The following is a 56,234-nucleotide window of genomic DNA, read 5'->3' on the forward strand; positions in this document are numbered from 1 at the left end:
TCCCCAATCCCGATTCCCGATTCCCGGCCGCCGAGGCGGCCACTCACCCGCCGAGAATCAGCACCGGCGAGCGGAAACCGCTGAGGTGGTGGGTGCCGGTGGCGATGTCGCTGCGGTAGCGGCCGGGGATCTCGATCTGGCAGCGTTTGCCGATGCGCACGCCGGGGCCGATGTCGACCTGTCGGCCGAGCGTGGCCTGGGCGCCGATCTGCGCTTCGGCGCCGAGCGTCGCGCCGGCCTCGATCCACGCCGAGGCGCCGACCTTGACCGCCGATTCCAGCACCGCCGCCGCGCCGATCCAGGCGTTGAAGCCGATGTCGCAGTGCGCATCGACGATGGCGCCGGCGCCGATCGCGCAGTTCTCGCCGACGCGCGCGCTCGCGGCCACCTGCGCGCCGCGGCAGATCAGCGGCGGCATCCTGAAACCGCGCGCCTTCAGTTCGCCCATCAGCTCCTGGCGGCGGAAGTTGAGGAACTGCGCGCCCCAGGCGACGAAGGCGGTGGCGCCGGTGTCGGCCAGTGCGTGCAGGGCATCCAGGTCGAAGCGGTAGTCCTTGCCCTGGGCCACGTCCACCGGGTGCAGCACGCACTCCGGCGCCGCCTCGGCCCAGGCCGCCAGCGCCCAGCGCAACAGCGCACCGCTGCCGACCACGTACTTGTCAGAGGACATGGCGGCCCTCCATGACGTCCATGTACCAGCGTTCGATCTGCATGTTGGCGTGCTCGTAGTCGCCCAGCACCGCGCGCGGGGCGCCGGCGCGCAGTCCCGACTGCACCTGTTCCATGATCTCGATGTCCTCGCGCAGCACCTTCTCGGCGCCGTGCAGGTGCCCCAGCAACACCGCGTCGGAACCCGGGTAGCGATGCTTCTTGCGCGCGGTGACGTAGTACACCAGCAGGTCGGTGCGCTGCGCCGACACCGGCTGGTGGTGCTCGATGATGAAGGAATAGCCGCCCGAGCCCGAGGCGATGTGCAGGTTCGGGTACAGCAGCCAGTTCAGATACCAGTCGTCGTTGCCGAAGCGTTCGACGTGCGCGTGCCAGGGGTAGTGCGCCATCGCCACCAACGGCTCGTTGAGCCCGCCGCTGCTGAAATCGCGCAGGCGCGCCAGATGCGCCTCGCGCGAGGCGCTGCCCTCGGCATGGTAGCGGCGCGCCTCGGCGACGCCGGCGTCGTCCATCTGCACCTGGAACTTCACCTGCTGCGCCAGCGTGCGCGCATGCACGAAGCGCGGGTGCAGCGCGTCGCGCAGGTTCTCGTAGGCCAGCTTCCAGTTGAAGTCGGCCTCGAAGGTCGCCACCAGCACTTCGTCGTCGAACTGTTCGGAAGCGGCGCGCAGCATCTCCAGCGCCTCCAGCGAGAACTGCGCCTCCAGCGGCATCGGCGCGGGCGACAGGTTCACGAACACCAGCTTGCCGATGCAGGCCACCGCGAAGCGGCGCAGCCGCAGGCAGGCGCGCGCCTCTGGAGCGAGGCGGTAGGCATCGTCCTGGAACGGGATGTTGTCCACGCCGCCGTCGGCGCCGTAGCGCCAGCCGTGGTAGCTGCAGACCAGCGGGCGCACGCCCTGCGGTTGCTGTTGCAGCGGGTTCTGCCGGTGCAGGCACAGGTTGTCGAAGGCGCGCAGTTCGCCGTCGATGTGCTGCACCACCACGTCCACCCCGCAGATCGAGCGGCGCACGAAGGCGTTGGGCTTGTCCAGCAGCATGCGCGGCGCCACGAACTGCCACAGCGGCATCATCAGGAGCTCGCGCTCGCGCGCAAACCAGGCCTCGTCGATGTAGGCCTCGGCCGGCATCAGCGAGTGCATGGGCGCGCCTCGGCGGTGCGGCAGGGCGTGCCGTGGCGGTGTTCGGCGCTGTGTGCGTGCATGGCGACATCCCCAGTGACGTTGCGGAAGATAGCACCTCGCTGCGCGCCGACGATGGCGTGGCCGATCCTGTGCCGGCGTGGGGCGCCGGCCCGGTAGAATACGGCTCCCCTCTTCGCGCAGGCGCCGCCGTCATGGTCACTCTGGGAACCCCGCTGTCCGCTTCCGCCACCCGCGTGCTGCTGCTCGGCTCCGGCGAACTGGGCAAGGAAGTGGCGATCGAACTGCAGCGCTTCGGCGTGGAGGTGATCGCGGTGGACCGCTATGCCGACGCCCCGGCGATGCAGGTCGCGCATCGCAGCCACGTGGTCGACATGCTCGATGCGATGGCGCTGCGCGAACTGATCGCGCGCGAGCAGCCGCACCTGATCGTGCCGGAGATCGAGGCGATCCACACCGAGACCCTGGTGGCGCTGGAGCGCGACCTCGGCCAGCGGGTGATCCCGACGGCGCGTGCGGCGCGGCTGACCATGGATCGCGAAGGCATCCGCCGCCTGGCCGCCGAGACCCTGGGCCTGCCGACCTCGCCTTACCGCTTCGTGGACACGCCCGAGCAGTACCGCGAGGCGATCGCCGCGGTCGGCCTGCCGTGCGTGGTCAAGCCGGTGATGTCGTCCTCCGGCAAGGGCCAGAGCACGCTGCGCAGCGCCGCCGATATCGACGCGGCGTGGGAGTACGCGCAGACCGGCGGCCGCGCCGGCGCCGGCCGCTGCATCGTCGAGGGTTTCATCGACTTCGAGTACGAGATCACCCTGCTGACCGTGCGCCACGCCGGCGGCACCGCGTTCTGCGATCCGATCGGGCACTGGCAGAAGGACGGCGACTACCGCGAGAGCTGGCAGCCGCAGCCGATGTCGGCGCTGGCCCTGCAGCGCGCGCAGGACATCGCCCGCGCGGTCACCGACGATCTCGGCGGCTGGGGCCTGTTCGGCGTGGAGCTGTTCGTCAAGGGCGACGAGGTCTGGTTCAGCGAGGTGTCGCCGCGGCCGCACGACACCGGCCTGGTCACCCTGGTGTCGCAGGAACTGAGCGAGTTCGCCCTGCATGCGCGTGCGATCCTCGGCCTGCCGATTCCGGCGATCCGTCAGAACGGCCCGTCGGCCTCGTGCGCGCTGCTGGCCCACGGCGAAGGCGTGCCGCGCTTCGGCAATGTCGATGCTGCCCTGCAGGCGCCGGACACCGCCCTGCGTCTGTTCGGCAAGCCCAGCGTGCACGGCCACCGCCGTGTCGGCGTGACCCTGGCCCGTGGCGCAAGCATCGACGAGGCGCGGCAAACCGCCCGCGACGCCGCCGCGGCCCTCACCATCGACCTGGACGCATAAAACGGCGAGCGCTCGGAAAGCGGGGCCAAAGGGGACCCGCTTTCCCATTCCCCACTCCCGATTCCCCATTCCCGGCCCTCAAGCCGGCGGCGCAAACCGTGCCGCTGCCAGGCGAATGCTCCACACCAGTTCGACCATCGCCAGGTTGTTGAGCAGGGCCTCGCCGCCCAGCACCAGCCAGTAGCCGGCGCCGTCGACCCAGAACGGCACGAACGACCAGTCCGGCAGCAGCAGTTGCGGCTCGCTGTAGAACGCCACGTAGCGGTGCGCGCCGTGCCAGCCGCGCGCGCTCTGGCGCTGGGCGAAGCCGGAGAAGTCGGCCGCGGCCACGCTCAGCGTGTCGGCCTGTTCCTGGTCCAGGCCGGCATGGCCCAGGCAGAAGCCGCTGTCGGAGGCCAGCACCGCGCGGCGTTCGGCCGACAGCGGGGCGATCACATGCTGGGCGAAATCGTCCAGGCGGATTTCCGGGCCCGGCACTGCGCGCCGCAGCAACTGCACCCATTGCTGTTCGCGCGCCTCCTGCAGCAGCCGTTGTGCGTCGCCGCCCACGCGCTGGCGCCACTCCTGCAGCGACAGCGCGCCGTGCGCGCCGAGCAGCAGTTGCAGCGCGCGCTGCAGGCGGTCGGGCGTGGCGCTGGCGAAGCCGTGCAGCACGCCGTGCGGGGTCGGCATCAGCCAGGTCGGTTCGGAGCTGGTCGGGTCGGGGGCGGTCATCGCGGCGCACTCGCGCTGGAAAAGGACAGGGCGTCGACGCTGCGGCCGCCCAGCGGCTCGCGCTGCTGCAGCCAGCGCGCGGTGCTGTCCCAGCGGTCGCCCAGGGCCAGCGCATGGCGGCGCAGTTCGCGCGTGGCGAGCATGAAGGCGAGCTTGTCCTGGCAACTGATGCAGTAGTCCAGGAACTCGCGCTCGCAGCGCGCCGCGGCGATCGGTGCGCCGTCGCACAGCGCGTCCACCACCTCGCGCACCATCCGCCGCGAATGGTCCGGGCTGGCCCGGCGCACCCGCGCCGGCACGTCGGCGGACGGCCGCGCCAGCACGCTCCAGCGCGTGGCCAGGGCGTTGATCGGCAGCAGCGCGTGGCCCTGGCTGTGGCGCTGGAAGGCCTCGGCCACGTGCGGCGCCAGATGCGCCGCGGCCATCTGCAGCGCCAACTGGCGCAGGGCGACATCGTGCCGCGGCAAGGCCAAGAACAGGTCGGCCAGCACGCCCTGGGTCGGTTCGTTGTCGTGCAATTGCAGCGCGGCGTGCAGCCGCGCCAGGTGCGCGGCGGCATCGCGCGGGTCGCGCAGCAGTGCGCGGGCATGGGTGCGCATCACCAGGCGTGCGGGATCGCGAGCGGGAAGCGTGGGCATGGGCGCCTCAGTCCAGCAAGGTGTCGATCAGGTCGATCATGAATTCGGCGTCCTCCGTGGCCATCGCCTCGAAGCCGCGTTCCAGGCCCAGCGCGTCGAGCACCGCCTGGTCGTCGCGATGCGCGGCATCGCCCAGCGCCAGCAGGGCGTCGCGCAGCGCAGGCAGTTGCGGGCCCAGGCGCGGATGCGCCAGCAGCACGTGGCCGATGTCGCACAGCGCGCTTTCCACCAGCGGACGCAATCGCGCGCGGGTCAGGCGCGACAGGCCGTGGTAGGCGGTGGCCAGGAACAGGCCGGCATCGGCTTCGCCTTCCAGCAGCAGCCGCGCTACCGCGGCGTAGCTGCTGGCCGGGCGCCAGGCGATGCGTTCCGGCTCCAGGTCGGCCGGTTCCAGCAGGCGCAGGCCGATCAGGCGTACGTCGTGGTTGGCGGTCAGGGCGATGCGGCAGCCGTAGGGCAAGTCTTCCACGCAGCGCGCCGGCGCCTCGGCCGCGGTCGCGATCACCACCTCGTCGGCGTGCCCGCGCGGCCTGACCAGCGGCAGGTAGCCGCGGTCGCGGATCAACGCGCTGGCGTCGAACGGGCTGGCGTACACCAGGTCGACGACGCTGTCGTCCAGCAATTGCCGCTGTTCGGCGGCATCGGCCGGCATCAGCAGGCGCAGGCCGAGGCCGGCGCGGCGCTGCAGCACCGTGCTGAGCAGGTACCAGCCGCCGAAGTACTCGGGCGCGAAGTCCGGCGCGACCAGGAACGTGCAGCTCATGCCAGCGGCTCCGCGCGTTCGTCCTGCAGCCATTGCGCGTACAGCGGCTGCAGCGCGTCGATGCGCCGCCGCGACGGCTTGCGCCGCACCGAGGTGAAGCCGACCACGCGGCCGTCGCGGACGTTCGGCAAGGCGGTGGCGTAGACCCAGTAGCAGGCGCCGTCGCGGCGCAGGTTCTTGACGTAGCCGTGCCACTTCTCGCCGGCCAGCACGGTGTCCCAGAGTTCGCGGAATGCGCGCCGCGGCATCTCCGGGTGGCGCAGGATGCAGTGCGGCGCGCCGATCAGCAGTTCGCGCGGCCAGCCGCTGAGTTCGACGAAGGCGTCGTTGGCGTGGGTGATGACGCCGTCCAGGTCGGTGCGCGAGACGATCAGGCGCCCGTCCGGATAGGCCACCTCGCGTTCGCTCCAGTACACCGTGCGGCGGCTGCCGTCGTGGTAGCGCAGCTCGGCGCTGCGGTGCGGCTCGTGCGGCGCTTGCATCGGCGGCAGCGGCATGGCGGCGCCCCTACAGGATCTGTTGCAGCGCCTGCGCGGCGCGCTTGATGTCCAGGAACACCAGGCCGAGCTTGGCGCTGGGCTTGGCCAGCACGGTGAGCACCGCCTCGCGGCCGGCCGCACTCATGATCACGTAGCCGAGTTCGCCCTGGATCAGCACCCGCTCCAGCGCGCCGCGCGCCAGTTCGCGCGCGCTGCGCTCGCCCAGCGCGAGCAGCGCCGCGGACATCGCGCCGACGCGGTCCTCGTCCATGCCCTGCGGCATCGCCGAGGCGATCATCAGCCCGTCCAGGGAGATCAGCGCCGAGGCCTCGATATCGGCGGTGGCGCCATTGAGGCCTTCCAGCGCCTGTTGCAACTGTTGCGTTCGCATGCTCGCCATCCGCTTGCGCATCCCGACCGGGTGCGGGAGGCATTGGACCGCGTCGGCGCAGTCTTGCCCTTGATCTGGATCAAGGCCGATGGCGGTGCCCGGCGCAGGCGCTGCGCAGGAGGGGCGATCCGATGGGCGGCACTGCTGCCGCGAAGGGGTCAGGCCCTGCTCACACCGGCGCCGCCTCGCGGCCGGCGGTCAACGCGGCCGCGCGGGTGCAGGCCGCTCGCCAGGGGCTTGGCGCGCCGGCCAGGCAAGCAAAAGGCGGCCGCCAGGCCGCCTGTGGGGTGCTGCTAGGCGGCGCCATGCTGCGCGCCGCCCCGGTCCTCCTGCGCTTACCGTCCCGCTGCGACGTCGACCCAGACCAGGTGGTGGTCGCTGCCGTCGGCGATGGCGGCGGAGGCATCATCGGAGGCCGGCCAGAACACGCCGCTGTCCAGGTAGCGGAAGTTGCGCGACGGCAGCACGTAGTCCAGGCGCATGGTGCCGGCCTTGGGGCCGAAATCGCCGGTGACCTGCTGCGGTGGGCCGCGATGGTCGATGCCGGTGGCCGCGTAGGCGCGCGTGGTCTCCTCGCCGCCAGCGCTGTGCGGGGTGGGGTATTGCAGGACGCGCGGATGCGTCACCAGCGCGCGGATCGCGTCGTGGTGGCCGTCGCCGTCGATCACGTCGTTGTTGAGGTCGCCGAGCATCACGAACTGCGCATCGGCGGCCAGTCCGCCGCAGCGGCCGGCGTCGTCGCACAGCCAGCGCGCCTTGCCGCTGCCGGCATCGTCCAGGTACTCGCGCCACAGCCGCAGTTCGTCGTGGTTGCGTGCGGCGTTGCGCTTCTCCGCGCCGTCGAACACCGGCGGGGTCGGGTGCGACACCAGCGCATGCAGCACGCCCAGCGGGGTACGCACCGGCACGTCCCAGTGCGACTTGGACGACAGCCGCAACTGCGCCCACACCGCGTCGCTGTGGAAGAAGCGGCCGGTGGCCGGATCGACCGGGCGCAGCGCGTCGGGCATCGCGCTCCATTTCAGCAGGCGGAAGCTGCGCACCGCCGCGGTGTCGATCGGGTACTTCGACAGCAGCAGCATGCCGTACTGGCCGGGATGCAGGCCGTAGCCCCAGGCGTCGTTGCCGCGCGCGCGGCCTTCGCCGCCGACATGGCCGTCGTTGTCCAGGTCCAGGCCGCTGGGCACGCCGGTGTTGACCGGGGCCAGGTAGCGGTAGGGATAGCGCAGCGCAGCGCCGCCGTGCGGTTGCGGCGCCGCGAGGTAGCGCTGCTCGAACAGGTCGGCGGCGCGGTGCGCCTCGTCGTAGTCGAACTCGTTGAGCAGCACGATGTCCGGGCGCACCTGCTGCAGCACCGCGGCGATCTTGCGCGCCTGCGCGCTGTCGCCCTGCAGGGCGGCGATCAGCGCGCCGGGGTCGTCGGCATTGAGCGAGGTGTTGTAGGTGGCCAGGCGCAGCGTCCTGGCGGCGGGCGCGGCGGCATCGGTCATCGGGGAGGACGTGGGAGCGGTGTGCGCGCAGGCGCCGCACAGCAGGGTCAGGGCAAGCAGGAGGAGGCGTGATGTCATGTGCCGATTTTCGCATGCGCGGCATGTCGGCACGATGGCGCCGCGACGTGCGGAGCCCTCGGCTGGGCAGCGCGGTATCGGTTGCCGTCGGCTAGCCGCCGAGCTGGCGCAGATAGTCGTCGAAGTCGCGCCAGTGGCGGCCGTCGTAGGCCTGCAGCGGCCGGAAGCGGCGCTTGTAGTCCATCTTCTGGTGGCCGCGGATCCAGTAGCCCAGATACAGGTGGCGCAGGCCCTCGCGTCGCGCCCAGGCGATCTGCTGCAGGATCGCCAGGGTGCCCAGGCCGCGCGCGCCGGCGTCCGGGTCGTAGAAGGTGTAGACCGCCGACAGCGCCTGCGCGGCGATGTCGGTGACCGCTACCGCCAGCAGCGGCCCACGCCGTCCGTCCGGCATGCGTTGCCGCAGCTCCAGGAAGCGCCCATGCGACCAGCGGCCGATCAGGAACTGGTCGAACTCGTGCGCGCCGTGATCGTCCATGCCGCCGCCGGGATGGCGGTGGCGCAGGTAGCGCTGGTACAGCGCCAGCTGTTCCTCGCTGCGCTCGGCGGCGACGATGCGGACCTCGATATCGGCATTGCGCGCCAGGCAGCGGCGCTGGCTGCGATCGGGCACGAACGCATCGATCGGGATGCGCACCGCAACGCAGGCGCGGCAATGGTCGCAGTGCGGGCGATAGACCAGATCGCCGGAGCGGCGGAAGCCCCAGCTCAGCGCCAGCGGATATAGCGCGCCCAGGCGTGGATCGTGCGGGTCCAGCACCAGGTCGCGGGCCTGCCGCTCGGGCCAGTAGCCACACGCGTGCTGGCCGGTCTGGAACAGCCGCAGGTCGTCGCTAGCGTCGGAATGGATGGCCATGCGTCGAGCATAGCGCTTCGCCATCGCAGGGGCCGCGACTGTCCGCACCATGAATACGCCCGGCAGCCGGTCAACCGTGGCGGCGACGGGACGTTGTCTGCAGGGAAGGCGCCACGGCGCCGGACGCCTGCCGTCCTGGCAGGTTCCCATCATCCTCAGGGAGTGACCCATGAAGTCTCGCAACCCGCTGCTCGCCCTGGCCGTGCTGGCCGTGCTGTCCGGTACCGCCTACGCCGTTCCCCCGCCGCCGGCCGATCCCGCCGCGCCCGCCGATGCCGGCGGCATCGCCGCGCTCGACAAGAACGGCGACGGTGTCATCGACCGCAGCGAGGCTGCCGCCGATCCGCGCCTGGCCCAGCATTTCGACGCCATGGACAAGAACCACGACGGCAAGCTCAGTCGCGACGAGTGGCCGCGCCACGGCCGTCACGGCGGCCCGGGCGACCACGGCGTGCCCGGCGCGATGATGGCCAAGCTGGACACCAACAAGGACGGCCGCATCAGCCGCGCCGAAGCGCAGGCCGATCCCAAGCTCGCCGCGCGCTTCGACAAGATGGACGTGAACAAGGACGGCTACATCGACCGTGCCGACTTCGAACTGCGCGCCAAGCAACATCGCGATGCCTGGTTCACCGCGGCCGACACCAACAAGGACGGCATGCTCAGCCGCGCCGAGTTCGATGCGGCGCAGGCCAAGCGCTGGGCGCATCGCCCGGGCGGGCAGCGCGGTGGAGACGCACCGCCGCCGATGCCGGCGCCGGACAGCAACTGAGCCATCCGCCGCGGCGGTGGCCGCGGCGTCACGGCACCAAGGCGCCGATCGACAGCGCCCCTGCGCCCCGCGCGCAGGGGCGTTCTTGTTTTTCCATCTGCCGAAACCTGCCGTCGCGTGCAGTGCGGCGCAGGTGCAGCGCGGGACGCGCGTGGTCGCGCGGGGCGCGTCGACAGCGTCGCGGCCGGTTGCGGTGGCGGTCTCCGCTACGGCGGACACCGCGCGCAGGATGCGATCGCCGTGCCGATCGGATTGCCGTCGCAGCGTTGGTGCCTCCGCCGTCGCGCAAGGACGATCATCGGCAGGGCGTCATCGCCATAGTGACGTCCACCGCATGCGTGGACCTGCGTTCGGCGCGGCTCAGTTGCCGCGGGGTGCCGGCTGCACGCGCACGCGCACTTCGTCGCTGCCGGTGTCCTGCGCCGGGGGCGTGGCCGGTTGCGTCGCGGGTGCCTGTGCTGGTGCGGTGGTCGGCGCGCGGTTGTCGCGATGGCGCAGCACGGTGATCAGCGCCACCGCACCGATCGCCAGCAGCAGGGCGATGCGGATGCGCCAGGCCCAGCGCTTGCCGCCGTCCGCTTCCACCTGCGAGCGGAACTCGTTCAAGTAGGGTGCACGGCCCTGTTCCGGATCGCGGCGGGTGCTGTCGAGCAGGCCGGCGTCGCGCAGCAGTTCGCGTGCGCGCGGCTGGTCGTCGGCGTGCACCACCCACACCGTGGGCTGCGCCTGCGCCGCGACCGGGTCGAGATAGCTGAACTGGCCGCTGCGCCGGGTCCGGTAGGAGCGGCCGTTGCTCAGGCGCACGTCGATGCCGGCGTCGCGCAGCAGGGCGGCGACGCCTTCGGCGGTTTCCACGCGTTGGCTGCTGAAGATCTGACGCATGTTCGTGTCCTCAGCGTTTTGCCGGAACCTGCGCCGCGGCGTCGGCGTCGGGGACCACCCGGATCAGGCCTTCCTGTGCGGTGCTCGCCACCAGGGTCCCGTCGCGGGTGAAGAACTGCCCGCGCGCCAGGCCGCGCGCGCCCTGCGCACTGGGGCTGTCCAGCGAGTACAGCAGCCAGTCGTCGGCGCGGAACGGGCGGTGGAACCACAGCGCGTGGTCGAGCGAGGCCATCTGCACATTCGGCGTGTAGTAACTGATGCCGTGCGGGAAGGTGGCGGTGCCGAGCAGGTGGAAGTCCGAAGCGTAGGCGAGCAGCGCCTGGTGCAGTTCCGGCGCATCGCCGGCCGGCTCGCTCAGGCGCAGCCACATCTGCTGGAACGGCGGACGCTTGGGCGGATTCAGTTCGTCGCGCGGATACACGTGGCGGAACTCGAACGGGCCGCCGCGCGAGAGCCAGCGCTGCACCTTGGTCGGCAGCGTCGCCAGCACTTCCGGGCGCGCCGCCGGGGTCGGCTCGATGTCTTCCGGCTGCGGCACTTCCGGCATCTTCAGCTGATGGGTGGCGCCGTCCTCCTGTTCCTGGAACGAGGCCGCGCAGAAGAAGATCACCTTGCCGTGCTGGATCGCGGTGACCCGGCGCACCGAGAAGCTGCCGCCGTCGCGGGTGCGGTCCACGTCGTAGACGATGGGATGCTCGATGTCGCCAGCGCGCAGGAAATAGGCATGCAGCGAATGCACGCGGCGCGCGTTCTCCACCGTGGCCTGTGCCGCCGACAGCGCCTGGCCCAGCACCTGGCCGCCGAACACGTACTTGGTGCCGATGTCGCGGCTCTGGCCGCGGAACAGGTTGTCCTCCAGCCGCTCCAGCGACAGCAGCTCGATCAGTTCGGAGACGACGGGGGCGGGCTTGGCGGACAAGAGGCGGGGCCTGGCGACGGACGTGCGCCGATTATAGCGGGCCGTCCGCGCCCGCCCGCGTGCCCGCTCCGCTCAGCCCTTGCCCAGACGCGCCACCAGCGCGCGCAGTGCGGCCTGGGTGTCCGGCGCCTGCCAGTCGTCGATCAGTCGCTCCAGCCCGATGTGCTCGTCGGCCAGCGCCGCGCGCAGGTCGGCGCGGGCGATGGCACGGGTCTGCAGCATCGGCTGCCGCGGGCGCTTGAGCAGGTCCAGCAGCCAGGCCAGCGCGCGCGCCACCACCAGGTCGGCGTCGACCAGTTCGTCGACCAGGCCGATCTCCAGCGCGCGTTCGGCGCTGACCAGGTCGCCGCCGACCAGCAGGCGCTCGGCGCGGTGCGCGCCGACCACGCGCCGCAGCAGGCGCTGGATGCCTTCCGGGGCGACCAGGCCGACCTGGGTCTCGTTCAGGCCGATGTGCAGCGGATGCGCCGCATCGGGGCTGCGCGCCATCACCCGGTAGTCGCAGCACAGCGCCAGCACGCAACCGCCGGCCGGGGCGTGGCCGGTCAGCGCCGCGACCACCGGGATCGGGCTGGCGGCCAAGGCGCGCGCCGCACCGAAGAACTGCTGCCAGCTGCCCAGCAGCTTGGCGCGATCGTCGCCGTGGCCGAGCAGGTGCGGCACGTCCATGCCGGCGGAGAACAGGCGTTCGTTGCCCGACAGCACGATGCCGTGCGCGCCATCGGCGTTGGCCTGCTCGATCGCCTGGATCAGGTGCCGGCACAGGTCGGTGTCCAGCGCATTGACCGGCGGCCGCGCCAGGCGCAGTTCGCGGAGGGGGCCATGGTTGATCACGTCGATGAGCGTCGTCATGCTGCGGTCTGCTTTCGAAGAAGGAACCTCGGCGATGATAACCAAACCATTCGCTGGCGTATTGTTCATACTGTGTGCGGTTGCCGCCACTGCGTCGGCCGCGGAACCGGCGTGCGTCACTCTGGAGCAGGGCTGGGCGCGCTTGCCGCCGAATCCGGCGATGCCGATGACCGCCGGCTACGGCGTGCTCCACAACGGCTGCGGCAAGCCGGTCACGGTCACCGGCGCCAGCAGCCCCAGCTTCGGCGATGTGTCGTTGCACGAGACCACGGTCGTGGCCGGCGTCAGCCGGATGCGCGCGGTCGAGCGCGTGCCGCTGGCGCCTGGCGCCCGCGTGGAACTCAAGCCCGGCGGCATGCACCTGATGCTGATGCAGGGCAAGGGCGCGCTGAGCGAAGGCCAGGCCGTGCCGCTGCAGTTGCAACTGGAAGGCGGCGGCAAGGTCGATGCGACGCTGACCGTGCGCAAGCAGGCGATGTAGGGGAGCCTCCTCGGGAAAAGGCGCCTCCCCTTGTCGTAGGAGCGGTTCTCGTCCCCTTTGGTGGGATCAGCCGCGACGGGCGAAGCCCAGCGTCGGCTGAGACCACCCGTCGTCGGGACTGAAGTCCCTCCCACAAGGAGCGCACGCCGCTCCTGCGTGGGCAGCGCCGCTGCGCTGCGGACTATGCGCCGGGCCACGCCCGGCGCAAGCGCAGGCCTCAGCTCGTCGCCTTGCGTACGGCGTCCGGCAGCGGCGCGCTCTTGCCGGTCTGGGTGTCCATCCACACCACCACCACGTGGCCGTCGGAGTACAGCCGGCTTTCGTCCTGCTGGTCGACGATGCGGTGGCCGATGGTCACGCTGCTGGTGCCCAGGCGCTCGACGAACAGTTCGACCAGGATGTCGTTGGGCCACACGATCGGTGCGCGATAGTTGACGTTGGTCGCGGCCACCACCGGGGCGATGCGATCGCTCATCGAGACGCCTTCCACGCCCAGCATCCAGCGCACGCGCGCCTCTTCCAGGTAGGAGATGTACTTGGCGTTGTTGACGTGGCCCATGCTGTCCATGTCGCGCCAGCGCACGCTGATCGGGATGCGCGCCAGGATCTTGTGTTCGCTGCTCATCAAACGTCCTTCTTCTTCTTGGTGCCGGTGCTGGTGGTGCTCTTGCTGGCCTTGCCGCTCTTGGCGGCCACCGCCTGCTTCTTCGCCGGCTTTTCCGGCTTGACCTTGCGCGGCGGGCGCGCATCGGGCTTGTTGGCCATCGCCGCCGGCTGCTCCGGGCGCGCGCTGGTGGAGGGCAGCATCCGCGCCAGGAACTGGCCGGTGTACGACTGCGGGCAGGCCGCCACGTCCTCCGGCGTGCCGGTGACCAGGATGGTGCCGCCGCGGTGGCCGCCTTCCGGGCCGAGGTCGACGATCCAGTCCGCGGTCTTGATCACGTCCAGGTTGTGCTCGATCACCACCACGGTGTTGCCCTCGTCGCGCAGCTTGTGCAGCACGCCCAGCAGCGCCTCGATGTCGTGGAAGTGCAGGCCGGTGGTCGGCTCGTCGAGGATGTACAGGGTGCGGCCGGTATCGCGCCGCGACAGTTCCTTGGACAGCTTCACCCGCTGCGCCTCGCCGCCGGACAGGGTGGTCGCGCTCTGGCCCAGCTTGATGTAGCTCAGGCCCACGTCGACCAAAGTCTCCAGCTTGCGCGCGATCGACGGCACCGGCTCGAACAGCTTCAGCGCATCCTCGACGGTCATTTCCAGCACGTCGTTGATGTTGAAGCCCTTGTACAGGATCTCCAGCGTCTCGCGGTTGTAGCGCTTGCCGTGGCAGACGTCGCAGGGCACGTACACGTCCGGCAGGAAGTGCATTTCCACCTTGATCAGGCCGTCGCCCTGGCAGGCCTCGCAGCGGCCGCCGCGCACGTTGAAGCTGAAGCGGCCCGGCGAGTAGCCGCGCGAGCGCGCTTCCGGCACCTGCGCGAACAGTTCGCGCAGCGGCGTGAACAGGCCGGTGTAGGTGGCCGGATTGGAGCGCGGGGTGCGCCCGATCGGCGACTGGTCGATGTCCACGACCTTGTCGAACAGGTCCAGGTGCTCGATCTCGCGGTACGGCGCCACGCTGTGCGAGGCGCCGTTGATCTCGTTCGCCGCCAGGGTGAACAGGGTGTCGTTGATCAGCGTCGACTTGCCCGAGCCGGACACGCCGGTGATGCAGGTCAGCAGGCCGGCCGGGATGTCCAGGTCGACGTTCTTGAGGTTGTTGCCGGTGGCCCCACGCAGGTGCAGGGTCATCTTCGGATTGGCCTTGTGGCGCTTGGCCGGGATCTCGATGCGGCGCTTGCCGGACAGGTATTGCCCGGTCAGCGAGCGCGGCGCTTTCAGCAGGTCCTGCACGCTGCCGTGGCCGACCACCTCGCCGCCGTGCACGCCGGCGCCGGGGCCGATGTCCAGCACGTAATCGGCCAGGCGGATCGCGTCCTCGTCGTGCTCGACCACGATCACCGTGTTGCCGAGGTCGCGCAGGCGGGTAAGGGTGCCGAGCAGGCGTTCGTTGTCGCGCTGGTGCAGGCCGATCGAGGGTTCGTCGAGCACGTACATCACGCCGACCAGGCCGGCGCCGATCTGGCTGGCCAGGCGGATGCGCTGCGCCTCACCGCCGGACAGGGTGTCGGCCTTGCGCTCGAGGGTCAGGTAATCCAGACCGACGTCGACCAGGAAGCCCAGCCGTTCGGCGATCTCCTTGACGATCTTGCTGGCGATCTCGCCGCGCCAGCCGGGCAGGTCGAGCTGGCGGAAGAAGGTCAGTGCATCGTCGATCGGCAGCACCACCAGGTCCGGCAGCGGGCGGTCGGCGACGAACACGTTGCGCGCGGCCTTGTTCAGGCGCGCGCCCTTGCAGTCCGGGCACGGTCGTTCGCTGATGTACTTGGCCAGTTCCTCGCGCACCGCCGGCGATTCGGTCTCGCGGTAGCGGCGCTCCAGGTTGGGGATGATGCCTTCGAAGCGATGCTTGCGCTGGGTGCGGCCGCCGGCGTCGGTGAAGTAGGTGAAGGTGATGGTCTCGTCGCCGCTGCCGTACAGCACCGCCTGGCGCACGCTCGCCGGCAGCGACTGCCAGGGCGCGTCGACGTCGAACTTGTAGTGCTTGGCCAGCGAGGCGATCAGCTGGAAGTAGTACGCGTTGCGCCGGTCCCAGCCGCGTACCGCGCCGGCCGACAGCGACAGCTCCGGATGCACCACCACCCGCTCGGGATCGAAGAACTCGGCCACGCCCAGGCCGTCGCAGCTCGGGCAGGCGCCCATCGGTGCGTTGAACGAGAACAGGCGCGGTTCCAGTTCCGGCAGCGAGTAGTCGCAGACCGGGCAGCTGTACTTGGAGGAGAACAGGTGCGGCGCGGCCGCGGTGTCGTCCAGCGACTGCACCGACACCATGCCGTCGGCCAGCTTCAACGCGGTCTCGAAGCTTTCGGCCAGGCGCTGCTTGATGTCCTCGCGCGGGCGGAAGCGGTCGATCACCGCCTCGATGGTGTGCTTCTGGCGCAGCGCCAGCGCCGGCACCGCGTCGATCTCGTACAGCTCGCCGTCCACGCGCACGCGCACGAAGCCCTGCGCGCGCAGTTGTTCGAACACCTGCGCATGCTCGCCCTTGCGCTCGCGGATCACCGGCGCCAGCAGCATGTAGCGCTGCTCCGGGTCCAGGGTCAGCACCTGGTCGACCATCTGGCTGACCGTCTGCGCCTCCAGCGGATAGCCGTGGTCGGGGCAGCGCGGCTGGCCGACGCGCGCGTACAGCAGGCGCAGGTAGTCGTAGATCTCGGTGATGGTGCCGACGGTGGAGCGCGGGTTGTGCGAGGTCGACTTCTGCTCGATCGCGATCGCCGGCGACAGGCCTTCGATGTGATCGATGTCGGGCTTCTCCATCACGCTGAGGAACTGCCGCGCGTACGCCGACAGCGACTCCACGTAGCGGCGCTGGCCTTCGGCGTAGATGGTGTCGAACGCTAGCGAGGACTTGCCGGACCCGGACAGGCCGGTGATCACGATCAGCTTGTCGCGCGGCAGGTCGAGGTCGAGGTTCTTGAGGTTGTGCGTCCGCGCGCCGCGGATGCGGATGTAATCCATCGCCATGAAGAGATTCCGGAATGTGCCGGCCGTGGCGGTGCCGCTGGCCAGTGTGGGGGCGGAAAGGGGACGGCAATCGATCAGCGTACCCAGCTTGTCAGGTGGGGGCAATTGCCGCAGATCCCAGCGCCGCCGGGCGCCGACGGCTGGCTGGTTCAGGCAACCGCGCCGGCCCGCGGGGCTTGACAGTCCGGGCCTGGGTGGGCTTGACCCTGCCGCGCGCGGCGGCTTACAATCCCGCTCCTGTCTGCCCGAAACGGCACGACGGGAACGACCACAATAACTACAGAGGAAGTCTGGTCATGTACGCAGTACTGGTCACCGGCGGTAAGCAATACCGCGTCGCGCAGGGCGAAACGCTCCGCGTGGAAAAGCTCGAAGTCGAAGCCGGCAACGAGATCACGTTCGACAACATCCTGATGCTGGGCGACAGCGACGGCATCAAGATCGGCGACGCGCTGAAGGGCGCCGCCGTCACCGCCAAGGTCGTGGCCCATGGCCGCGCCGACAAGGTGCGCATCATCAAGTTCCGCCGCCGCAAGCACCACATGAAGCGTCAGGGTCATCGGCAGCACTACACCGAAATCGAGATCACCGGCATCGCCGGTGGCGACAAGAAGTAAGGAGCAGCAGTCATGGCACACAAAAAAGGCGTAGGTTCCTCGCGCAACGGCCGCGACTCCAACCCGAAGTACCTGGGCGTGAAGATGTTCGGCGGCCAGGCCATCGAAGCCGGCAACATCATCGTGCGTCAGCGCGGCACCCAGTTCCACCCGGGCGCCGGCGTCGGCCTGGGCCGCGACCACACCCTGTTCGCGCTGGTCGACGGCAAGGTCGAGTTCTCGGTGAAGGGCGCCAAGAAGCGCCGCACCGTAAGCGTGGTCACCGAGGCGTAAGTCGCCGGTGTCCAGGGCCTGCGCCGTGGCGCAGGCTTGCTGACGAAAGCCCCGCTTCGGCGGGGTTTTTGTTTTGCGGCTGGGAATGGGGAGTGGGGAATCGGGAATGGGCAAAGGCGCCTCCCGTGAACTTGCCCTGTCCTGGTTGCGTCAGGCAATGCAGTGATGGAGTTTGCCGATCTGTGGCCGCGACATAGAATCGTCGCCGCGGCGATGGCTCGCTTTTCCCATTCCCGATTCACTATTCCCCATTCCCGGTTGTTATCCATGAAACTCGTAGACGAAGCGGAAATCCAGGTCACGGCCGGCAATGGCGGCAATGGCTGCATCGGCTTTCGCCGCGAGAAGTTCATCCCGCTGGGTGGGCCCGACGGCGGCGACGGCGGCAATGGCGGCAGTGTGTGGCTGGTCGCCGACGAAAATCTCAACACCCTGGTCGACTTCCGCCACCAGCGCGCGTTCCGTGCGCAGCGCGGCGAGAACGGCATGGGCCGGCAGATGTACGGCAAGGCCGGCGAGGATCTGACCATCACCGTGCCGGTCGGCACCGTGGTGATCAACGTCGAGACCGACGAGGTCATCGGCGACCTGATCGCGCATGGCGACCGCCTGCTGGTCGCGCAGGGCGGCAAGGGCGGCCTGGGCAACATGCACTTCAAGAGTTCGGTGACGCGCGCGCCGCGCAAGGCGACGCCGGGCGAGGAGGGCGAGGAGCGCACGCTCAAGCTGGAGCTGAAGCTGCTGGCCGACGTCGGCCTGCTGGGCTTCCCCAATGCCGGCAAGAGCACCTTCATCCGTGCCGTGTCCGCGGCGACGCCGAAGGTCGCCGACTACCCGTTCACCACGCTGTATCCGAACCTGGGCGTGGTCAGTGTCGAGGCCTACCGCAGCTTCGTGATCGCCGACATTCCCGGGCTGATCGAGGGTGCCGCCGACGGCGCCGGCCTCGGTGCGCAGTTCCTGCGCCACCTGCAGCGCACCCGCCTGCTGCTGCACCTGGTGGATCTGGCGCCGATGGAGGGTGGCGTGGATGGCGTATCGCCGACCGAGCAGGTGCGCGCGATCGAGCGCGAGCTGCAGAAGCACGACCCGGAGCTGCTGGCCAAGCCGCGCTGGCTGGTGCTGAACAAGGCCGACCTGATGTTCGAGGACGAGGCGCGGGCGCTGGCCGACCAGGTCGTCGCCGAGTTGGGCTGGACCCAACCCTGGTACCTGGTGTCGGCGCTGGGCCGCGAAGGTACCTGGCCGATCATGAAGGACGTGATGGCGTTCTTCGACCGCCAGCGCGAGGAGGCGCTGGAGGCGGCCGCCAATGCCTCCTGAGCGTCGCGCCGTCCCGCGGCGCGCGGGGCAGGGTGACGCGCACACGAAAAACCCGGCCGAGGCCGGGCTTTTTCGTGGTGCTGCCGGAAGCGTGGGCGCTTCCGGCGTCGACGGCGGCCGATCAGGCGGCGGTCTTGATCGCCTTGATGCGGGCGCTCAGGCGGCTCTTGTGACGGGCAGCCTTGTTCTTGTGGATCAGGCCACGCGAGCTGAAACGGTCGAGGATCGGCTGGGCGATGGCGAAAGCGGCTTCGGCGCCGGCTGCGTCGTTGGCGTCCAGGGCCTTGATGACCTTCTTGACGGCGGTGCGCAGCATCGAACGCTGAGCCGTGTTGCGCGCGTTGCGCACGACGGTCTGCTTGGCGCGCTTCTTGGCGGACTTGATATTGGCCACGGTGGTGGTTTCCTGGAAAGCTGTGTGGTGGATAAAAACAAGCGGGAGAGTATGAAGCGTCCGAATATTCGCGTCAAGTCAATTGTCAAGAGGGCTGCCGCATGAGCCAGCCGCGTATGCTCCGCGGGCTGCTCTCCTTCAGCAGCATGACCATGGTCTCGCGCGTGCTGGGGCTGGTGCGCGACCAGGCCATCACCATTTCCTTCGGCGCCAACGCCACCACCGACGCGTTCTGGGTGGCGTTCCGCATTCCCAACTTCCTGCGCCGGCTGTTCGCCGAGGGCTCGTTCGCCACCGCGTTCGTGCCGGTGTTCACCGAGGTGAAGGAAACCCGCCCGCACGCCGACCTGCGCGCGCTGATGTCGCGGGTGTCCGGCACCCTGGGCGGGGTGCTGCTGCTGGTCACCGCGCTGGGGCTGATCTTCACCCCGCAGGTGGCGATGCTGTTCAATCCTGGCGCTACCGACGACCCGGCCAAGTTCGGGTTGATCGTCGATCTTCTGCGGTTGACCTTCCCGTTCCTGCTGTTCGTGTCGCTGACCGCGCTGGCTGGCGGTGCGCTCAATAGCTTCCACCGCTTCGGCCTGCCGGCGCTGACCCCGGTGATCCTCAACCTGTGCATGATCGCCGGCGCACTGTGGCTGGCGCCGCGGCTGCAGGTGCCGATCCTGGCGATGGGCTGGGCGGTGCTGGTGGCCGGCGTGCTGCAGTTGCTGTTCCAGTTGCCGGCCTTGCGCGGCATCGACCTGCTGACCCTGCCGCGCTGGGGCTGGCGGCATCCGGACGTGCGCCGGGTGCTGACCCTGATGGTGCCGACCCTGTTCGGCTCCTCGATCGCGCAGATCAACCTGCTGCTGGACACGGTGATCGCCTCGTTCCTGTACGCCGGCTCGCAGAGCTGGCTGTCGCAGGCCGACCGCTTCCTGGAGCTGCCGCTGGGCGTATTCGGGGTGGCCCTGGGCACGGTGATCCTGCCGGCGCTGTCGCGGCACCACGTCAAGACCGATCGCGCGGGCTTTTCCAGCGCGCTGGATTGGGGGCTGCGCACCACCTTGCTGATCGCGGTGCCGGCGATGCTGGGGTTGATGCTGCTGAGCCAGCCGCTGGTGGCGACCCTGTTCCAGTACGGCAAGTTCACCGCCTTCGACACGCGCATGGCGGCGATGTCGGTGTTCGGGCTGAGCTTCGGCCTGCCGGCGTTCGCCCTGCTCAAGGTACTGCTGCCGGCGTTCTATTCGCGCCAGGACACGCGCACGCCGGTGCGTGCCGGCGTCGCCGCGCTGGTCGCCAACATGGCGCTGAACCTGTTGTTCCTGGCGATCCTGTACCAGTTGTGGGTGCCGGCGGAGCTTCGTGCGCAGGGCGTGCGCGCGGCGCTGGAGGCGGTGCCGGGTCTGCACCTGGCGCTGGGCCTGGCCAGTGCGGTCGCCAGCTACCTCAACCTGTCGCTGCTGTGGCGCTGGCTGCGCCGCGACCAGGTCTACCAGCCCAAGCCGGGCTGGGGCGGTTACCTGCTGCGGCTGGGCGTGGCCTGTGCGGCGATGGCCGCCGTGCTGGCGCTGGGCCTGCACTGGCTGCCGGCGTTCACCACCATGGACAAGTGGCACCGGATCGGCAGCCTGCTGCTGCTGGTCGGCGGCGGCGGCGCGGTGTATCTGCTGGCGTTGCTGGCGCTGGGGTTCCGGCCGCGGGATCTGCGCGAGCATTGAAGCCGGGGTCCGGGGTCCGGGGTCCGGGGTCCGGGACCCGGGAGTTTCCGCGAGTGCCAAGCGCTTGCGATTGAACTGTGGGAGGGGCTGCAGCCCCGACGGGCCTTCCCGGGAAAGCCCGTCGGGACTGAAGTCCCTCCCACAGAAAGTGATCACTTTGTTTTTGCCGGATCGCCTGGCGATGGTCTGGCTCCGCACGCCGATGCTGCCGACCCGGGTCCCGGGTCCCGAGCCCCGAGCCAAGCCCCCACCCGCTATACTCGACGGTTACGCATCATCGACCGGCGCTTCCTGCGCCGGCGCTTCGGACCGAGGAATGAGCAGGCTGTTTAGAGACGTCGAGGGCGGGACCCTGTTCCCGCAGGGAAGCGTGGTCTGCATCGGCGCCTTCGATGGCCTGCACCTGGGCCACCGCGCGCTGGTGCGGCAGGCGATCACGCGCGCGCGCGAAGCGGGCGTGCCGGCGGTGGCGCTGAGCTTCGAGCCGCTGCCGCGCGAGTTCTTCGCCCCGGCCGCGCCGCCGCCGCGGCTGACCCTGGCCCGGGCCAAGGTGCAGGGCCTGCTCCAACTCGGCGTCGACAGCGTCGGCCTGCTGCGCTTCGACCGGCGCATGGCCTCGATGAGCGCGGAGGACTTCGTGCAGCGCGTGCTGGTCGAGCGCCTGCGTGCGCGCGAGGTCTGGATCGGCCCGGCGTTCCGCTTCGGCCACAAGCGCGGCGGCGACATCGCGCTGCTGCGTGCGCTGGGCGCCCAGCATGGCTTCGCCGCCGACGAGATCGCGCCGGTGCACCTGCGCGAGGAGCGCATTTCCAGCACCCGCATCCGCGAGCTGCTGGTGGCCGGCGAGTTCGCCCATGCCGCCGAACTGCTCGGTCGCCCGTATGCGATCGGCGGCCGCGTGGTGCGCGGCAAGCAGCTCGGGCGCACGCTCGGCTATCCCACCGCCAACCTGCGGTTCGCCCGCACCCCGGCGCTGTCCGGCATCTACGCCACCTGGGTGCACGGGGTGGCGGCGCAGCCGTGGCCGTCGGTGTCCAGTTTCGGCACCCGCCCGACCGTGCAGGGCGTGGAGCCGCTGCTGGAAGCGCACCTGTTCGATTTCCAGGGCGACCTGTACGGTCGCCACATCGAGGTGGAGTTCGTCGCCAAGCTGCGCGACGAGGAAACCTTTGCCGATCTGCCGGCGCTGACCGCGCAGATGCACCGCGACGCCGCGCTGGCGCGGCAACTGCTCGCTGCGCCTGCTGGCGCGGGCCTGCCGCCCGTGTCCGCCGCCCCGCGCGCGGAACTCCCCCTGAAGACCACCGACCGGTAACTGCCCGTGACCCAGGACTACAAAGCCACCCTCCATCTGCCGGCGACCGAGTTCCCGATGCGCGGCGACCTGCCCAAGCGCGAGCCGGACATCCTGGCGCGCTGGGAGAGCGAGGGCCTGTACACGCGGCTGCGCGACAACGCCCAGGGCCGGCCGCTGTTCGTGCTGCACGACGGCCCGCCCTACGCCAATGGCGCGATCCACCTCGGGCATGCGGTCAACAAGATCCTCAAGGACATCATCGTCAAGTCCAAGTACCTGTCCGGCTACGACGCGCCGTACATCCCGGGCTGGGACTGCCATGGCCTGCCGATCGAGATCGCGATCGAGAAGAAGTTCGGCAAGGTCGGGGTCAAGCTCGATGCCGAGCAGTTCCGGCAGAAATGTCGCGAATACGCCAACGAGCAGATCGACATCCAGCGCCGCGACTTCAAGCGCCTGGGCGTGATCGGCGACTGGGACAACCCCTACCGCACGCTGGACTTCCATTTCGAGGCCAACGAGATCCGCGCGCTGGCGCGGATCGTCGAGAACGGCCACCTGACCCGCGGCGTGAAGCCGGTGCACTGGTGCTTCGACTGCGGCTCGGCGCTGGCCGAGGCCGAGATCGAGTACGCCGACAAGCAATCGCCGACGGTGGACGTGGCCTATACGGCCCGCGACGGCGCGGCGCTGGCCGCCGCGTTCGGCGCGACCCTGCCGGACGGCGCCGAAGTGGCCGTGCCGATCTGGACCACCACGCCGTGGACGCTGCCGGCCTCGCTGGCGGTGTCGCTGGGGCCGGAGCTGATCTATGCGCTGGTCGAAGGCCCGGCCCGCGACGGCCGCCGCCGCTGGCTGGTGCTGGCCGATGCGCTGGCCGAGCGCGCGCTGCAACGCTACGGCGTCGATGAGGTGGTGGTGCACGGCCGCGTCGCCGGCGCGGCGCTGGAGCACCAGGTGCTGGCGCACCCCTTCTACGACGAACGCGACGTGCCGGTGATCCTCGGCGACCACGTCTCCGACACCGACGGTACCGGCGCGGTGCACACCGCGCCCGGCCACGGCCAGGAGGACTACGTGGCGGTGAAGCCGTACGGGCTGCTGGAGCGCTATGGCGCGGCGCAGATCAACCCGGTCGATGCGCGCGGCGTGTACCTGCCGTCGACCCCGGCGGTCGATGGCACGGAACTCGCCGGGCTGCACATCTGGAAGGCCAACGACGTCATCGCCGACCTGCTGGCCGGGCGCGGGCTGCTGTTGGCGCGTGCCAGCATGGTCCACAGCTACCCGCATTGCTGGCGGCACAAGACCCCGATCGCGTTCCGCGCCACGCCGCAGTGGTTCATCTCGATGGAGCAGGCCGACCTGCGCGCCGAGGCGCTGCAGGCCATCGAAGGCGTGCACTGGTACCCGGCCTGGGGCCAGGCGCGCATCGCCGGCATGGTCGCCGGGCGCCCGGACTGGACGATCTCGCGCCAGCGCACCTGGGGCGTGCCGATCGCGCTGTTCGTGCATCGCGAGACCGGCGAGCCGCATCCGCGCAGCACCGAGCTGATGCGCCAGGTCGCCGACCGCGTCGAGGAGGGCGGGGTGGACGTGTGGTACGCGCTGGACGCCGCCGAACTGCTCGGCGACGAAGCGGGCGACTACGAGAAGATCACCGACATCCTCGACGTCTGGTTCGATTCCGGCGTCACCCATGAGGCGGTGCTGACCGAACGCGGCCTGCCCAAGCCGGCCGATCTGTACCTGGAAGGCTCCGACCAGCACCGCGGCTGGTTCCAGTCCTCGCTGCTGACCGGCGTGGCGCTGGACCACGCCGCGCCGTACCGGCAGTGCCTGACCCACGGCTTCACCGTGGACGAGCACGGCCGCAAGATGTCCAAGTCGCTGGGCAACGGCATCGAGCCGCAGGACATCATGAAGACGCTGGGCGCGGACATCCTGCGCCTGTGGATCGCCTCGGCCGACTACAGCAACGAGATGTCGCTGTCGCAGGAAATCCTCAAGCGCAATGCCGACGCCTACCGGCGCCTGCGCAACACCGCGCGCTTCTTGCTCGGCAACCTGCACGGCTTCAACCCGGCCGTGCACCTGCGGCCGCTGCCGGAGCTGGTGGCGCTGGACCGCTGGATCGTGCACCGCGCCTACGAGGTGCAGGAGCAGATCAAGGCCGCCTACGCGCGCTACGACTTCGCCGCCATCGTGCAGGCGCTGCTGAACTTCTGCAGCGTGGACCTGGGGTCGCTGTACCTGGACGTGACCAAGGACCGGCTGTACACGATGGCCGAGGACTCGCTCGGCCGGCGCTCGGCGCAGACCGCGATGTTCCATGTCGCCGAGGCCTTCGTGCGCTGGATCGCGCCGATCCTGAGCTTCACCGCCGACGAGCTGTGGGGCTACCTGCCGGGCGCGCACCTGGGCAACGTGCTGTTCGCGACCTGGTACGAAGGCCTGGCACCGTTGCCGGACGACGCGGCGCTGAGCGCGGCCGACTTCGAGCAGTTGCTGGCGCTGCGCGAGCAGGTGGCCAAGGTGCTGGAGCCGATGCGCGGCAACGGCGTGATCGGTGCCGCCCTGGAGGCGGAGATCACCGTCGCCGCCGACGCCGCCACCGCGGCGAAGCTGCAGCCGCTGCAGGAAGAGCTGCGCTTCCTGTTCATCAGCGGCGACGTGGTGGTGCGCGAGGCCAGCACCGACGAGATCTTCGTCAGCGCCCAGGCCACCGAGAAGCCCAAGTGCGTGCGCTGCTGGCACTACCGCGCCGACGTCGGCGCCGATCCGGCGCACCCGGAACTGTGCGGCCGCTGCGTCAGCAACATCGAAGGACCGGGCGAGGAGCGCCGCTGGTTCTGAGTGCCGTCCCCGGCCACGCGGCTTGCGCGTCGCCGGGGCCGACGGCGGCGCCGTGGCTGCGGCGCCGGCCATCCTTCCTTTCCTTCTTCGCCCAAGGCGGACTTCCCGCATGACCGCACGACCCAACCCCTCCGCCCTGATCTGGCTGCTGCTGTCGGCCGCGGTGATCGGCCTGGACCAGTGGAGCAAGGCCTGGGTGCTGTCCAGCCTGCCCGAGTTCACCGCGGTGCCGGTGATCCCCGGCTTCTGGAACTGGTACCGAACCTACAACACCGGCGCGGCATTCAGTTTCCTGAGCCAGGCCGGCGGCTGGCAGCTCTGGTTCTTCACCGCGCTGGCGGTGGGCATCAGCGCCCTGCTGGCCTGGTGGCTGGCGCGCACCCCGCGCGGCGAGTGGCGCAGCGCGCTGCCGTACGCGCTGGTGATCGGCGGGGCGATCGGCAACGTGATCGACCGGCTGATGCATGGCCACGTGGTCGATTTCATCCAGTGGTACGTGGGTGAGCACTACTGGCCCTCGTTCAATATCGCCGACTCGGCCATCGTCGCCGGCGCCATCGGCATCGCCCTGTTCGGCGTGTTCGACGGCAAGGCGAAGCGAAAAGCGGGATAATCGGTGCCACTCTCCCTGTCGAAGCGCCTGGCCCCCTGCGGCCGGCGGATCTAGCTAATGGATGTCCTGCTCGCCAACCCCCGCGGCTTCTGCGCCGGCGTCGATCGCGCGATCGAGATCGTCAAGCGCGCCATCGAAACCCTGGGCGCGCCGATCTACGTGCGCCACGAGGTGGTGCACAACCGCTTCGTGGTCGACGACCTCAAGCAGCGCGGCGCGATCTTCGTCGAGGAACTGGACGAGGTGCCCGACGGCAACACGGTGATCTTCAGCGCCCACGGCGTGGCCCAGGCGGTGCGCCAGGAGGCCGAGCGGCGCGGGCTGAAGGTGTTCGATGCGACCTGCCCGCTGGTGACCAAGGTGCATTTCGAGGTGGCCCGGCACTGCCGCGCCGGCCGCGACGTGGTGCTGATCGGCCACGCCGGCCACCCGGAGGTGGAAGGCACGATGGGGCAGTGGGACCGCGAGTGCGGCGCCGGCCGCATCTACCTGGTCGAGGACATCGAGCAGGTCGCCACGCTGGACGTGCAGCAGCCGGAGAACCTGGCCTACACCACCCAGACCACGCTGTCGGTGGACGACACCCGCGGCATCATCGAGGCGCTGCGCGCGCGCTACCCGGCGATGCAGGGGCCGAAGAACGACGATATCTGCTACGCCACCCAGAACCGCCAGGACGCGGTGCGCGACCTGGCCAGGGAGTGCGACCTGGTGCTGGTGGTCGGTTCGCCGAACAGTTCCAATTCCAACCGGCTCAGCGAGCTGGCGCGGCGCGACGGGGTGGAGTCCTACCTGATCGACGGCGCCGACGAGATCGACCCGGCCTGGATCGCCGGCAAGCGCCGCATCGGTCTGACCGCCGGCGCCTCGGCGCCGCAGGTGCTGGTGGACGGGGTCATCGCGCGGCTGCGCGAACTCGGCGCCGATGGTGTGTCGGAACTGGCGGGCGAGCCGGAGTCGATGGTGTTCGCGCTGCCCAAGGAACTGCGGTTGCGGCTGGTCGACTGACGGTCGCGTTCGGTCGCGTGTTCGTACGCTGGATGGGCGTATCTGTCGTGGCGCGCGTAGATACCGTCTTCCCCCCTAGCAGGCAAGGCCCCTTTTCGGATCGAACGCCGTGCCCGATTTGAGAACCCCGTAGGCCAGGTGCAGGAGCTTGCGCATGGCGGCGCACACGATCTGCTTGCCGGTTTTGCCACGTTCGCTCAGCCGCTGTTTCAGCGCCCGGATGATCGGGTTGTGGGTCATGGCCACCAAGGCCGGCATGAACAGGCCCGCGCGCAAGCGGGGCGAGCCGGTGCGCGAGATGCAGACGCGGCCTTTGCGCTCGCCCGACTCCTGCAGGCACGGATTCAGGCCCGCGAAGGCGGTCACCGCCGAGGCATCGGCGAAGCGCCTCACATCGCCAAGCTCGGCCAGCATCAAGGCCGCGCTGGTGTCGGCAATGCCCTGGATGCTCACCAGCAGCTCGCGCTGCCCACGCAAGGTCGGATCCTGGTCGATATGGTCATTGATGGCCTGCTCGATCTGGGCGATGTGGTGTTGCAGATCGGCCAGATGGACCTGGATCGAGTCCTTCACCTGAGCCGGAGCGACGTCCAGCCGGTTGCGCTCCATCTGCAGCATCTGTTGCAGATCCTGGCGCCGGCGCACCAGTGCTTTGAGCTGCTTGAGCGCTGGCGGATCAGGGGACCAACGGCGTAACTGCTCGCGGTGACGCAGGGCATAACTGGCGATCAGCTTGGCATCGCTGCGATCGGTCTTGACCCGGCTGAGTTGGCTGCGTGCGTACGCGGCCGTCTGCGCCGGGTTGAGCACGCACACCCGATAGCCGCGTGCGTGGAGGAACTCGGCCAGCGCCTGGTGGTAGGTGCCGGTGGCCTCCATGGCGATCCAGCTATCGGGCTGGGCATGCGTCTGCAGCCATGCCTGCAGGGCCTGGAAGCCCTTGGCATCGTTGGACAACTTGGCCTTGGTACGGTGCTTGCCATTGGTCAGCTCGATGGCCACATCGAAACTGCGTTTGGCGACGTCGATGCCGATGACGGCAGACATAGGCGATTCCTCCATCGTGTCAGGGTCATGATCGGCGCTGGGCCCGGTCCTGCCTTGTCGATGCGAGTTCACGCCCGGGGGCGGACTCTGGATACCGTTCGGACACACAAGGGCCAGCATGTGGAGGGCGGAGCCGATCTACGATGCAAGCTCGAAGCTTTAGGAGCGACTGGACCTCCCACACCTCCTCCGATGATCAGTCGGAAGACATGACGCCTGTTTAGGGGCGACATGTCCAGATACAAGGAGCGGCTTTCAGCCGCGACGGGCGATCCCGGTAAAGCCTGTCGCGGCTGATCCCCGAAAAGGGGGCAGGAACCGCTCCTGCGCGATGACGTGATGGGGTGCTGTCGCGTGGCAAGCGCCACGGCTTACTGGCGCTGCGTGCCGCGCGGCCGTCCCTGTGCATCGAACTCGATGTCCACGCTGACGCGATCGCCTTCCACGCCATCGGGCATCCAGCGCAGGCGGCCGCGCCGGCCCACCAGCACGTACACGTGATCCACCTTCTTCGGCTCGGCCTGTAGCGCCTGGCCCTGTTCCTGCAGGGCCGTGGCCACCCGGTAGGCGCCCTCGAAATCGATGTCCTGCAGCGCGGCGGTGTCGGTGGCTGGCTTGAGGAACGGCCCGAACATGCGCGGATTCACTGGCGCATCCTTGTGCCAGGCCTCGTCGTGGAAGCTGTATTCGTCCACGTGGTCCGGCTGTGCGGGGTCCAGCAGTTCGAGTCCGATCCGGTTGTCGTAGAAATGCACGGCATGGAACACGCGCAGGTCGTGGCCCTGCAGGTCGGGCAGGTCCGCCAGCGCCTGCCGGGCCGCGCGCAGCCGCTGCGGGTCGAACAGCAGGTTGCCGCGTGATGCCGGCGTCGGCGCCGGTTCGGTGTCGGCAGCATGGGCAGTCGGGGTCGGCGCCGCCAGCGATTGCGGCTTGGAGGGGGACTGCAGGTCGGCCGCCGAGAGACGTGGTCCCGCCTGCAGGGTGGCGCGGATGGTGTCCCAGGCGCCGCCGGCGAAGGCGAGGCCGCCGAGCAGCAGCACCACGCCGGCGAAGACCACGGGGGTGGGTGGCGTCTTCATGGCAGCTCCAGGTCGGCGCGGGTGGGGTGTTGCGGGTCGTACAGCACCGACACGGTGTCGCGCGGCAACTGCCCGACGTCGAGCAGCGACACGAACCGCCGCATCGTCGCCTCGTGCGGGTTGCCCGACGCGTCCGCGAACGCCACGCGGAACTCCACCTGCGGCTGCTCGTTGAGGGTGGTGCCGGTTTGGCGCACGTCCAGCACCCGCGCACGCGCGCGCAGGCCGCGGTACTTCAGGGTCTCGTCGGTGGCATTGTGGCGGATCACGCGCAGGATCACGCGCAGCGCCAGTACATAGCCGTTGAGCACCAGCGCACTCATCAGCAACGGGTGGTTGAAGGACAGGAAGGTCCAGCCCAGCCCGCGGTTCTGCAGGCGCCAGGCCAGCACGTAGGCCGCGCCGACCAGGACCACCAGCAGCACGGCGCCGGCCGCGCGTCGCCACAGGCTGGCGCGGTCCAGCGCCGGCTCGGCGTCCTCCAGCACCAGGTTCGGCGCGGCGCCCGGGGTGGTGCTCAGCCGCAGCGGCACGGTGCGCCCGCTCTCGAAGCGGCGTTGCGCCGGCTTGCGGTCCACGATCAGCAGGGTGTCGCGGATGGGCGTGCCGGACAGGTTGTCGAAGGCCAGGGTCAGCGACAGCTGCGGCCAGCCCTTGACCTCAACGCCGGTGGGGGCGATGCGTTCGATCAGTGCCTCGCGGCGCACGCCGCGAGCGAGGAGGTGGCGCACGCGGTGCAGGGCGCGCCCGGGCATGAGCAGCAGCGTGTCCATGTAGGCGTAGAGCAGGTGCAGCCACAGGCCCAGCGACAGCGCCAGCAGGGTCAGCGCCCATGCGGGCGTGCTGGGCTGGGCCAGCACGCGTGGCCAGTCGCTGGCGAAGTAGAGGATGCAGGGGAAGGGGATGGCGAAAAACAGCAGGAACGCGAGCCAGAACCAGGCGAACAACTTCACGATGAGCAGGGGGATGGGTACGACGGGGGCGGCAGGGTAACCCATCGATTGCGGCGCGCGCGCGAAGGCCCGGGCAGCGATTGACCCCGGCCCGGGCCGACGCCTAGAATTGCCAGTTCCGCCGGAATAGCTCAGTCGGTAGAGCGGCGCATTCGTAATGCGTAGGTCGCAGGTTCGACTCCTGTTTCCGGCACCAGACGTACCCAGAAGGCAGCCGCGAGGCTGCCTTCCTGGTGTCTGCGCTCCCGTTTTTCTGCGACGCAGGTCCGTGCGCGCAGCGGCCTGCGACGCCGTGTCGCAGGCGGGTGCGGCAATGTGTCGCACATAAAAACGCGGCCTGGCGCCCGCCCGGGCTTGTCAATGACTTCCGGAGTTGCCGCACGGCAGCATAAAATGCGTCGTTGATCGCGCATGCCGGCCCGGATGCCGCGGCGGACGCGGGACAGCCCTCTCTACGGCGCTCCGCCTCCCGCTCCCGCGCGGTTCGCATCCCCTACGCAATTGGATCGTTCGATGATTCCGTTGAAACAACTCCGGCGCTCGCTGCGCTCCGGTCTGTTGCTGCTGGCCGCGCTGCTGCTGGCCGGCTGCAACTCGGCCATCCTCAACCCCAAGGGTCAGATCGGCCACGACGAGAAGACGCTGCTGATCACCTCGGTGGTGCTGATGCTGCTGGTGGTGATCCCGGTCATCGTGATGACCCTGGCCTTCGCCTGGCGCTACCGCGCGTCCAACACCAAGGCGCGCTACGAGCCGAACTGGTCGCACTCCACCGCGATCGAGGTGGTGGTGTGGTCGATCCCGTGCATGATCATCCTGGTCCTGGCGGTGCTGACCTGGCGCTCCTCGCATGCGCTGGATCCGTACAAGCCGCTGGATTCCAAGGTCAAGCCGATCACCATCGAGGCGGTGGCGCTGGACTGGAAGTGGATGTTCATCTACCCGGAGCAGGGCATCGCCACGGTCAACGAGATCGCGTTCCCGGTCGACACGCCGCTGAACTTCAAGATCACCTCCGACACGGTGATGAACTCGTTCTTCATCCCGCACCTGGGCACGCAGATCTACGCGATGGCCGGCATGGAGACCAAGCTGCACCTGATCGCCAACGAGCCGGGCGAGATGTTCGGCCTGTCGGCCAACTACAGCGGCCACGGCTTCTCGAAGATGGGCTTCGCCGCGCATGCCACCGACCGCGCCGGTTTCGACGCGTGGGTGGCCAAGGTCAAGGCCTCGCAGAAGACCCTGGACCAGGCCGAGTTCCAGGTGCTGGCGGCCAACCGCAACGACAAGGCCGCCTACCCGGTGACGTACTACGCCTCGGTGCAGGACGGCCTGTTCAAGTCGTTGATCGACAAATACATGATGGGCAAGGGCCACAAGATGGAAGGCCACGACGCTCATCCGGCATCGGCTGCTGAGCCGGTCGCCATGTGCACTTCTGGAGACAAGTGATGCTAGGTAAACTCACGCTCGAGGCGGTTCCGTACCACGAGCCGATCATCATGGCGGCCCTCGGCGGCGCCGGCCTGCTCGGCCTGCTGGTGGTGGCCGCGGTCACCAAGTACAAGCTGTGGGGCTACCTCTGGAAGGAGTGGTTCACCTCGGTCGACCACAAGCGCATCGGCGTCATGTACATCGTGGTGGCGCTGATCATGCTGCTGCGCGGCTTCGCCGACGCGGCGATGATGCGCACCCAGCAGGCGATCGCGCACGGCGGCAACGAAGGCATCTTCCCGCCGCACCACTACGATCAGATCTTCACCGCGCACGGCGTGATCATGATCTTCTTCATGGCCATGCCGTTCATGACCGGCCTGCTGAACCTGATCGTGCCGCTGCAGATCGGCGCGCGCGACGTGGCGTTCCCGTTCCTGAACTCGCTGAGCTTCTGGCTGTTCGTGGCCGGCGCGGCGCTGGTCAACATCTCCCTGGGCGTGGGCGAGTTCGCGCAGACCGGCTGGCTGGCCTACCCGCCGCTGTCCGGGCTGGAATACAGTCCAGGCGTCGGTGTCGACTACTACATCTGGGCGTTGCAGATCTCGGGCCTGGGCACATTGCTCACCGGCATCAACTTCTTCGTGACGATCATGCGCATGCGCGCGCCGGGCATGACCCTGATGCGCATGCCGATCTTCACCTGGACCGCGCTGATCACCAACATCCTGATCATCGCCGCGTTCCCGATCCTGACCGTGGCGCTGGCGCTGCTGGGTGCGGACCGCTACCTGGGCACGCACTTCTTCACCAATGACGGTGGCGGCAACGCCATGATGTACGTCAACCTGATCTGGATCTGGGGCCACCCGGAGGTCTACATCCTGATCCTGCCGGCGTTCGGCATCTTCTCCGAGCTGATCGCCACCTTCAGCCGCAAGCGCCTGTTCGGCTACACCTCGATGGTGTACGCGACCTCGTGCATCGGCGTGCTGTCGTTCATCGTGTGGCTGCACCACTTCTTCACCATGGGCTCGGGCGCCAACGTCAATGCCTTCTTCGGCATCACGACGATGATCATCTCGATCCCCACCGGCGTGAAGATCTTCAACTGGCTGTTCACCATGTTCCGCGGCCGCGTGCACATGACCGCACCGGTGCTGTGGACCATCGGCTTCATCATCACCTTCGTCATCGGCGGCATGACCGGCGTGATGCTGGCGATCCCGGCGGTGGACTTCGTGCTGCACAACAGCCTGTTCCTGATCGCGCACTTCCATAACGTGATCATCGGCGGCGTGGTGTTCGGCTACCTGGCCGGCCTGACCTACTGGTTCCCGAAGGCGTTCGGCTTCAAGCTCAACGAGAAGCTGGGCAAGGCCTCGTTCTGGTGCTGGATCATCGGCTTCTTCATCGCCTTCATGCCGCTGTACGTGCTCGGCTTCATGGGCATGACCCGGCGCATGAACAGCTACAACCACCCGGAGTGGGCGCCGTGGCTGATGGTGGCAGCGGTGGGTGCGGCGATCATCGGTACCGGCATCTTCCTGAACCTGGTGCAGATCGGCTACAGCATCTGGAAGCGCAAGGAGAACATGGACCTGACCGGCGACCCGTGGGATGGCCGCACCCTGGAGTGGGCGACCTCCTCGCCGCCGCCGTTCTACAACTTCGCCGTGCTGCCGCACATCGACGACCGCGACCAGTTCTGGGAAGACAAGCTCAAGGGCAAGGGCTGGCCGCGTCCGGCCAAGTACGAACCGATCCACATGCCGCGCAACACGGCGGCGGGCTTCTGGATCGGCGCCTTCAGCATCGTCCTGGGCTTCGGTCTGACCTGGCACATCTGGTGGATGGCGGTGATCGGCCTGGTCGGCATGATCGGCAGCTTCATCGCGCGCACCTTCGATGACGACATCGATTACTGGGTCCCGGCGGAGGAAGTGGAGCGCATCGAGAACGCGCGCTTCGCCCTGCTGGAACAGCAACACGCGGCCAACGCCGCAAAGGCGGTCTGAACCATGGCTTCCACGACGCTCGATTCCCACGCCGCCCACGCGGGCGGCCACGACCACGACCACGAACACCACGACGCGGGCGGCAACACCGTCTTCGGGTTCTGGGTCTACCTGATGAGCGACTGCCTCATCTTCGCCGGCCTGTTCGCCACCTATGCGGTGCTGGCCGGCGCGACGGTGGACGGCCCGACCGCCAAGGAACTGTTCGATCTGAAGTTCGTGCTGGTGGAAACCTTCCTGCTGCTGTTCAGCAGCCTGGGCTTCGGCCTGGCGATGATCTCGGCGAACAAGCGCAGCATGGGCGGCCTGTACGGCTGGCTGGCGGTCACCGCGGCGCTGGGCCTGGGCTTCCTTGGCATGGAGCTCTACGAGTTCCACCACCTGATCGAAGAAGGCGCCGGCCCCGGCCGCAGCGCGTTCCTGTCGGCCTTCTTCACCCTGGTCGGCACCCATGGTCTGCACGTGGCCTCGGGCCTGCTGTGGATGACCGTGCTGGTGATCCAGATCGCGAAGAACGGCCTGACCCCGCGCAACATGACCCGCCTGGCGTGCCTGAGCCTGTTCTGGCACTTCCTGGACGTGATCTGGATCGGCGTGTTCACCATCGTCTACCTGCTGGGAGCGCTGTAATGGCCAACCATCATTCCTCCGACACGCACGCCGAGCACGGCCACGGCGGCGGCCTGAAGTCCTACCTGGTCGGCTTCGTGCTGGCGGTGATCCTGACCGTGATTCCGTTCGGCATGGTGATGAGCGGGGCGTTCCCGCGCGGCGTCACCGTCATCGTCATCGCGGTGCTGGCCGCGGTGCAGATGCTGGTGCACCTTATCTACTTCCTGCACATGGACCGTTCCGCCGAACAGCGCTCCAACGTGCACGTGGGCCTGTTCTCGCTGCTGATCATCGGCATCGTGGTGGTCGGTTCGCTGTGGGTCATGCACAACCTCAACGTCAACATGATGCACTGAGCGGGCACCCCTGCCGCGCAACGCAACGGGCCGCCAGGCGACTGGCGGCCCGTTGCGTTTGGGGCGTGCAATCGCGCTGGCGATGTCCGCAGGAATGCGCCGGGATCACGCCAGGCAGGGCGGCTCGGCGAGTTCGCACAACGGTAGCCAGGTCAATACGCCGTCGCCGTTGCGGATCAGCAGCCCCAGCTGCCCGTGCTGCTGCAGCGGCTGGGCATAGACCGGCGCGGCGTGCGCGGAGGCCGACCAGGCGCTGGCCAGCAGGGTCTGCGGCCGCGCCGCACGCAACGTGGCGACCAGTCCGGCCGGATCGCCGTGCCGCAGGGCGTGGCGGCACAGCGCCAGCAGGCAGGCGTCGTCGTCGTGCGGGTGCGCGCGCGTCGGTGCAGTGGCGTCCTCGATCGCTGTACGCGCGCGCTGCAGCAGGCGCCGCAGGTACTGGCGCGAGGCGCTTTCGCTGCGCGCTGACAATGCCGCCAGGTCGGCATGGCTGAAGTCGAAGGCCTCGGCGAGCAGCAGCATCGCCACGTCGCCGGCCGGCAGCGTGCGCACCAGCGCTACCAGCGCGTGCGTCACTGCCGCGCTGTGGAGGGCGTGGCGCTCCGGCCCGTCCGGATCGTCGGTGACGGACACTGCGTGTTCCTGTGCGATGCGCTCCAGCAGGACCCGGTAGCGGCTGCGGCGGCGCAGGCGGTCGATGCACAGATGGCGCAGCACGGTGGTCAGCCAGGCGTCGCGGCCGCTGGCCGGCAGCGGTCCCTGTGCGGCGCGCAGATAGGCTTCCTGCACCAGGTCCTCGGCGTCCTGGCCCTGGCCGAGCCAGCGGTGCGCCAGGGCCAGCAACTGGCGGCGCAGCGCCTCGCCGTCGGCCGGCGTGGGCGTGTCGGTCGGAGATGTCACGTCGCAGCCCCGTCGTTCGTTGGGAGGGACACCCACCATACATGGAGACAGGCCGATGCTGCGTTCCCACGAAACGTCCCCCGCCGCGCCCTCCGCGCAATCGCCGTCCGCCGCCTTCCTCGAGGAAAAGGCGTTCCGCGCGCGGACCCTGCTGCTGTTCGGCACCATCACCGACGCCAGCGCCTACCAGACGGTACGCCATCTGCTGGCGCTGGATGCCGAGTCCGATGCGCCGATCGCGATGATCGTGTCCTCGCCGGGCGGGCATCTCGAATCCGGCGACGCCATCCACGATGCGCTGCGCTTCATTTCCGCACCGGTCGACATGATCGGCTCGGGTTGGGTCGGCAGCGCGGCCACGCACGTGTTCCTGGGCGTGCCGCGCGAGCGCCGGGTGTGCCTGCCGCAGACCCGGTTCCTGATCCATCAGCCCAGCGGCGGCGCCGGCGGCCCGGCCAGCGACATCGCCATCCAGGCCAGCGAGATCCTCAAGGCGCGCGCCCGCATCGCCAAGGTCATTGCCCGCGAGACCGGCCAGCCGCTGGAGCGCGTGGAGACCGACATCGAGCGCGACTGCTGGATGTCGGCGCAGGAGGCGATGGACTACGGCCTGGTCTCGCGCATCGTCGAGCGGCGCAGCCAACTGGCCGGGCGCTGAGGGCTCCGGCCAATGCGGCAGGCGCCGTGCGCGGCGATCGCCGCGGGCATGACCTATGGCATGGCACGCGGCGGCGGCGCAGGCATAGCATGGGAGTTTGCCTGTCCGCTGTCGTTCGCCCCCCTGGAGATCCCATGAACAAGTCCACCGCCTGGATGGCGCCGTTGCTGCTGGCCGCCACTGTCGCGTTCCAGGCCTCGGCGCAGACCGCCCCGCCGCGCGACGTGCCCTTCGCCGGTACGTTGAAGATCGATGTCGATGCCACCGATCTGGCGCACCGTATCTTCCGCGTGCGCAGCACCATCCCGGCCACGCCGGGGCCGATGACCCTGCTGTATCCGCAGTGGATCCCCGGCAACCATTCGCCGACCGGCCCGATCGACAAGCTCGCCGGGCTGGTGATCAAGGCCAACGGCAAGGTGTTGCCGTGGACGCGCGACCAGTTCGACGTCTATGCGTTCAAGATCGACGTGCCCGCCGGCGTCAGCGAGATCGTCGCCGAGTACCAGTTCCTGTCCTCGCAGGGCGACGGCCAGGGCCGGGTGATGATGACCCCGGAGATGCTCAACCTGCAGTGGAACACCACCGCGCTGTATCCGGCCGGGGTGTACGCGCGCAACATCAAGGCGCAGGCCAGCGTGACCCTGCCGGCCGGCTGGAGCTACGCCACCGCGCTGGAAACCGCCGGGCGGAGCGGCGATACGGTGACCTTCAAGCCGATCGATTTCGACGACCTGGTCGATTCGCCGATGTTCGCCGGCAAGTACTACAAGCGCATCGTGCTGGACGACAAGGGCAAGGCGCCGGTGGCGCTGAACGTGTTCGCCGACAAGCCCAAGTCGCTGGAGGCCAAGCCCGAGCAGATCAAGGCGCACGTGGCCCTGGTGCAGCAGATGGACAAGCTGTACGGCGCGCGTCACTTCGACCACTACGAGTTCCTGCTGGCGCTGACCGACAAGCTCGGCGGCATCGGCCTGGAGCATCATCGCTCCAGCGAGAACAGTGGCCCGCTCGACTACTTCACCGAGTGGGACAAGAGCTGGGAGATGCGCGACCTGCTCGCGCACGAGTTCAACCACTCCTGGAACGGCAAGTACCGGCGTGGCGCCGACCTGGCCACGCCCAACTTCAACGTGCCGATGGGCGACAGCCTGCTGTGGCTGTACGAGGGCCAGACCCAGTTCTGGGGCGAGGTGATCGCCGCGCGCGCAGGGCTGTGGACCCAGGACCAGGCCCGCGACATGCTGGCCAACGTCGCCGCGGTCTACCAGCGCGGCCGTCCCGGCCTGGCCTGGCGCGCGCTGCAGGACACCACCAACGACCCGACCATGTCGATGCGCCGGCCGCGCGCCTACCGCAGCTACCAGTTGAGCGAGGACTACTATTCCGGCGGGCAGATGGTCTGGCTGGAGGTCAACGCCAAGCTGCGCGAGCTCAGCGGCGGCAAGCGCTCGCTGGACGATTTCGCCAAGGCGTTCTTCGGCATGCACGACGGCGCCTGGGACGTGAACACCTACACCTTCGACGACATCGTCGCCACGCTCGATGGGATCGCCAAGTACGACTGGGCGAGCCTGCTGCGCAGCCGTCTCGATGAGCACGGGTCGCTGGTCGGTGGGATCGAGGCCAGCGGCTGGAAGCTGGTCTATACCGATCAGCCGAACGCGGCCAGCAAGACCTCCGAGGCGCGCAACAAGAACCTGGACCTGAGCTACTCGCTGGGCCTGAGCCTGGACGAGCAGGGCCGGGTGCAATCCGTGCTGTGGGACAGCCCGACGTTCAACGCCGGCATCATCGCCGGCAACCGCGTGGTCGCAGTCGGCGGCCGCGAGTACAGCGCCGAGGCGCTCAAGGACGCGGTCACCGCGGCCAAGGGCGGCAGCACGCCGATCGAACTGCTGGTCAAGCGCGGCGACCGCTACGACACCGTGCGCATCGCCTACTACGGCGGCCTGCAGTATCCGCACCTGGAGCGCATCGCCGGCACGCCGGATCGCCTGAGCGAGTTGTACAAGGCGCGTTGAGGGCGGCGAGCGCGATCGCCGCCCGGCGCTTCGGTGTGCCGTTGCGCGGTGCGGCGACGGCGTCGTCGTACTGGCGCGTGTCGCTTGCGGCGGTTGCGCGCGCGATGCTCATTGTTTGGTCGCCACCGATGGCGCAGTCCATGTGAAGCCGTTCCTGCAGCGAGCGCAGCACCGTGCGGGAGCGGCCGAGGTGGCCGATCTTCTTTGCGAGGACGGGGTCAGGCGGTGAAAATCAATGTGGTCGGCACCAGCGCAAGCGGGAAAAGCACACTCGCCAGGCTGATCGCCAAGGAACTTGCGATTCCCTATGTCGAAATGGACAGACTCTACTGGCGCCCGGACTGGCAGGGGACCCCGGACGATGTGTTCCTGAAAGAACTGGAGCGTGCGTTAGCCGCCTCTGCGGACTGGGTGCTGGATGGCAACTACAACCGGACGCGCCCCGTGAAATGGCGCGACGTGGACCTGGTGGTGTGGGTGGACTATGGATTTTTGCGCACGCTGTTCCAAGCTGTCGCCAGAGCGTTCAAACGGGCCTGGCACAAACATGAGCTGTGGCCCGGTACGGGAAATCGCGAGAGTTTTCGCCGCGCGTTCTTTAGCCGGGAGTCCATCATCATCTGGATGCTCAAGACCTGGCGCAGCAACCGCGCGCGCTACCAGGCCGATCTGCACAACCCGCAGTACGCGCATATTCGCTTCGTGCGCATCAGGCGACGGGAGCAGGCGGAACACCTGCTTGCTGCCTTGAAGGCGCGCTGACGGCCTCCCTGCCGCGACAAGCGAAGAGGACATCGTCCCGGGCAGAATCGGTCTGACCCGACGTCGGCGCCACATGCTGCCTCCTGCTGCCGCCTGGCGGCCGTGCGCGGGCGACTTGGGTCACCAGTCGCGGGGAAACGCAGCAGCGCCGCCGTACATCGTCGTCGCTGCCGAGTGCGCGACGTCTTCCCGGCGCCGCGTTACACGCTGGGGAAGCGAATGCGATGCGGTGCCTGGCGCCGCGTCGCGGACCTTGAGACCGCCAGCCACTATGCTGGTGCATTGTCTGAGCGGACCAGAAGCAGATGGCGAAAGCGAAAACGGCCTATGTCTGCGGCGAGTGCGGCGCCGAGTACAACAAGTGGCAGGGCCAGTGCACCGAATGTGGCGCCTGGAACACGCTGAGCGAGATCGTGCTGGAGAGCGCGGCCACGGCCAAGGCGCCGGCCGCGGCGCGGCGCAGCGGCTGGGCCGGCAAGGCCGAGACGCCGAAGATCACCGCGCTCAAGGACGTGGAGCACCGCGACCAGGCGCGCGTGTCCACCGGCATCGGCGAGTTCGACCGGGTGCTGGGCGGCGGCCTGGTCGAGGGCGCGGTGGTGCTGATCGGCGGCGACCCCGGCATCGGCAAGTCGACCCTGCTGCTGCAGGCGCTGGCGAAGATGGCCGGCACGCTGCCGGTGCTGTATGTGACCGGCGAGGAATCGTTGGGCCAGGTCGCCGGGCGCGCGGTGCGCCTGGACCTGCCGCTGGACGGCCTCAACGCGCTGGCCGAGACCGGCATCGAGCACATCCTGCAGCACGCCAGCGCGGCGCGGCCCAAGCTGATCGTCGCCGACTCGGTGCAGACCCTGTGGACCGAGGCGCTGACCGCCGCGCCGGGTTCGGTCAGCCAGGTGCGCGAGAGCGCGGCGCGCCTGGTGCGCTATGCCAAGGAGACCGGCACGGCGGTGTTCCTGGTCGGCCACGTCACCAAGGAGGGCGGCATCGCCGGCCCGCGCGTGCTTGAGCACATGGTCGATGCGGTGCTGTACTTCGAGGGCGAGAGCGGCAGCCGCTTCCGCCTGCTGCGCGCGTTCAAGAACCGCTTCGGCGCGGTCAACGAACTGGGCGTGTTCGCGATGGGCGAGAAGGGGCTGAAGGAAGTCTCCAATCCGTCGGCGATCTTCCTGTCCGGCGGCAGCGCGCACCAGCCCGGCAGTTGCGTGATGGTCACCCGCGAAGGCACGCGGCCGCTGATGGTGGAAGTGCAGGCGCTGGTCGATGCCTCGCCGCTGTCCAATCCGCGGCGCGTGGCGGTGGGCCTGGAACAGAACCGGCTGGCGATGCTGCTGGCGGTGCTGCACCGCCATGGCGGCATCGTGGTCGGCGACCAGGACGTGTTCGTCAACGTGGTCGGCGGCATCCGCGTGCAGGAGACCGCGGCCGACCTGCCGGTGCTGCTGGCGGTGCTGTCGTCGCTGCGCGATCGGCCGTTGGCGGAAAAGACCATCGCCTTCGGCGAGGTCGGCCTGTCCGGCGAGATCCGCCCGGTGCCCAATGGCGAGGACCGGCTGCGCGAGGCCGCCACGCACGGCTTCAAGCGCGCCATCGTGCCCAAGGCCAATGCGCCCAAGACCAGTACGGTCAAGGGCATGGAGGTGATCGCGGTGGAGCGCTTGGCGCAGGCGCTGGAAGCGGCGAGCGAATAGGCTGCGGCGTCGGCGGGCAGCGGCGCGTCGTCCCCGTGTACTGCGTCGCTTCGAATCGCGATGCGGTGGTGTGCGCGCGAGTGCGGCCCACGTAGACACGTGGCCGCATCGCGCGGCCTGGTGTGGAGATTTCCGATCCGCATCGTCAGCGGTAATGCATCCGCTCGCTGCACGTCGATGCGCGCGACCGGCCACAGGTCGCAGCCGGCGCCTCTTCTTCGGTAAGGCGAACGGCGCGCGTCGCCACGCGCGCCGTTGCCGTTGCGGTGCCGCAGACGCGATGGCGCCCGCGGTTCCGTCAATCCTTGCGGTACACCACGCCGAGCTTGTCGATCTCGTCGCCGTCGCGGCCGGTGAAGCCGGCGATGTGCCAGCCGCTGGGCGCGGTGAGCGTGTAGGTCTCGGTGGTCGGCGTGCCGGCGCTGAGGCTGCGGCCCTGGTTGGTGCGCAGGCTCAGCGAGAACAGCCGGGTGTGGCCGTTGTACTGGCCCACGCTCAGCGTGGCCGAGGTCAGCCGCTCGTTGCTGCCCAGGCGCAGCGTGACCGCGTCGCCGCCGCTGCCGCCGTGGGCCAGGGTGCTGCCGTTGTCCAGGCCCAGCGCGATGCCGTCCAGGCGCGAGGCGCCGCGCAGGGTCACGCTGGCGATGGTGCGCTGCTCGGCGCCCTTGGCGATGTCGTTGAACGGGGTGCCGTGCGGGCCGCCGAACTGGTCGCTGGTGCGCACGGTGGTCCCGACCGCCCAGCCGAACTGCGCGGCCAGCGGGTAGTGGTCGGACAGCGGCTTGCCGTCGCTGTCGTAGAAGTTGCCGTCGTCGAGCTTGTAGCGGTTGGCGACCAGGGTCAGCTGCGGCGCGTCGCGGTACAGGATCTTGTCCACCACTTCGCAGTCGTTGGTCGGCGGGGTGCCGCACAGCAGCGGCGCGGCGCCGGCCGCCGGGGCACTGCCCTTGACCAGTTCCACCCAGGTATCGGTCAGGCCGTTGGCGGAAATCAACGCACGGATGTTGTCGTCGGCGCGGGTGTAGCGGGTGTTGGAGTCCATCATCACCAGCACCGCGTTGCCGGCCGACCAGGTCTGGATGAACTGCGACAGCTGGCTGATGTTGGCGCGCCGCGCGGCCAGGTCGGCGCTCTCGGTGCCGGCGTTGGGGTGCGCGTTGTACACGTCCAGCAGCACGCCGTCGTCCAGGCGCACGCGCATGTAGCTGAAGCCCTTGGGGGTGAGGCAGTCGGTGCCGTTGCACTTGTCCCACTTGATGCGGGTGAAGTCGTCGAAGCGATAGTTGCTCAGCGTGTTGAGGCCGTCGCCGATCGCCGCGCCGCCGCTGGTGGGCGTGCGGTAGGGATGCTGGTCGCCCGCGTACAAGGTGGCGTGATAGTTGAAGTCTTCCTGCACGTTGATCAGGCCGTAGGGCGCCAGCTTCGGTGCAATCTGGGCGGTGTTGGCGGCCGGGTTGCTGCTGGAAATGCCTTGCGGCAGGCCGGCGACGTTGTAGGTGAGCACGTCGAGCACGCCGACGTCCGATTGCGCGTGGACCACGCCGGCGCAGGCCAGGCTCAATCCGATGCCGTAGCTCACGAGGGTGCGTAGATGCTGGATCATGAATCGCCTCTTGCGGGTTGGGAGGAACAGCGGGTGGCGCGAGCGCCAGGGGCGGTGCCGGAAGGCACCGATGCCGCCGCGCGACCGGCCGGAGCCGGCGCACGTGGCGTCATGGGGTCAGGAGCTGCGGATCGAGCGCGGCCTCGACCGCGGCGGCGAAGGCGGGCAGCGGGCAGTCGTAGGCGTCGTCGGCGCGGCTGCACTGCGGGATGAACACGGGCGACTCCAGCGGCGGCGCCTGCACGGTCAGCGCGCGGCGTTCGCGCAGTTGTGCCAGGCTCTGCGCGGTGTAGCGCAGGCGGATCACGCGTTCGCCGTCGGCGCGGCGCCAGCGTTCGAACACCAGCGCGCCGCCGGGCACGGTCTGGTCGGGCTGGTAGCCTTGCAGCTGCCAATGCAGGTCGAGCATGCCGGCCAGCAGGGTCAGGGTGCCGTCGTGGCCGGACAGCACCACCAGCCGCGCCGCGCCGCCGATCGGTTCGGCCCGCGTGGCCTGGCCGCTGCCGTCCAGCAGCGTCGCCAGCAGCCGCGCCGCCAGCGGCGAGGCGGCCATGCGCGCCACCGCCGGCGCGCGCAGGCGCAGCGCGAACTCGGCCTGGTGCGGGGCGAAGGCGCGCAGCAGACTGGCCTCGTCGACGCCGCGCCAGCCCAGCGCGGCGAAGTCCTGGCCGTCGGCCCAGGCCATCAGCAGGCTTTCGCTGAGGCCGGAGGCGGCCGCGGCCGGGCCTTCGATGCCGGGGATCGCGTCCTCGGCATCGCCCAGCCGCGCCGGCACCGCATCCAGGCGCAGCTTGCCGCTGCCGGCGTCGGCCGGGCAGGGCCGTTGCGCGCACTGCAGCAGCAGTTGCTGCAGGCTGTCGATGGCGTCGGCCTGGGCCGCGTTCCAGGCCTGCGCATCGCCGCCGATGCGGCCGGCGATGGCCGCGCGCATCTGCGCCACCGCGGCGGGAGTGCGCAGGGCGGGCGCGCCGTCGAACAGCGGATCGGAGGCATCGTCGGCGACGCTGTGCACCGGATTGGCGCAGCCCGGGGTCAGCGTGCTGGCCAGCGCCTGCGCCGAGGCGAGGGTGCGCTGGGTGCGGTTGGCCCAGTAATACGCGGTCGCGCAGCCGTCGCCGGCGAACAGCCCCAGCGGTGCATAGCGAGCGCGGTAGTAGGCGCCGAACAAGCGTTCCAGTGCCGCGCCGTTCGCCGTGAGATACCCGGCGGGCACCGCGAAGCGCGGCCAGGGGCGCGCCGAGTAACGCTCCAGTTGCTCCGCGCTGGACATCGCCGCGCGCACGCCGTGGCGCTTGAGGATGACGACTTTTTCCAGCGTGTCCGTCGCGGCCGCTTGCGCGCGTGCGGCGGTGCAGGCCAGTGGCGCGAAGGCGAACAGGACGAGGGTGGCGAGGCGCGGCAGCGATGGCATCGGCAAGCTCCAGGCAGAGGCGGTGCGCCGCGCGCGGCGGTGGGCGGCGCACGGTGCGATGGCCGGCGCCCGCGGCGATGCAGGCCGCGGGGCGGGCTGGCTGCCGCGCTTGGGCGGCAGCGCGGCGGATCAGAAACGTGCGCGCAAGCCCACCGACCAGGTGCGGCCGTAGTCGGTGTAGCCGCCGAACAGGCGGTCGCCGACGTACTGGCGCTGCACCGCACCGGTGAGATTGATCGCGTTGACGAACACCGACAGGGTGTCGTTGACCTTCCAGGCCACGTTCGCGTCGAGGCTGCCGAACTTGTCGCTGTTGAGCGTGGCGACGTTGGCGGTGCCGACCGCGTTGACGATGTCGTCGCTCCAGCCATAGCTCACCCGCGCCATCAGCGGTCCCTTCTCGTAGAACAGCACCGCGTTGTAGGTGTTTTTGGCCACGCCTTCGAGGCTGTCGGTGAAGGTGCGGCTGCCGTCGCGATAGGTGGCCTCGCTGTCGGTCCAGGTGTAATTGAGCTGCATGCCCAGCCCGTCCAGCGGCGCCGGCAGGCCGGCGAAGACCTGCTGGTAGGCCACTTCCACGCCCTTGACGCTGGCCTGGCTGCCGTTGGTCTTGGACGAGAGCAGGTAGGTCTGGCCCTGGTACTGCAGGTTCGACATCTGGGTCTGGATGAAGCGCGAGATGTCCTTGTAGAACACGCCGCCGGTCAGCGCCGAGGTACCGTCGATGTACCACTCGAAGGTCAGGTCGTACTGCCACGCCTCGAACGGACGCAGCGACGGATTGCCGCCGCTGGCGGTGAGGATCTCGCCGCTGGAATTGAAGGTGAGCTTGGACGACAGGTCGGTGAGGTCGGGACGGGTGATGACCTTGGCCGCGGAACTGCGCAGCACCATGTCCTCGCGCACGTCCCAGGCCGCGTTGAACGAGGGCAGTGCGTTGCTGTAGCTGCGTTCGAAGTGCACCGGTTGCGCGCTGCCGTTGACGTCGGCATGGCCGTCGGTGGTCTGCTCGGTGCGCACCAGGCGCACGCCGAGGTTGCCGCGCAGCGCGCGGCCGGCCAGGTCGCCGCCGAAGTCGGCCATCGCATAGGCCGAGCCGATCTTCTCCTTCACCTCGTAGGAGTTCTGCAGGTCGGCGCTGTTCGGCGTGTTGACCAGGTCCGCGGCGGTCGGCCAGGTGCCGAAGAAGCGCGATTCGATCGGCGCCAGCCACTGCCGGGGCAGGTTGCCGTTGGCGTCGGTCAGCATGTCGTCCACCGGCAGCGCGGTGAAGTTGCCGGCCGGGAAGCGCACCCCGGCGATGCTGGTCAGCAGCAGGTCGGCGCGATCGTAGGTGCGCGAGCGCTGCCGGTACTTGGCGCCGAACTTGAGCTCGCGAAAGAAGCCGTCGCCGAGCGCGCGCTTGGCGTCGAGCTGCAGCGCGTCCTCCTTGTCGCGCGCATCGATCTCGCGCCACTCCAGGCGGCGCCCGGCCACGCTGGCCGGGTTGGTCGGGTCGAAGCCGTTGGTGAAGCGCCAGTCGGGCACGTCGTCGCCATCGGCCTGCGGCATGTCCACGCGCATCGACAGGGTGGTGCCGCTGCGCAGGCGCGTGCGCCGGATCGGATCGGAGTCGTAGCTGTGCGCTTGCGAGTGGAACGCCACCGCGCCCAGCGTCCACGCATCGCCGCTCCAGGTGCTGGACAGGCGCGCGCTGCGGTTGTCGTCGGTGATCCCGGAGGTCTCGCGCGAGATCTGCACCTGGCCGTTGCGGTAGTCGAAGCCGGCGACGCCGCCATGCGCCACGCGCAGGTTGCTGAGCTTGGCCAGGCTGTCGAAGCCCACGCCCAGGCTGTATTCGTCGTAGTGCACGGTCTGCTTGGCGTAGAGCAGGTCCAGGTTGGTTTCCCAGGCCGCGCTCGGTTTCCACTGCAGCGAGGCGGCGATGCCGGTGCGTTCGCGCTGCTCCAGTTCCAACGTCGGGCGCAGGCCGGTGGGGACGTAGTTGGCGCCAGGCACGCCCGGCACGCCGTTGCGGTAGTAGTCCCAGCTCACTTCGTTGACCCGGTCCTGGCGCAGGCTGCGCTGCGCGTAGGCGCCGGACAGCAGCAGGCCGAAGGTGCCGTCGGCGTTGACCCAGTTGAACAGGCCGGACACGCGCGGGTCGTTGGCGTGGGTGCGCTGCGCCTGGCTCGACTCCAGCGACACGTTGGTAAGCGTTTTACCCAGTTCAAGCGGGCGGAACGTGCGCACGTTGACGATGCCGCCGATCGCGCCTTCGTCCAGGTCGGCGGTGGGGCTCTTGATCACTTCCAGGCCGGCGACCAGTTCCGCCGGCAGGGTGTCGTAGCGGAACTGGCGGCCGGTCTGGCCGGAGGTGCGCACGTTCTCGTTGACCGCCATGGTCTGGCCGTTGAGCGTGGTCACCTGGAAGTTGGGCCCCAGGCCGCGCACGCGCACGTACACGCCTTCGCCGCGGTCGCGCACGATCGACACGCCGGGCACGCGCTGCAGCGCTTCGGCCACGTTCTGCGCCGGCAGCTTGCCGATGTCCTCGGCGGCGATCACGTCGACCACGCTGTCGGCGTAGCGCTTCTCGCGCAGCGCGGCGCTGAGGCTGCCGGCGTAGCTGCCGAGCACCTGGATGCTGTCCAGTTGCTTGACCGGCGCATCCGCCGACGCCACCGGTGCCGGCGTCGGTGCGGCCGCCATCGCCGCCGGTGCAGTGGCCGCTGTTTCCGCCGGCGCGCTCGCTGCCTCGATCGTCACCGTGGTCGGGGTGAGGAAACGGTAGCGCAGGCCGGTGCCGTCGAGCAGTTGCTGCAGCGCCTGTTCTGGCGCCGCGCCAGCGCGGCTGCCATGGGTCTGCGGGTTGCCGGTGCTGCCGGCGGCATAGACGAACTGCAGGCCGGTCTGCCGCGACAGCGCATTGAGCGCGCGCGCCAGCGGCTGCGCGGGAATCGCCTCGACCGCGATGGGCGCGGTCTGCGCACCGGCGGTGCCGGCGTGCAGGGCGAGGGCGATGGAAAGGAACAGGGTGCGGCGCATCGTCGGGTCCTGTGAGAGCGGGGGTGGTGTGGTGCGCGCGGCATCGCCCATGGGCGTTTGCTTGCGCTGTCCCCGGACTACGAGGCGCGACGACGAAGATCGGGCACCGTTTTTCGATGAATTTTCTGTGACACGTGCGTGGGGGGGGGGGGGCTGGCTTCGCGTGCGCGCACGGATGCGTGCGTGCACGATGCATGTGACGCGCTGATGGCGTGCCGGCCGTCTGGTTTGAAGGATGCGTGCGTCGCGCAGTGCGCGACGCAGCTGCCGCGCTACTGCAGGCGTGCCTGTGTCGGCGTGCGGCTGCGCACGTGGATGCCGTCGGCGCTGGTGCGCACCTGCAATGTCGGCTGCGCATCCAGGAAGGCGCGCAACGCGGCGACGTCGTCGCCACGCAGGTTGCCGGTCAGCCGCATCGCCCCGGCGTCGGCGTCGTCGATCAGCAGGCGGGTGCGGTTGAGCCGGTTGAAATCCTCGGCGACATTGGCCAGCGGTTCGTCGCGGAACACGATGCGGTGTTGCCACCACGCGTGCATCGCCGCGACGTCCTCGTTGCCCAGTTCGACCCGGCCATCGGCGGTGTCGATGCGCGCGCTCTGGCCGGCGCCGAGATCGGCCAGCATGGGTTGTTGCGGCCGATCCTGGCGCCACACCTGCACGCGCCCGGCCGAGACCTCGATGCGCGCCTGGTCGGGATGCAGGGCGATGTCGAAGGTGGTGCCGATATCTTCCACGCGCAGGCCTCCGGCCTGCACCTGCAGCGGGCGCCGGTCGGCGGCGACCACGAAACTGGCCTGGCCCTGCAGCAACTGCAGCTTTCGGCTCCAGGGGGTCAGCGTGGCGCGTACCTGGGTCTGCGCATTGAGCCGCACCGTGCTGCCGTCGGCCAGTTGCACGCTGCGTTGTTCGCCGAGCGCGGTGCGGTAGGTCTGGCTGCGCGGCCAGGCCCAGCCGACCAGCACCGCCACCGCGCACACCGCGGCGGCCGCGGCCAGACGCCAGCGCGGCGCGGCGTGGGCGCGCGCCGCACGCGTTGGCGCTGCCGCTGTCGCGCGCCGTGGCACGGGCAGGGCGATGACGTTGCCGCTCGCCGTGCCATCGGCGGTGTCGTCGCTGGCGAGCAATGCGTCCACGTCCAGGTCCATGCCGCGCAGCGCCTCGCCGAGTTCGCCGGCCACGCGCTGCATGGCCAGATACTCGCGCAGATGCTGCGGCGAGGCGGTCAGCCAGTCCAGCAACTGCTGTTCCTGTTTCGCGTCCAGCGGCTGCATGCGTTGCACCGCATGCCAGTGCGCGGCATCGGCGATGGCACTGCGCGAAGAGAACGTACTGTCGTTCACCAGCGGTCTCCGCTCTCGGCCAGCGCGCGGCGGCAGGCCGACAACCCGCGCACCACGTGCTTCTTGACCATGTGCGGCGACACGCCCATGCGTTCGGCGATCTGCTTGTAGCTCAGCCCGTCGCGGTACTGCATCACCAGCACCGCGCGGGTGCGCGCGGGCAGCTCGGCGAGCAGGGCCTGCAGGTGCTGCTGGCGCTGCCGCCGGTGTGCGCTGTCTTCCACGTCGTCTCCCGCCGCCAGCAATTGCGAGAACTGCTCCATCTCGTCGATGCGCAGCGGCGCCTGGCGGCGACGCGCGGCCTGTTCGCGCGCCAGGTTCTGCGCGACGGTGTACAGATAGGCTTCGGGATTGGCGATGGCCTCGCCCTGCTGCCGATGCGCGCGCAGCAGCCGCAGATAGGTTTCCTGCACCATGTCCTCGGCGTCTTCGCGTGCGCCACGGCGCACGAAGAAGCCGCGCAGCACCGGGCCGTGTTCCGCGAACATGCGCGCCCATGCGCGTTTGGGGTGAGCCGCCACCGAGCCTGCCTTGTCCCTGGGGTGCGGGGCAGGCTAGAAGCTGCAGATGACGGTTCGGTGACGTGGGGGCGGTGCGTGCGGAGCAAGGCGGTGTTCGCCACTTCCTGCGGGAGTCGCCTGTCATGCAGCCGCGACGCGCGACGTGGTGTGCGTTCCGATGGCGCAATGCGTCGGGACTGAAGTCCCTCCCACAGTGCGCACGGCGGGCTCGCCGCCGCTCCTGCGAGGGCAAGGTGGATGCATCCCGCCGCGACCGCTAATGCGAATCGCGCGCCACCGCGTCGCCGCTGCCGCCCACCAGGAAATCCAGGTCGGCGCCCAGGTGCGCCTGTTGCACGTGCTCCACGTAGAGCTTGCTCCAGCCGCGCGGCGGCGCCGGCGGCGGGGTCCATTCGCTGCGCCGGCGCAGTAGTTCCTCGTCGCTGACTTCCAGGTGCAACGCGCGGCCGGGGACGTCGAGTTCGATGATGTCGCCGTCGCGCACCAGCGCCAGGGTGCCGCCGGCGGCGGCCTCCGGCGAGGCGTGCAGCACCACGGTGCCGTAGGCGGTGCCGCTCATGCGCGCATCGGAGATGCGCACCATGTCGGTGATGCCGGCGCGCAGCAGCTTCGGCGGCAACGGCATGTTGCCGACCTCGGCCATGCCCGGGTAGCCGCGCGGGCCGCAGTGCTTGAGCACCATGATGCAGTCGGCGTCGATGTCCAGCGCCTCGTCGTCGATGCGCGCCTTGAAGTCCTCGATGCTCTCGAACACCACCGCGCGCCCGCGGTGCCGCAACAGGTGCGGCGAGGCGGCCGACGGCTTGATCACCGCGCCGTCCGGCGCCAGGTTGCCGCGCAGCACGGCGATGCCGGCCTCCGCGCGCACCGGCGCGTCCAGCGGATGGATCACCTCGCGGTTCCAGCACGGCGCCTGCGCCACGTTCTCGCCCAGCGTGCGGCCGTTGACGGTGCGCGCGTCCAGCGCCAGTTCGCTGCCGAGTTCGCGCATCACCGCCGGCAGCCCGCCGGCATAGTAGAAGTCTTCCATCAGGTACTGGCCGGACGGTTTGAGATTGACCAGGCACGGCAGCCGCGAACCCAGCCGGTCCCAGTCGTCCAACTGCAGCGGCACGCCCACGCGGCCGGCCAGGGCGAGCAGGTGCAGCACCGCGTTGGTGGAGCCGCCGATCGCCGCATTGACCTTGATCGCATTGGCGAAGGCGTCGGCGGTGAGGATCTGCGACATGCGCAGATCCTCTTCCACCATCTGCACGATGCGCCGCCCGCTGAGCCGCGCCAGCCGCGCGCGGCGCGCATCCACTGCCGGGATCGCCGCGTTCTCCGGCAGCGACATGCCCAGCGCCTCGACCATGCTGGCCATGGTCGAGGCGGTGCCCATGGTCATGCAGCTGCCCTTGGAGCGCTGCATGCAGGCCTCGGCCTCGACGAAGTCGTCCTGGCTCAGGGTGCCGGCGCGGACCATCTCCGACATCTCGATCACGCCGGTGCCCGAGCCCAGCGGCTGCCCGCGCCAGTTGCCCGACAGCGACGGCCCGCCGGACACGCCGATGGTCGGCAGGTCCACGCTGGCCGCGCCCATCAGCAAGGACGGGGTGGTCTTGTCGCAGCCCATCAGCAGCACCACGCCGTCCAGCGGATTGGCGCGGATCGATTCCTCCACGTCCATGCTGGCGAGGTTGCGGAACAGCATCGCGGTGGGGCGCATCTGCGTCTCGCCCAGCGACATCACCGGGAACTCCAGCGGGAACCCGCCGGCCTCGTACACGCCCTTTTTGACGTGTTCGGCCAGTTCGCGCAGGTGGCCGTTGCACGGGGTCAGTTCCGACCAGGTGTTGCAGATGCCGATCACCGGGCGGCCATCGAACATGTCGTGCGGATGGCCGGCGCTCTTGAGCCAGCTGCGGTAGTAGAAGCCCTGCTTGCCTTCGCGCCCGAACCACGCCTGGCTGCGGCGCGGCGGTTTGCTGGGTGAGCCCATGTCGGCGGATTCCTCGAGTCCAGGACGCCGGGATCCGCCTTGTGCGCAAGCCGCCCCCGGATGCTTTACGCCGGGGATGCTAGCGGGCATATTGATACGTGAAAAATAGCAAATATCTCCGAATGGATATTTGTTTTCATATATCGAAATCCTATTCACCTAGAGCGAAACGGCATGGACAACTCGGCAAGCGCAGCGCCTTCCTCCCTCGGCAACGCAACCTATGGCAGCCTGCACGGGCGCCGCGTCTTCATCACCGGCGGTGGCTCCGGCATCGGCGCCGCGCTGGTCGAAGCCTTCGCCGCGCAGGGCGCGCAGGTGGCCTTCGTCGACGTCGCGGCCGAGGCCAGCGCCGCGCTGGCCGAGCGGCTGGCCGCGGCCGGCCTGACCGCGCCGTGGTGGCGTCGCTGCGACGTCACCGACGTGGCCGCGCTGCAGGCGGCGATCGGCGAGGCGGCGACCGAGCTGGGCGACTTCCACGTGCTGCTCAACAACGTCGGCAGCGACGACCGCCATGCGCTGGAGGCGGTGACCCCGGAGTACTGGGAGCGCTGCGTGTCGATCAACCAGCGTGCGGCGTTCTTCGCCATCCAGGCGGTGGTGCCGGGCATGCAGCGGCTGGGCGGCGGTTCCATCGTCAACCTCGGCTCCACCGGCTGGCAGAGCAAGACCGGCGGCTACCCGGTGTACGCCACCGCCAAGTCCTCGGTGAACGGCCTGACCCGCGGCCTGGCCCGCGACCTGGGCGCGGCGCGGATCCGCATCAACGTGCTGACCCCGGGCTGGGTGATGACCGAACGCCAGGTCACCCTGTGGCTGGACGAGGCCGGCGAGCGCGAACTGGCGCGCAACCAGTGCCTGCCGGACAAGGTGATGCCGGAGGACATCGCGCGCATGGCGCTGTTCCTGGCCTCGGACGAGGCGCGCGCGATCACCGCGCAGGAGTTCGTGGTGGACGGCGGCTGGACCTGAGCGCGGTCGCGCGGCCGGGCGTCGCGGGGGCACCGGTTCGGGCAGGGCAACAGCGGAGGCGGTATCCGGCTTCGCTCGTCGGGGCTGAAGCCACCCCCGCAAACAGCCGGGCGCTGCTGCTGGGCGGCGCGTTGTGGGAGGGACTTCAGTCCCGACGCGATCAGCCGTCCGCAGGCAGCGACGGCGGGGTCGCCGTCACGGCGACGCCGTAGACCGTCGCCGCCGCCTCCTGCAGCGCCTGCAGCACGATCCGCGCGCCGGGCGACAGCAGCCAGTCGCGGCGGGTGATCAGGCCGAAGGCGTCCATGCGGCAGGACAGCGCCACCGGCACGATCGCCACGCTGCCGTGGTCGGCGAAATGCCGGGCCACGTCCTCGGGCACCACCGCCAGCGCGTCGCCATGCCGCAGCAACTGCGGCAGGACCACCAGCGCCGAGGTCTCGATCACCCGCTTGGGCGCTTCCAGCCCGGCGTTCTGGAACATCAGTTCGAAGCGGTGGCGCAGCACGCTGCCGTCCGGCGGCACGATCCACGGTGCCTCGGCCAGCACCGCCAGCGTCGGCGCCGGCGCCGCCAGCAGCGGATGGCCGGGGCGGGCGATGGCGCAGACCTTTTCCTCGGCCAGTGCCTGGTAGTGCAGGTGGCGCTTGTCGTGCCGCGCGAACAGACGCGCCACCACGATGTCCAGCTTGTTCTGCGCCAGGTGCTCCAGCAGCACGTCGCTGCCGTCCACGCGCAGGCTCACCCGCAGTAGCGGATGCTGCGCGCCGACCTGGGCCAGCGCCGACGGCAGCAGGCTCATCGCCGGCCCGGCGATCGCGCCGACGGCCACGCTGCCGGCATAGCCGGCCTTCAGCGCCTCGATCTCGGCGCCGGCCTCGCCCAGGCTGGCCAGGGCGATGCGCGCGTGGCGGATCATCGCCTCGCCGTACCAGGTGGCGCGCATGCCGCGCGGCAGGCGCTCGAACAGCGGCACCGCCAGCATGTCCTCCAGGTCCTTGAGCAGCTTGGAGGCGGCCGGCTGCGACATGTTCAAGGTCTCGGCGGCGCGGTGGATGTTGCCTTCCTCCTCGATCGCCAGCAGCAGCATCAATTGCCGGGTCTTCAGGCGGGCGCGGACGAACCAGGGCGGGGCGGCGGGCATGGCGCTCAGAGTGATATGAATGTTCGTATACGTTAAGCCAAAACCGATATTTGTTGCATATAGGTCGTCCGGCCAGAATAGCGACGAGCGCTTCGCGTCGCGCCTGTCCCGCGTCGCGCGCTGCGCGCCCGCATTTCGACAGGCGACCGATGCATGCGATTGATCCAGTTGCTCGATGACGCCGGCACGCCCGGCGTCGGTGTGGTGGAAGACGATGGCCGCCAGGTGCGGCTGCTGCGCGAGGTGGCGTCCACCTATGCGCTGGCCAACGCGGCGCTGGCCGCCGGCAACGGCCTGGAGGCGCAGGCGCATCAGCTGCGCGGCGAGCACGTGCTGGACTACGCCGCGCTGTTGGCCGCCGGCCGGGTGCTGCCGCCGCTGACCCACCAGGACCCGGCGCATTGCCGCGTCACCGGCACCGGCCTGACCCACCTGGGCAGCGCCGCCACCCGCGACGCCATGCACCAGAACCTGCAGCAGCAGGCGGCGCAGGGCACGCTCACCGATTCGATGAAGATCTTCCAGCTCGGCGTGGACGGCGGCATCCCCCGCGACGGCCAGCCTGGCGCGCAGCCGGAATGGTTCTACAAGGGCGACGGCAGCACTCTGGTCGCGCCGGGCGCGCCGCTGCCGTCGCCGGACTTCGCGCTGGACGGCGGCGAGGAGCCGGAACTGGTCGGGCTGTACGTCATCGGCGCCGACGGTGTGCCGTACCGGCTCGGCTTCGCGCTGGGCAACGAGTTCTCCGACCACGTCACCGAGCGCCAGAACTACCTGTACCTGGCCCATTCCAAGCTGCGTGCCTGCGCGGTCGGCCCGGAGCTGCGCTGCGGCGCGTTGCCGCGCGACCTGCGCGGCCACAGCCGCATCCGCCGCGGCGATGCGGTGATCTGGGAGAAGCCCTTCGTCACCGGCGAGGCCAACATGTGCCATTCGCTGGCCAATCTCGAATACCACCATTTCAAGTACGCCGCGCACCGCGTGCCCGGCGACGTGCACCTGCATTTCTTCGGCACCGCCACGCTGAGCTTCGCCGACGGCGTGCAGGCGCAGCCCGGCGACCGCTTCGAGATCGAACTGGCCGAGTTCGGCGCGGCGCTGGTCAATCCCTTGCAGCGCGTCGACAGCGGATTCGCCCTGGGCGGCGTGCGCGCGCTGTAGAACCGCACGGAGGTAGGCATGACCCGACGTTTCCAGAGCTACATCGACGGCCGCTGGGTGGCCGGCGACGACCTCGCCCCCGACGAGAATCCATCCGACCTGTCGGCACCGGTCGGCGAGGCCGGCAGCCTCGACGCGGCCACGGTACGCGAGGCGATCGCCGCGGCCAACGCGGCGCAGTCGGCGTGGGCCGCGAGCACCCCGCAGCAGCGCGCCGACGCGCTGGACGCGGTCGGCAGCGAGATCCTGGCGCGCAAGCAGGAACTGGGCGCGCTGCTGGCCTCGGAAGAGGGCAAGACCCTGCCGGAGAGCATCGGCGAGGCGGCGCGCGCCGGGCAGATCTTCAAGTTCTTCGCCGGCGAGGCGCTGCGCATTCCCGGCGAGACGCTGGCCTCCACCCGGCCCGGGGTCAACGTCGAGATCACCCGCGAGCCGGTCGGCACGGTCGGCATCATCGCGCCGTGGAATTTTCCGCTGGCGATCCCGGCGTGGAAGATCGCGCCGGCGCTGGCCTACGGCAACACCGTGGTGTTCAAGCCGGCGGAGATCGTGCCCGGCTGTGCCTGGGCGCTGGCCGAGATCCTCAGCCGCGCCGGCCTGCCCAACGGCGCGTTCAACCTGGTGCTCGGCAGCGGCAGCACGGTCGGCCAGGCGCTGGTCGGCGAGCGCGGCATCGATGCGCTGAGCTTCACCGGCTCGGTGCCGACCGGCAACCGTCTGCTCAAGCAGGCCGCCGAGCGCGGGCTGAAGATCCAGTTGGAGATGGGTGGCAAGAATCCGCTGGTGGTGCTGGCCGATGCCGACCTGGACCTGGCAGCGGAGATCGCGGTCAACGGCGCGTACTTCTCCACCGGCCAGCGCTGCACTGCGTCGAGCCGGCTGATCGTCGAACGCGCGGTGCACGACGACTTCGTCGCGCGCGTGCGCACGCGCCTGGCCGCACTGAAGATCGGCCATGCGATGGAGCCGGGCGTGGACATCGGGCCGGTCGCCAGCGCCAGCCAGTTCGAACAGGACCGCGACTACCTGCGCATCGCCCGCGAGGAAGGCGCCGAACTGCTCTACGGCGGCGAGGCGCTGGAGTGCGCGCACCGCGGCTACTACCTGCGCCCGGCGCTGGTGGCCGCGCAGCCGCAGCACCGCATCGCCCGCGAGGAGGTGTTCGGCCCGGTCGCCGCGGTGCTGGTGGCCGACGACTACGAACACGCGCTGGCCCTGGCCAACGACACCGAGTTCGGCCTGTGCGCCGGCATCGCCACGCGCTCGCTGAAGCACGCCACGCATTTCAAGCGGCACGCGCAGGCGGGCATGGTGATGGTCAACCTGCCCACCGCCGGCGTCGACCCGCATGTCCCGTTCGGCGGACGCAAGGCCTCCAGCTACGGCCCGCGCGAGCAGGGCCGGTATGCGGTGGAGTTCTACACCACGGTCAAGACGGCTTACACATCCGCACCATGAACTGATCGAATCAGCGCACGCCTGCCTGGGAGGGTGGGCGGCGCGTCGCGGCCTCCGGGCCCGTCCGCCGCCAGCGTGCCATCAACGAGGAGGGGCTATGCACAAGCACACGTCGGGAATGCGGGCGCTGGGAATCGCGGCACTGCTGGGGATGGCGCTGGCCGCCTGTTCCGGCGGCGGCAAGGACGCCGGCAAGGCGCCCGGGCAACTCACCGTCGGTTTCAGCCAGGTCGGCGCCGAGAGCGAATGGCGCACCGCCAACACCGCTTCGATCAAGCAGGCCGTGGCCGATGCCGGCATGACGCTGAAGTTCTCCGACGCGCAGCAGAAGCAGGAGAACCAGATCAAGGCGCTGCGCTCGTTCATCGCCCAGCGCGTGGACGTGATCGCGTTTTCGCCGGTGGTGGAGTCGGGCTGGGAGACGGTGCTGCGCGAGGCCAAGGCCGCGAAGATCCCGGTGGTGCTGACCGACCGCGCGGTGAAGGTGTCCGACGACAGCCTGTACGTGACCCTGATCGGTTCGGATTTCGTCGAGGAAGGGCGCAAGGCGGCGCGCTGGCTGGTCGAGCGTTCGCCGCTGAAGGACGGCGACAAGCCGGTGCGCATCGTCGAACTGCAGGGCACGGTCGGCTCGGCGCCGGCGATCGATCGCATGAAGGGCTTCAAGGAGATCCTGGCGGCGCATCCGCGCTTCCAGATCGTGCGCTCGCAGAGCGGCGACTTCACCCGCGCCAAGGGCAAGGAAGTGATGGAGGCATTCCTGAAGTCGGAGGGGCGCAACATCGACGTGCTCTACGCGCACAACGACGACATGGCGATCGGCGCGATCCAGGCGATCGAGGAAGCCGGCCTGAAGCCGGGCAAGGACATCCTGGTGATCTCGGTGGACGGGGTGAAGGGCGCGTTCGAGGCGATGCAGGCCGGCAAGCTCAACGTCACCGTCGAGTGCAATCCGCTGCTGGGCCCGCAACTGGTGCAGGCCATCCGCGACCTCAAGGCCGGCAAGCCGCTGCCCAAGCGCATCGTGGTAGAGGAGTCGGTGTACACCCAGGACCAGGCCGCGGCCGAACTGCCCAAGCGCAAGTACTGAGGCCGCGCGCATGCATCCGCTGGTGCTGGAGGCGCAGGGACTGAGCAAGGCCTACGCCGGCGTGGCCGCGCTGGAGGACGTGGCGCTGCGTTTGCGCGGCGGCGAGATCCACGCGTTGATGGGCCAGAACGGCGCCGGCAAGTCGACCCTGATCAAGCTGCTCACCGGTGTGACCGCCGCCGACGCCGGGCGCATCGCGCTGGACGGCGCGGTGGTGGCGCCGGCGTCGCCGCAGCAGGCGCAACGGCTCGGCATCAGCACCGTGTACCAGGAAGTGAACCTGTGCCCGAACCTGTCGGTGGCCGAGAACCTGTTCGCCGGCCGCTACCCGCTGCGCGGCTGGTTGCGGCGCATCGACTGGCGCCGGGTCGAGCGCGAGGCCGAGGCCGGCCTGCAGCGTTTGGGCATCGCCATCGACGTGCGGCGCGCGCTGGGCAGCTATCCGGTGGCGGTGCAGCAGATGGTGGCCATCGCCCGCGCGGTCGGCGTGTCGGCGCGGGTGCTGATCCTCGACGAACCCACGTCCAGCCTCGACGAAGGCGAGGTGGCCGAACTGTTCCGGGTGATGCGCGCGCTGCGCGATGGCGGCATGGCGATCCTGTTCGTCACCCACTTCCTGGACCAGGTGTACGCGGTGGCCGACCGCATCAGCGTGCTGCGCAACGGCCGCCTGGTCGGCGAATACACGCCGGCGGAATTGCCGGCGCCGCAACTGGTCGCGGCGATGGTCGGGCGCGCGCTCGACCCAGCCAGCGCCGCGGCCGCCGCGG

The 56,234-nt window shown here is 69.6% G+C and carries 50 protein-coding genes and 1 tRNA gene (1 of these 51 running past the window's edge); 25 read left to right on the plus strand and 26 right to left on the minus strand.

Annotated elements, in window-relative coordinates; all coding sequences use genetic code 11:
• Window positions 1-43 precede the first annotated feature (43 nt).
• Together CEK66_RS05480 and CEK66_RS05485 are read right to left on the minus strand one after the other, a co-directional pair.
• On the minus strand, window positions 44-670 hold the full coding sequence (locus tag CEK66_RS05480) for a DapH/DapD/GlmU-related protein (protein ID WP_152236210.1): 627 nt from the start codon (window positions 668-670) through the stop codon (window positions 44-46).
• A complete protein-coding gene (locus CEK66_RS05485; protein WP_152236211.1) occupies window positions 660-1,811 on the minus strand; it encodes a Rieske 2Fe-2S domain-containing protein in 1,152 nt (383 codons plus the stop codon). The genes CEK66_RS05480 and CEK66_RS05485 overlap by 11 nt, the downstream gene beginning before the upstream one ends.
• A 194-nt stretch (window positions 1,812-2,005) precedes the next feature.
• On the opposite strand from CEK66_RS05485, the gene purT reads away from it, so the two are divergent.
• The gene (purT, locus tag CEK66_RS05490; protein ID WP_017916348.1) at window positions 2,006-3,193 is read left to right on the plus strand and encodes a formate-dependent phosphoribosylglycinamide formyltransferase; all 1,188 of its coding nucleotides are present in this window, start codon (window positions 2,006-2,008) and stop codon (window positions 3,191-3,193) included.
• Between the two features lie 78 nt (window positions 3,194-3,271).
• On the opposite strand, the gene CEK66_RS05495 is transcribed toward purT, so the two are convergent.
• The 7 genes from CEK66_RS05495 to CEK66_RS05525 form a co-directional block, all read right to left on the minus strand.
• Window positions 3,272-3,907 (minus strand): hypothetical protein, encoded by a 636-nt coding sequence (locus tag CEK66_RS05495; RefSeq protein WP_152236212.1) that lies wholly within the window; start codon window positions 3,905-3,907, stop codon window positions 3,272-3,274.
• Complete coding sequence (locus tag CEK66_RS05500; RefSeq protein ID WP_226978499.1) at window positions 3,904-4,545, minus strand: hypothetical protein; 642 nt, start codon at window positions 4,543-4,545, stop codon at window positions 3,904-3,906. The genes CEK66_RS05495 and CEK66_RS05500 overlap by 4 nt, the downstream gene beginning before the upstream one ends.
• Before the next feature lie 7 nt (window positions 4,546-4,552).
• On the minus strand, window positions 4,553-5,308 hold the full coding sequence (locus CEK66_RS05505; protein WP_017912409.1) for a PhnD/SsuA/transferrin family substrate-binding protein: 756 nt from the start codon (window positions 5,306-5,308) through the stop codon (window positions 4,553-4,555).
• Window positions 5,305-5,805: a PAS domain-containing protein gene (locus CEK66_RS05510; RefSeq protein WP_152236213.1), complete on the minus strand. Its 501-nt coding sequence runs from the start codon at window positions 5,803-5,805 to the stop codon at window positions 5,305-5,307. The genes CEK66_RS05505 and CEK66_RS05510 overlap by 4 nt, the downstream gene beginning before the upstream one ends.
• Before the next feature lie 10 nt (window positions 5,806-5,815).
• Complete coding sequence (locus CEK66_RS05515) at window positions 5,816-6,199, minus strand: roadblock/LC7 domain-containing protein (RefSeq protein WP_017909884.1); 384 nt, start codon at window positions 6,197-6,199, stop codon at window positions 5,816-5,818.
• A gap of 314 nt (window positions 6,200-6,513) precedes the next feature.
• Window positions 6,514-7,746: an endonuclease/exonuclease/phosphatase family protein gene (locus CEK66_RS05520; RefSeq protein WP_152236214.1), complete on the minus strand. Its 1,233-nt coding sequence runs from the start codon at window positions 7,744-7,746 to the stop codon at window positions 6,514-6,516.
• 91 nt (window positions 7,747-7,837) lie between these two features.
• The gene (locus CEK66_RS05525; protein WP_226978502.1) at window positions 7,838-8,752 is read right to left on the minus strand and encodes an arginyltransferase; all 915 of its coding nucleotides are present in this window, start codon (window positions 8,750-8,752) and stop codon (window positions 7,838-7,840) included.
• 16 nt (window positions 8,753-8,768) lie between these two features.
• Here CEK66_RS05525 and CEK66_RS05530 point away from each other — a divergent pair, with 16 nt between their 5' ends.
• Complete coding sequence (locus CEK66_RS05530; RefSeq protein WP_043092804.1) at window positions 8,769-9,371, plus strand: EF-hand domain-containing protein; 603 nt, start codon at window positions 8,769-8,771, stop codon at window positions 9,369-9,371.
• Between the two features lie 360 nt (window positions 9,372-9,731).
• Here the strand turns inward: CEK66_RS05530 and CEK66_RS05535 are convergent, their stop codons facing one another.
• From CEK66_RS05535 to CEK66_RS05545, 3 genes are all read right to left on the minus strand, one after another.
• Window positions 9,732-10,253: a DUF2007 domain-containing protein gene (locus CEK66_RS05535; protein WP_017912414.1), complete on the minus strand. Its 522-nt coding sequence runs from the start codon at window positions 10,251-10,253 to the stop codon at window positions 9,732-9,734.
• A gap of 10 nt (window positions 10,254-10,263) precedes the next feature.
• On the minus strand, window positions 10,264-11,172 hold the full coding sequence (gene tesB / locus CEK66_RS05540; protein WP_152236216.1) for an acyl-CoA thioesterase II: 909 nt from the start codon (window positions 11,170-11,172) through the stop codon (window positions 10,264-10,266).
• Between the two features lie 72 nt (window positions 11,173-11,244).
• Entirely contained in the window at window positions 11,245-12,024 is a 780-nt protein-coding gene (locus CEK66_RS05545) for an enoyl-CoA hydratase/isomerase family protein (RefSeq protein WP_043092802.1), read from the minus strand.
• A gap of 34 nt (window positions 12,025-12,058) precedes the next feature.
• On the opposite strand from CEK66_RS05545, the gene CEK66_RS05550 reads away from it, so the two are divergent.
• On the plus strand, window positions 12,059-12,505 hold the full coding sequence (locus tag CEK66_RS05550) for a copper chaperone PCu(A)C (protein WP_152236217.1): 447 nt from the start codon (window positions 12,059-12,061) through the stop codon (window positions 12,503-12,505).
• 217 nt (window positions 12,506-12,722) lie between these two features.
• On the opposite strand, the gene CEK66_RS05555 is transcribed toward CEK66_RS05550, so the two are convergent.
• Together CEK66_RS05555 and uvrA are read right to left on the minus strand one after the other, a co-directional pair.
• On the minus strand, window positions 12,723-13,130 hold the full coding sequence (locus CEK66_RS05555) for a thioesterase family protein (RefSeq protein WP_017912417.1): 408 nt from the start codon (window positions 13,128-13,130) through the stop codon (window positions 12,723-12,725).
• Window positions 13,130-16,129, minus strand: coding sequence for an excinuclease ABC subunit UvrA (uvrA, locus tag CEK66_RS05560; protein ID WP_150410405.1), 3,000 nt, complete (start codon window positions 16,127-16,129; stop codon window positions 13,130-13,132). The genes CEK66_RS05555 and uvrA overlap by 1 nt, the downstream gene beginning before the upstream one ends.
• 296 nt (window positions 16,130-16,425) lie before the next feature.
• Between uvrA and rplU the strand changes: the two genes are divergently transcribed.
• The 3 genes from rplU (at window position 16,426) to cgtA (ending at window position 18,342) form a co-directional block, all read left to right on the plus strand.
• A complete protein-coding gene (gene rplU, locus CEK66_RS05565; protein ID WP_010341170.1) occupies window positions 16,426-16,746 on the plus strand; it encodes a 50S ribosomal protein L21 in 321 nt (106 codons plus the stop codon).
• 12 nt (window positions 16,747-16,758) lie between these two features.
• A complete protein-coding gene (gene rpmA / locus CEK66_RS05570) occupies window positions 16,759-17,019 on the plus strand; it encodes a 50S ribosomal protein L27 (RefSeq protein ID WP_010341169.1) in 261 nt (86 codons plus the stop codon).
• 267 nt (window positions 17,020-17,286) lie between these two features.
• Complete coding sequence (gene cgtA / locus CEK66_RS05575; protein ID WP_152236218.1) at window positions 17,287-18,342, plus strand: Obg family GTPase CgtA; 1,056 nt, start codon at window positions 17,287-17,289, stop codon at window positions 18,340-18,342.
• Window positions 18,343-18,463: 121 nt separating this feature from the next.
• On the opposite strand, the gene rpsT is transcribed toward cgtA, so the two are convergent.
• Window positions 18,464-18,736 carry a 30S ribosomal protein S20 gene (gene rpsT / locus CEK66_RS05580; RefSeq protein ID WP_010341167.1) on the minus strand — a complete coding sequence of 91 codons (273 nt, stop codon included), beginning with the start codon at window positions 18,734-18,736 and terminating at the stop codon, window positions 18,464-18,466.
• Between the two features lie 116 nt (window positions 18,737-18,852).
• Between rpsT and murJ the strand changes: the two genes are divergently transcribed.
• From murJ to ispH, 5 genes are all read left to right on the plus strand, one after another.
• Window positions 18,853-20,445, plus strand: a complete 1,593-nt coding sequence (gene murJ, locus CEK66_RS05585) for a murein biosynthesis integral membrane protein MurJ (RefSeq protein ID WP_152236244.1) — start codon at window positions 18,853-18,855, stop codon at window positions 20,443-20,445.
• Window positions 20,446-20,761: 316 nt separating this feature from the next.
• The gene (locus CEK66_RS05590; protein ID WP_152236219.1) at window positions 20,762-21,760 is read left to right on the plus strand and encodes a bifunctional riboflavin kinase/FAD synthetase; all 999 of its coding nucleotides are present in this window, start codon (window positions 20,762-20,764) and stop codon (window positions 21,758-21,760) included.
• A gap of 6 nt (window positions 21,761-21,766) precedes the next feature.
• Window positions 21,767-24,598, plus strand: coding sequence for an isoleucine--tRNA ligase (gene ileS / locus CEK66_RS05595; protein WP_152236220.1), 2,832 nt, complete (start codon window positions 21,767-21,769; stop codon window positions 24,596-24,598).
• A gap of 109 nt (window positions 24,599-24,707) precedes the next feature.
• Window positions 24,708-25,211 carry a signal peptidase II gene (gene lspA / locus CEK66_RS05600; protein WP_017907394.1) on the plus strand — a complete coding sequence of 168 codons (504 nt, stop codon included), beginning with the start codon at window positions 24,708-24,710 and terminating at the stop codon, window positions 25,209-25,211.
• Window positions 25,212-25,268: 57 nt separating this feature from the next.
• The gene (ispH, locus tag CEK66_RS05605; protein WP_152236221.1) at window positions 25,269-26,219 is read left to right on the plus strand and encodes a 4-hydroxy-3-methylbut-2-enyl diphosphate reductase; all 951 of its coding nucleotides are present in this window, start codon (window positions 25,269-25,271) and stop codon (window positions 26,217-26,219) included.
• 75 nt (window positions 26,220-26,294) lie between these two features.
• Here ispH and CEK66_RS05610 read toward each other — a convergent pair whose 3' ends face one another.
• The 3 genes from CEK66_RS05610 to CEK66_RS05620 all read right to left on the minus strand — a co-directional run bounded on the left by CEK66_RS05610 (window position 26,295) and on the right by CEK66_RS05620 (window position 29,298).
• Window positions 26,295-27,266 (minus strand): IS110 family transposase, encoded by a 972-nt coding sequence (locus tag CEK66_RS05610; protein WP_152236222.1) that lies wholly within the window; start codon window positions 27,264-27,266, stop codon window positions 26,295-26,297.
• A 371-nt stretch (window positions 27,267-27,637) separates the two neighbouring features.
• The gene (locus CEK66_RS05615; protein WP_152236223.1) at window positions 27,638-28,345 is read right to left on the minus strand and encodes a hypothetical protein; all 708 of its coding nucleotides are present in this window, start codon (window positions 28,343-28,345) and stop codon (window positions 27,638-27,640) included.
• The gene (locus CEK66_RS05620; protein ID WP_152236224.1) at window positions 28,342-29,298 is read right to left on the minus strand and encodes a hypothetical protein; all 957 of its coding nucleotides are present in this window, start codon (window positions 29,296-29,298) and stop codon (window positions 28,342-28,344) included. The genes CEK66_RS05615 and CEK66_RS05620 overlap by 4 nt, the downstream gene beginning before the upstream one ends.
• A gap of 120 nt (window positions 29,299-29,418) precedes the next feature.
• On the opposite strand from CEK66_RS05620, the gene CEK66_RS05625 reads away from it, so the two are divergent.
• The 5 genes from CEK66_RS05625 (at window position 29,419) to cyoD (ending at window position 33,721) form a co-directional block, all read left to right on the plus strand.
• Window positions 29,419-29,494 (plus strand) — tRNA-Thr (locus tag CEK66_RS05625).
• 317 nt (window positions 29,495-29,811) lie between these two features.
• Complete coding sequence (cyoA, locus tag CEK66_RS05630; RefSeq protein WP_010341159.1) at window positions 29,812-30,753, plus strand: ubiquinol oxidase subunit II; 942 nt, start codon at window positions 29,812-29,814, stop codon at window positions 30,751-30,753.
• A complete protein-coding gene (gene cyoB / locus CEK66_RS05635) occupies window positions 30,753-32,753 on the plus strand; it encodes a cytochrome o ubiquinol oxidase subunit I (protein ID WP_017907390.1) in 2,001 nt (666 codons plus the stop codon). The genes cyoA and cyoB overlap by 1 nt, the downstream gene beginning before the upstream one ends.
• A 3-nt stretch (window positions 32,754-32,756) precedes the next feature.
• Window positions 32,757-33,383: a cytochrome o ubiquinol oxidase subunit III gene (gene cyoC, locus CEK66_RS05640; RefSeq protein WP_017907389.1), complete on the plus strand. Its 627-nt coding sequence runs from the start codon at window positions 32,757-32,759 to the stop codon at window positions 33,381-33,383.
• A complete protein-coding gene (gene cyoD / locus CEK66_RS05645; protein WP_010341155.1) occupies window positions 33,383-33,721 on the plus strand; it encodes a cytochrome o ubiquinol oxidase subunit IV in 339 nt (112 codons plus the stop codon). The genes cyoC and cyoD overlap by 1 nt, the downstream gene beginning before the upstream one ends.
• A 105-nt stretch (window positions 33,722-33,826) precedes the next feature.
• On the opposite strand, the gene CEK66_RS05650 is transcribed toward cyoD, so the two are convergent.
• A complete protein-coding gene (locus CEK66_RS05650; protein WP_152236225.1) occupies window positions 33,827-34,621 on the minus strand; it encodes a sigma-70 family RNA polymerase sigma factor in 795 nt (264 codons plus the stop codon).
• A gap of 55 nt (window positions 34,622-34,676) precedes the next feature.
• Between CEK66_RS05650 and CEK66_RS05655 the strand changes: the two genes are divergently transcribed.
• The 4 genes from CEK66_RS05655 to radA all read left to right on the plus strand — a co-directional run bounded on the left by CEK66_RS05655 (window position 34,677) and on the right by radA (window position 39,756).
• On the plus strand, window positions 34,677-35,279 hold the full coding sequence (locus CEK66_RS05655) for an ATP-dependent Clp protease proteolytic subunit (RefSeq protein WP_152236226.1): 603 nt from the start codon (window positions 34,677-34,679) through the stop codon (window positions 35,277-35,279).
• A 134-nt stretch (window positions 35,280-35,413) separates the two neighbouring features.
• Window positions 35,414-37,303 (plus strand): tetratricopeptide repeat protein, encoded by a 1,890-nt coding sequence (locus CEK66_RS05660; protein WP_152236227.1) that lies wholly within the window; start codon window positions 35,414-35,416, stop codon window positions 37,301-37,303.
• Between the two features lie 225 nt (window positions 37,304-37,528).
• Window positions 37,529-38,065 carry an adenylate kinase gene (locus CEK66_RS05665; protein ID WP_152236228.1) on the plus strand — a complete coding sequence of 179 codons (537 nt, stop codon included), beginning with the start codon at window positions 37,529-37,531 and terminating at the stop codon, window positions 38,063-38,065.
• Between the two features lie 305 nt (window positions 38,066-38,370).
• Window positions 38,371-39,756, plus strand: a complete 1,386-nt coding sequence (gene radA / locus CEK66_RS05670; RefSeq protein ID WP_152236229.1) for a DNA repair protein RadA — start codon at window positions 38,371-38,373, stop codon at window positions 39,754-39,756.
• Between the two features lie 298 nt (window positions 39,757-40,054).
• Here radA and CEK66_RS05675 read toward each other — a convergent pair whose 3' ends face one another.
• From CEK66_RS05675 to CEK66_RS05700, 6 genes are all read right to left on the minus strand, one after another.
• Window positions 40,055-41,359 (minus strand): jacalin-like lectin, encoded by a 1,305-nt coding sequence (locus CEK66_RS05675; RefSeq protein WP_148829220.1) that lies wholly within the window; start codon window positions 41,357-41,359, stop codon window positions 40,055-40,057.
• A 109-nt stretch (window positions 41,360-41,468) separates the two neighbouring features.
• Window positions 41,469-42,770 (minus strand): histidine-type phosphatase, encoded by a 1,302-nt coding sequence (locus CEK66_RS05680; RefSeq protein ID WP_152236230.1) that lies wholly within the window; start codon window positions 42,768-42,770, stop codon window positions 41,469-41,471.
• 129 nt (window positions 42,771-42,899) lie between these two features.
• Window positions 42,900-45,797, minus strand: a complete 2,898-nt coding sequence (locus tag CEK66_RS05685; protein ID WP_152236231.1) for a TonB-dependent receptor — start codon at window positions 45,795-45,797, stop codon at window positions 42,900-42,902.
• Window positions 45,798-46,069: 272 nt separating this feature from the next.
• Window positions 46,070-47,068: a FecR domain-containing protein gene (locus CEK66_RS05690; protein WP_152236245.1), complete on the minus strand. Its 999-nt coding sequence runs from the start codon at window positions 47,066-47,068 to the stop codon at window positions 46,070-46,072.
• Window positions 47,069-47,133: 65 nt separating this feature from the next.
• Window positions 47,134-47,658: an RNA polymerase sigma factor gene (locus CEK66_RS05695; protein WP_026144275.1), complete on the minus strand. Its 525-nt coding sequence runs from the start codon at window positions 47,656-47,658 to the stop codon at window positions 47,134-47,136.
• A 256-nt stretch (window positions 47,659-47,914) separates the two neighbouring features.
• Window positions 47,915-49,639, minus strand: a complete 1,725-nt coding sequence (locus CEK66_RS05700; protein WP_152236232.1) for an IlvD/Edd family dehydratase — start codon at window positions 49,637-49,639, stop codon at window positions 47,915-47,917.
• A gap of 174 nt (window positions 49,640-49,813) precedes the next feature.
• Between CEK66_RS05700 and CEK66_RS05705 the strand changes: the two genes are divergently transcribed.
• Window positions 49,814-50,611, plus strand: a complete 798-nt coding sequence (locus tag CEK66_RS05705; protein WP_152236233.1) for an SDR family oxidoreductase — start codon at window positions 49,814-49,816, stop codon at window positions 50,609-50,611.
• Window positions 50,612-50,771: 160 nt separating this feature from the next.
• Here CEK66_RS05705 and CEK66_RS05710 read toward each other — a convergent pair whose 3' ends face one another.
• Window positions 50,772-51,755 (minus strand): LysR substrate-binding domain-containing protein, encoded by a 984-nt coding sequence (locus CEK66_RS05710; protein WP_150410457.1) that lies wholly within the window; start codon window positions 51,753-51,755, stop codon window positions 50,772-50,774.
• Window positions 51,756-51,908: 153 nt separating this feature from the next.
• Between CEK66_RS05710 and araD1 the strand changes: the two genes are divergently transcribed.
• The 4 genes from araD1 to CEK66_RS05730 form a co-directional block, all read left to right on the plus strand.
• Window positions 51,909-52,916, plus strand: a complete 1,008-nt coding sequence (araD1, locus tag CEK66_RS05715; protein ID WP_152236234.1) for an AraD1 family protein — start codon at window positions 51,909-51,911, stop codon at window positions 52,914-52,916.
• An 18-nt stretch (window positions 52,917-52,934) separates the two neighbouring features.
• On the plus strand, window positions 52,935-54,374 hold the full coding sequence (locus CEK66_RS05720) for an aldehyde dehydrogenase family protein (protein ID WP_152236235.1): 1,440 nt from the start codon (window positions 52,935-52,937) through the stop codon (window positions 54,372-54,374).
• Between the two features lie 97 nt (window positions 54,375-54,471).
• Complete coding sequence (locus CEK66_RS05725) at window positions 54,472-55,464, plus strand: ABC transporter substrate-binding protein (protein WP_148829228.1); 993 nt, start codon at window positions 54,472-54,474, stop codon at window positions 55,462-55,464.
• 10 nt (window positions 55,465-55,474) lie between these two features.
• Window positions 55,475-56,234 carry the 5' portion of a sugar ABC transporter ATP-binding protein gene (locus CEK66_RS05730; protein WP_152236236.1) on the plus strand. 752 nt of this gene lie beyond the right edge of the window, so only the first 760 of its 1,512 coding nucleotides appear in the window; it begins with the start codon at window positions 55,475-55,477; its stop codon lies off the right edge, out of view.

It is taken from the genome of Xanthomonas sp. LMG 12460, from assembly GCF_009192895.1.
Lineage (GTDB): Bacteria > Pseudomonadota > Gammaproteobacteria > Xanthomonadales > Xanthomonadaceae > Xanthomonas_A > Xanthomonas_A sontii.

Excerpts from the sequence above, each read along its gene's own strand:
- araD1 (WP_152236234.1), top strand. The coding sequence starts at position 51,909 with ATGCGATTGATCCAGTTGCTCGATGACGCCGGCACGCCCGGCGTCGGT.
- CEK66_RS05660 (WP_152236227.1), top strand. The coding sequence starts at position 35,414 with ATGAACAAGTCCACCGCCTGGATGGCGCCGTTGCTGCTGGCCGCCACT.
- rpmA (WP_010341169.1), top strand. The coding sequence starts at position 16,759 with ATGGCACACAAAAAAGGCGTAGGTTCCTCGCGCAACGGCCGCGACTCC.
- CEK66_RS05485 (WP_152236211.1), bottom strand. The coding sequence starts at position 1,811 with ATGCACTCGCTGATGCCGGCCGAGGCCTACATCGACGAGGCCTGGTTT.
- CEK66_RS05720 (WP_152236235.1), top strand. The coding sequence starts at position 52,935 with ATGACCCGACGTTTCCAGAGCTACATCGACGGCCGCTGGGTGGCCGGC.
- lspA (WP_017907394.1), top strand. The coding sequence starts at position 24,708 with ATGACCGCACGACCCAACCCCTCCGCCCTGATCTGGCTGCTGCTGTCG.
- CEK66_RS05505 (WP_017912409.1), bottom strand. The coding sequence starts at position 5,308 with ATGAGCTGCACGTTCCTGGTCGCGCCGGACTTCGCGCCCGAGTACTTC.
- CEK66_RS05510 (WP_152236213.1), bottom strand. The coding sequence starts at position 5,805 with ATGCCGCTGCCGCCGATGCAAGCGCCGCACGAGCCGCACCGCAGCGCC.
- CEK66_RS05550 (WP_152236217.1), top strand. The coding sequence starts at position 12,059 with ATGATAACCAAACCATTCGCTGGCGTATTGTTCATACTGTGTGCGGTT.
- murJ (WP_152236244.1), top strand. The coding sequence starts at position 18,853 with ATGCTCCGCGGGCTGCTCTCCTTCAGCAGCATGACCATGGTCTCGCGC.
- CEK66_RS05480 (WP_152236210.1), bottom strand. The coding sequence starts at position 670 with ATGTCCTCTGACAAGTACGTGGTCGGCAGCGGTGCGCTGTTGCGCTGG.
- cyoD (WP_010341155.1), top strand. The coding sequence starts at position 33,383 with ATGGCCAACCATCATTCCTCCGACACGCACGCCGAGCACGGCCACGGC.
- CEK66_RS05725 (WP_148829228.1), top strand. The coding sequence starts at position 54,472 with ATGCACAAGCACACGTCGGGAATGCGGGCGCTGGGAATCGCGGCACTG.
- cgtA (WP_152236218.1), top strand. The coding sequence starts at position 17,287 with ATGAAACTCGTAGACGAAGCGGAAATCCAGGTCACGGCCGGCAATGGC.
- CEK66_RS05590 (WP_152236219.1), top strand. The coding sequence starts at position 20,762 with ATGAGCAGGCTGTTTAGAGACGTCGAGGGCGGGACCCTGTTCCCGCAG.
- CEK66_RS05675 (WP_148829220.1), bottom strand. The coding sequence starts at position 41,359 with ATGATCCAGCATCTACGCACCCTCGTGAGCTACGGCATCGGATTGAGC.
- CEK66_RS05690 (WP_152236245.1), bottom strand. The coding sequence starts at position 47,068 with ATGCAGCCGCTGGACGCGAAACAGGAACAGCAGTTGCTGGACTGGCTG.
- cyoC (WP_017907389.1), top strand. The coding sequence starts at position 32,757 with ATGGCTTCCACGACGCTCGATTCCCACGCCGCCCACGCGGGCGGCCAC.
- CEK66_RS05545 (WP_043092802.1), bottom strand. The coding sequence starts at position 12,024 with ATGACGACGCTCATCGACGTGATCAACCATGGCCCCCTCCGCGAACTG.
- cyoB (WP_017907390.1), top strand. The coding sequence starts at position 30,753 with ATGCTAGGTAAACTCACGCTCGAGGCGGTTCCGTACCACGAGCCGATC.
- CEK66_RS05495 (WP_152236212.1), bottom strand. The coding sequence starts at position 3,907 with ATGACCGCCCCCGACCCGACCAGCTCCGAACCGACCTGGCTGATGCCG.
- CEK66_RS05685 (WP_152236231.1), bottom strand. The coding sequence starts at position 45,797 with ATGCGCCGCACCCTGTTCCTTTCCATCGCCCTCGCCCTGCACGCCGGC.
- CEK66_RS05705 (WP_152236233.1), top strand. The coding sequence starts at position 49,814 with ATGGACAACTCGGCAAGCGCAGCGCCTTCCTCCCTCGGCAACGCAACC.
- CEK66_RS05530 (WP_043092804.1), top strand. The coding sequence starts at position 8,769 with ATGAAGTCTCGCAACCCGCTGCTCGCCCTGGCCGTGCTGGCCGTGCTG.
- CEK66_RS05615 (WP_152236223.1), bottom strand. The coding sequence starts at position 28,345 with ATGAAGACGCCACCCACCCCCGTGGTCTTCGCCGGCGTGGTGCTGCTG.
- CEK66_RS05680 (WP_152236230.1), bottom strand. The coding sequence starts at position 42,770 with ATGCCATCGCTGCCGCGCCTCGCCACCCTCGTCCTGTTCGCCTTCGCG.
- ispH (WP_152236221.1), top strand. The coding sequence starts at position 25,269 with ATGGATGTCCTGCTCGCCAACCCCCGCGGCTTCTGCGCCGGCGTCGAT.
- CEK66_RS05525 (WP_226978502.1), bottom strand. The coding sequence starts at position 8,752 with ATGATGGGAACCTGCCAGGACGGCAGGCGTCCGGCGCCGTGGCGCCTT.
- CEK66_RS05500 (WP_226978499.1), bottom strand. The coding sequence starts at position 4,545 with ATGCCCACGCTTCCCGCTCGCGATCCCGCACGCCTGGTGATGCGCACC.
- CEK66_RS05610 (WP_152236222.1), bottom strand. The coding sequence starts at position 27,266 with ATGTCTGCCGTCATCGGCATCGACGTCGCCAAACGCAGTTTCGATGTG.
- CEK66_RS05535 (WP_017912414.1), bottom strand. The coding sequence starts at position 10,253 with ATGCGTCAGATCTTCAGCAGCCAACGCGTGGAAACCGCCGAAGGCGTC.
- CEK66_RS05700 (WP_152236232.1), bottom strand. The coding sequence starts at position 49,639 with ATGGGCTCACCCAGCAAACCGCCGCGCCGCAGCCAGGCGTGGTTCGGG.
- rplU (WP_010341170.1), top strand. The coding sequence starts at position 16,426 with ATGTACGCAGTACTGGTCACCGGCGGTAAGCAATACCGCGTCGCGCAG.
- CEK66_RS05515 (WP_017909884.1), bottom strand. The coding sequence starts at position 6,199 with ATGCGCAAGCGGATGGCGAGCATGCGAACGCAACAGTTGCAACAGGCG.
- purT (WP_017916348.1), top strand. The coding sequence starts at position 2,006 with ATGGTCACTCTGGGAACCCCGCTGTCCGCTTCCGCCACCCGCGTGCTG.
- CEK66_RS05520 (WP_152236214.1), bottom strand. The coding sequence starts at position 7,746 with ATGACATCACGCCTCCTCCTGCTTGCCCTGACCCTGCTGTGCGGCGCC.
- radA (WP_152236229.1), top strand. The coding sequence starts at position 38,371 with ATGGCGAAAGCGAAAACGGCCTATGTCTGCGGCGAGTGCGGCGCCGAG.
- CEK66_RS05655 (WP_152236226.1), top strand. The coding sequence starts at position 34,677 with ATGCTGCGTTCCCACGAAACGTCCCCCGCCGCGCCCTCCGCGCAATCG.
- cyoA (WP_010341159.1), top strand. The coding sequence starts at position 29,812 with ATGATTCCGTTGAAACAACTCCGGCGCTCGCTGCGCTCCGGTCTGTTG.
- CEK66_RS05710 (WP_150410457.1), bottom strand. The coding sequence starts at position 51,755 with ATGCCCGCCGCCCCGCCCTGGTTCGTCCGCGCCCGCCTGAAGACCCGG.
- uvrA (WP_150410405.1), bottom strand. The coding sequence starts at position 16,129 with ATGGCGATGGATTACATCCGCATCCGCGGCGCGCGGACGCACAACCTC.
- CEK66_RS05555 (WP_017912417.1), bottom strand. The coding sequence starts at position 13,130 with ATGAGCAGCGAACACAAGATCCTGGCGCGCATCCCGATCAGCGTGCGC.